General features: G+C 55.0%; 51 protein-coding genes and 1 pseudogene (2 of these 52 only partly in view). 20 read left to right on the forward strand and 32 right to left on the reverse strand.

What is annotated here, in order from left to right; all coding sequences use genetic code 11:
- Positions 1-531: the beginning of an anion permease gene (locus tag ABSH60_RS19865; protein ID WP_122095350.1), read on the reverse strand. 981 nt of this gene lie to the left of the window's left edge; only the first 531 of its 1,512 coding nucleotides appear in the window; it begins with the start codon at positions 529-531; its stop codon lies beyond the left edge, outside the window.
- A gap of 601 nt (positions 532-1,132) precedes the next feature.
- Between ABSH60_RS19865 and ABSH60_RS19870 the strand changes: the two genes are divergently transcribed.
- Positions 1,133-3,910 carry a flavocytochrome c gene (locus ABSH60_RS19870; protein WP_056777777.1) on the forward strand — a complete coding sequence of 926 codons (2,778 nt, stop codon included), beginning with the start codon at positions 1,133-1,135 and terminating at the stop codon, positions 3,908-3,910.
- A gap of 144 nt (positions 3,911-4,054) precedes the next feature.
- On the opposite strand, the gene ABSH60_RS19875 is transcribed toward ABSH60_RS19870, so the two are convergent.
- Together ABSH60_RS19875 and ABSH60_RS19880 are read right to left on the reverse strand one after the other, a co-directional pair.
- Positions 4,055-5,242, reverse strand: a complete 1,188-nt coding sequence (locus tag ABSH60_RS19875; protein WP_056777774.1) for a NupC/NupG family nucleoside CNT transporter — start codon at positions 5,240-5,242, stop codon at positions 4,055-4,057.
- Positions 5,243-5,541: 299 nt separating this feature from the next.
- Entirely contained in the window at positions 5,542-6,429 is an 888-nt protein-coding gene (locus ABSH60_RS19880; protein WP_390975480.1) for a LysR substrate-binding domain-containing protein, read from the reverse strand.
- A 104-nt stretch (positions 6,430-6,533) separates the two neighbouring features.
- Between ABSH60_RS19880 and ABSH60_RS19885 the strand changes: the two genes are divergently transcribed.
- Entirely contained in the window at positions 6,534-7,172 is a 639-nt protein-coding gene (locus ABSH60_RS19885) for an NADPH-dependent F420 reductase (RefSeq protein WP_122095348.1), read from the forward strand.
- A gap of 127 nt (positions 7,173-7,299) precedes the next feature.
- On the opposite strand, the gene ABSH60_RS19890 is transcribed toward ABSH60_RS19885, so the two are convergent.
- The gene (locus ABSH60_RS19890; RefSeq protein ID WP_183847005.1) at positions 7,300-7,938 is read right to left on the reverse strand and encodes a nitroreductase family protein; all 639 of its coding nucleotides are present in this window, start codon (positions 7,936-7,938) and stop codon (positions 7,300-7,302) included.
- A 128-nt stretch (positions 7,939-8,066) separates the two neighbouring features.
- Between ABSH60_RS19890 and ABSH60_RS19895 the strand changes: the two are divergent.
- Positions 8,067-8,213: pseudogene (locus ABSH60_RS19895) on the forward strand (phenolic acid decarboxylase); the annotation flags it as partial.
- A gap of 272 nt (positions 8,214-8,485) precedes the next feature.
- On the opposite strand, the gene ABSH60_RS19900 reads toward ABSH60_RS19895, so the two are convergent.
- The 4 genes from ABSH60_RS19900 to ABSH60_RS19915 all read right to left on the reverse strand — a co-directional run bounded on the left by ABSH60_RS19900 (position 8,486) and on the right by ABSH60_RS19915 (position 12,374).
- Complete coding sequence (locus ABSH60_RS19900) at positions 8,486-9,247, reverse strand: ABC transporter ATP-binding protein (RefSeq protein ID WP_056777756.1); 762 nt, start codon at positions 9,245-9,247, stop codon at positions 8,486-8,488.
- On the reverse strand, positions 9,247-10,284 hold the full coding sequence (locus tag ABSH60_RS19905) for an iron chelate uptake ABC transporter family permease subunit (protein WP_390975483.1): 1,038 nt from the start codon (positions 10,282-10,284) through the stop codon (positions 9,247-9,249). The genes ABSH60_RS19900 and ABSH60_RS19905 overlap by 1 nt, the downstream gene beginning before the upstream one ends.
- Entirely contained in the window at positions 10,284-11,282 is a 999-nt protein-coding gene (locus ABSH60_RS19910) for an ABC transporter substrate-binding protein (RefSeq protein WP_390975485.1), read from the reverse strand. The genes ABSH60_RS19905 and ABSH60_RS19910 overlap by 1 nt, the downstream gene beginning before the upstream one ends.
- 216 nt (positions 11,283-11,498) lie before the next feature.
- On the reverse strand, positions 11,499-12,374 hold the full coding sequence (locus ABSH60_RS19915) for a LysR substrate-binding domain-containing protein (RefSeq protein WP_390975488.1): 876 nt from the start codon (positions 12,372-12,374) through the stop codon (positions 11,499-11,501).
- 102 nt (positions 12,375-12,476) lie between these two features.
- Here ABSH60_RS19915 and ABSH60_RS19920 point away from each other — a divergent pair, with 102 nt between their 5' ends.
- A complete protein-coding gene (locus ABSH60_RS19920) occupies positions 12,477-13,412 on the forward strand; it encodes an alcohol dehydrogenase catalytic domain-containing protein (protein ID WP_390975490.1) in 936 nt (311 codons plus the stop codon).
- A gap of 28 nt (positions 13,413-13,440) precedes the next feature.
- Positions 13,441-14,310, forward strand: a complete 870-nt coding sequence (locus ABSH60_RS19925) for an NmrA family NAD(P)-binding protein (protein ID WP_390975492.1) — start codon at positions 13,441-13,443, stop codon at positions 14,308-14,310.
- Positions 14,311-14,363: 53 nt separating this feature from the next.
- Here ABSH60_RS19925 and ABSH60_RS19930 read toward each other — a convergent pair whose 3' ends face one another.
- Together ABSH60_RS19930 and ABSH60_RS19935 are read right to left on the reverse strand one after the other, a co-directional pair.
- Complete coding sequence (locus tag ABSH60_RS19930; RefSeq protein ID WP_390975833.1) at positions 14,364-15,542, reverse strand: MFS transporter; 1,179 nt, start codon at positions 15,540-15,542, stop codon at positions 14,364-14,366.
- A gap of 28 nt (positions 15,543-15,570) precedes the next feature.
- A complete protein-coding gene (locus ABSH60_RS19935; protein WP_390975494.1) occupies positions 15,571-16,767 on the reverse strand; it encodes an MFS transporter in 1,197 nt (398 codons plus the stop codon).
- 134 nt (positions 16,768-16,901) lie between these two features.
- On the opposite strand from ABSH60_RS19935, the gene ABSH60_RS19940 reads away from it, so the two are divergent.
- The gene (locus ABSH60_RS19940; RefSeq protein WP_390975496.1) at positions 16,902-17,489 is read left to right on the forward strand and encodes a TetR family transcriptional regulator; all 588 of its coding nucleotides are present in this window, start codon (positions 16,902-16,904) and stop codon (positions 17,487-17,489) included.
- Positions 17,490-17,972: 483 nt separating this feature from the next.
- A complete protein-coding gene (locus ABSH60_RS19945; RefSeq protein ID WP_390975498.1) occupies positions 17,973-18,500 on the forward strand; it encodes a hypothetical protein in 528 nt (175 codons plus the stop codon).
- 202 nt (positions 18,501-18,702) lie between these two features.
- On the opposite strand, the gene ABSH60_RS19950 is transcribed toward ABSH60_RS19945, so the two are convergent.
- Together ABSH60_RS19950 and ychF are read right to left on the reverse strand one after the other, a co-directional pair.
- On the reverse strand, positions 18,703-19,386 hold the full coding sequence (locus tag ABSH60_RS19950; protein WP_390975835.1) for a class I SAM-dependent methyltransferase: 684 nt from the start codon (positions 19,384-19,386) through the stop codon (positions 18,703-18,705).
- Between the two features lie 235 nt (positions 19,387-19,621).
- On the reverse strand, positions 19,622-20,713 hold the full coding sequence (gene ychF, locus ABSH60_RS19955) for a redox-regulated ATPase YchF (protein WP_056770762.1): 1,092 nt from the start codon (positions 20,711-20,713) through the stop codon (positions 19,622-19,624).
- Positions 20,714-20,929: 216 nt separating this feature from the next.
- Between ychF and ABSH60_RS19960 the strand changes: the two genes are divergently transcribed.
- The 5 genes from ABSH60_RS19960 to ABSH60_RS19980 all read left to right on the forward strand — a co-directional run bounded on the left by ABSH60_RS19960 (position 20,930) and on the right by ABSH60_RS19980 (position 28,573).
- Positions 20,930-22,411 carry a SulP family inorganic anion transporter gene (locus tag ABSH60_RS19960; RefSeq protein ID WP_390975500.1) on the forward strand — a complete coding sequence of 494 codons (1,482 nt, stop codon included), beginning with the start codon at positions 20,930-20,932 and terminating at the stop codon, positions 22,409-22,411.
- Positions 22,412-22,623: 212 nt separating this feature from the next.
- Positions 22,624-24,582 (forward strand): SPFH domain-containing protein, encoded by a 1,959-nt coding sequence (hflK, locus tag ABSH60_RS19965; RefSeq protein ID WP_390975502.1) that lies wholly within the window; start codon positions 22,624-22,626, stop codon positions 24,580-24,582.
- On the forward strand, positions 24,579-25,616 hold the full coding sequence (hflC, locus tag ABSH60_RS19970; protein WP_390975504.1) for an SPFH domain-containing protein: 1,038 nt from the start codon (positions 24,579-24,581) through the stop codon (positions 25,614-25,616). Before hflK (ABSH60_RS19965) ends, hflC begins: the two co-directional genes overlap by 4 nt.
- The gene (gene hflK / locus ABSH60_RS19975; protein ID WP_056770752.1) at positions 25,613-26,656 is read left to right on the forward strand and encodes a protease modulator HflK; all 1,044 of its coding nucleotides are present in this window, start codon (positions 25,613-25,615) and stop codon (positions 26,654-26,656) included. Before hflC ends, hflK (ABSH60_RS19975) begins: the two co-directional genes overlap by 4 nt.
- A gap of 21 nt (positions 26,657-26,677) precedes the next feature.
- Positions 26,678-28,573 (forward strand): heavy metal translocating P-type ATPase, encoded by a 1,896-nt coding sequence (locus tag ABSH60_RS19980; protein WP_390975837.1) that lies wholly within the window; start codon positions 26,678-26,680, stop codon positions 28,571-28,573.
- Between the two features lie 71 nt (positions 28,574-28,644).
- Here ABSH60_RS19980 and fbpC read toward each other — a convergent pair whose 3' ends face one another.
- The 7 genes from fbpC to pth all read right to left on the reverse strand — a co-directional run bounded on the left by fbpC (position 28,645) and on the right by pth (position 37,328).
- Positions 28,645-29,727: a ferric ABC transporter ATP-binding protein gene (gene fbpC, locus ABSH60_RS19985; protein ID WP_390975506.1), complete on the reverse strand. Its 1,083-nt coding sequence runs from the start codon at positions 29,725-29,727 to the stop codon at positions 28,645-28,647.
- Positions 29,728-29,744: 17 nt separating this feature from the next.
- The gene (locus ABSH60_RS19990) at positions 29,745-31,823 is read right to left on the reverse strand and encodes an iron ABC transporter permease (RefSeq protein ID WP_217202912.1); all 2,079 of its coding nucleotides are present in this window, start codon (positions 31,821-31,823) and stop codon (positions 29,745-29,747) included.
- A 113-nt stretch (positions 31,824-31,936) separates the two neighbouring features.
- Complete coding sequence (locus ABSH60_RS19995) at positions 31,937-32,977, reverse strand: extracellular solute-binding protein (RefSeq protein WP_390975509.1); 1,041 nt, start codon at positions 32,975-32,977, stop codon at positions 31,937-31,939.
- 44 nt (positions 32,978-33,021) lie between these two features.
- Positions 33,022-34,338, reverse strand: a complete 1,317-nt coding sequence (uhpC, locus tag ABSH60_RS20000) for an MFS transporter family glucose-6-phosphate receptor UhpC (RefSeq protein WP_390975511.1) — start codon at positions 34,336-34,338, stop codon at positions 33,022-33,024.
- 89 nt (positions 34,339-34,427) lie between these two features.
- Positions 34,428-35,957: an MASE1 domain-containing protein gene (locus tag ABSH60_RS20005; protein WP_056770739.1), complete on the reverse strand. Its 1,530-nt coding sequence runs from the start codon at positions 35,955-35,957 to the stop codon at positions 34,428-34,430.
- On the reverse strand, positions 35,957-36,580 hold the full coding sequence (locus ABSH60_RS20010; protein WP_056770737.1) for a response regulator transcription factor: 624 nt from the start codon (positions 36,578-36,580) through the stop codon (positions 35,957-35,959). The genes ABSH60_RS20005 and ABSH60_RS20010 overlap by 1 nt, the downstream gene beginning before the upstream one ends.
- A 157-nt stretch (positions 36,581-36,737) precedes the next feature.
- On the reverse strand, positions 36,738-37,328 hold the full coding sequence (pth, locus tag ABSH60_RS20015) for an aminoacyl-tRNA hydrolase (protein ID WP_037034067.1): 591 nt from the start codon (positions 37,326-37,328) through the stop codon (positions 36,738-36,740).
- A gap of 292 nt (positions 37,329-37,620) precedes the next feature.
- Here pth and ychH point away from each other — a divergent pair, with 292 nt between their 5' ends.
- A complete protein-coding gene (gene ychH / locus ABSH60_RS20020; RefSeq protein ID WP_390975514.1) occupies positions 37,621-37,893 on the forward strand; it encodes a stress-induced protein YchH in 273 nt (90 codons plus the stop codon).
- Between the two features lie 127 nt (positions 37,894-38,020).
- Here the strand turns inward: ychH and prs are convergent, their stop codons facing one another.
- The 6 genes from prs to ABSH60_RS20050 form a co-directional block, all read right to left on the reverse strand.
- On the reverse strand, positions 38,021-38,968 hold the full coding sequence (prs, locus tag ABSH60_RS20025) for a ribose-phosphate diphosphokinase (RefSeq protein WP_104921955.1): 948 nt from the start codon (positions 38,966-38,968) through the stop codon (positions 38,021-38,023).
- A gap of 162 nt (positions 38,969-39,130) precedes the next feature.
- Entirely contained in the window at positions 39,131-39,994 is an 864-nt protein-coding gene (ispE, locus tag ABSH60_RS20030; RefSeq protein ID WP_390975516.1) for a 4-(cytidine 5'-diphospho)-2-C-methyl-D-erythritol kinase, read from the reverse strand.
- A gap of 1 nt (position 39,995) precedes the next feature.
- Complete coding sequence (gene lolB / locus ABSH60_RS20035; protein WP_056770726.1) at positions 39,996-40,619, reverse strand: lipoprotein insertase outer membrane protein LolB; 624 nt, start codon at positions 40,617-40,619, stop codon at positions 39,996-39,998.
- Positions 40,620-40,875: 256 nt separating this feature from the next.
- The gene (locus tag ABSH60_RS20040; RefSeq protein ID WP_390975518.1) at positions 40,876-41,208 is read right to left on the reverse strand and encodes a DUF1493 family protein; all 333 of its coding nucleotides are present in this window, start codon (positions 41,206-41,208) and stop codon (positions 40,876-40,878) included.
- The gene (locus ABSH60_RS20045; RefSeq protein WP_183847044.1) at positions 41,202-41,645 is read right to left on the reverse strand and encodes an STM2901 family protein; all 444 of its coding nucleotides are present in this window, start codon (positions 41,643-41,645) and stop codon (positions 41,202-41,204) included. Before ABSH60_RS20045 ends, ABSH60_RS20040 begins: the two co-directional genes overlap by 7 nt.
- Positions 41,646-41,650: 5 nt before the next feature.
- Complete coding sequence (locus tag ABSH60_RS20050; protein ID WP_390975520.1) at positions 41,651-42,136, reverse strand: type VI secretion system tube protein TssD; 486 nt, start codon at positions 42,134-42,136, stop codon at positions 41,651-41,653.
- A 399-nt stretch (positions 42,137-42,535) separates the two neighbouring features.
- Between ABSH60_RS20050 and hemA the strand changes: the two genes are divergently transcribed.
- The 6 genes from hemA to kdsA all read left to right on the forward strand — a co-directional run bounded on the left by hemA (position 42,536) and on the right by kdsA (position 47,952).
- On the forward strand, positions 42,536-43,798 hold the full coding sequence (gene hemA, locus ABSH60_RS20055) for a glutamyl-tRNA reductase (protein WP_136375965.1): 1,263 nt from the start codon (positions 42,536-42,538) through the stop codon (positions 43,796-43,798).
- A gap of 33 nt (positions 43,799-43,831) precedes the next feature.
- Entirely contained in the window at positions 43,832-44,914 is a 1,083-nt protein-coding gene (gene prfA, locus ABSH60_RS20060; RefSeq protein ID WP_056770715.1) for a peptide chain release factor 1, read from the forward strand.
- Positions 44,914-45,756, forward strand: coding sequence for a peptide chain release factor N(5)-glutamine methyltransferase (gene prmC / locus ABSH60_RS20065; RefSeq protein WP_390975523.1), 843 nt, complete (start codon positions 44,914-44,916; stop codon positions 45,754-45,756). Before prfA ends, prmC begins: the two co-directional genes overlap by 1 nt.
- Before the next feature lie 44 nt (positions 45,757-45,800).
- A complete protein-coding gene (locus ABSH60_RS20070; RefSeq protein WP_122095318.1) occupies positions 45,801-46,190 on the forward strand; it encodes a SirB2 family protein in 390 nt (129 codons plus the stop codon).
- A 2-nt stretch (positions 46,191-46,192) separates the two neighbouring features.
- Positions 46,193-47,002 carry an invasion regulator SirB1 gene (gene sirB1 / locus ABSH60_RS20075; RefSeq protein ID WP_122095317.1) on the forward strand — a complete coding sequence of 270 codons (810 nt, stop codon included), beginning with the start codon at positions 46,193-46,195 and terminating at the stop codon, positions 47,000-47,002.
- A gap of 95 nt (positions 47,003-47,097) precedes the next feature.
- Positions 47,098-47,952, forward strand: coding sequence for a 3-deoxy-8-phosphooctulonate synthase (kdsA, locus tag ABSH60_RS20080; RefSeq protein ID WP_056770704.1), 855 nt, complete (start codon positions 47,098-47,100; stop codon positions 47,950-47,952).
- Between the two features lie 76 nt (positions 47,953-48,028).
- Here the strand turns inward: kdsA and dauA are convergent, their stop codons facing one another.
- Positions 48,029-49,696 carry a C4-dicarboxylic acid transporter DauA gene (gene dauA, locus ABSH60_RS20085; RefSeq protein ID WP_390975527.1) on the reverse strand — a complete coding sequence of 556 codons (1,668 nt, stop codon included), beginning with the start codon at positions 49,694-49,696 and terminating at the stop codon, positions 48,029-48,031.
- 273 nt (positions 49,697-49,969) lie between these two features.
- Here dauA and ABSH60_RS20090 point away from each other — a divergent pair, with 273 nt between their 5' ends.
- Complete coding sequence (locus tag ABSH60_RS20090; RefSeq protein ID WP_390975530.1) at positions 49,970-51,076, forward strand: diguanylate cyclase; 1,107 nt, start codon at positions 49,970-49,972, stop codon at positions 51,074-51,076.
- A gap of 46 nt (positions 51,077-51,122) precedes the next feature.
- Here ABSH60_RS20090 and ABSH60_RS20095 read toward each other — a convergent pair whose 3' ends face one another.
- The 6 genes from ABSH60_RS20095 to ABSH60_RS20120 form a co-directional block, all read right to left on the reverse strand.
- Positions 51,123-52,442 carry a c-type cytochrome gene (locus ABSH60_RS20095; RefSeq protein ID WP_390975531.1) on the reverse strand — a complete coding sequence of 440 codons (1,320 nt, stop codon included), beginning with the start codon at positions 52,440-52,442 and terminating at the stop codon, positions 51,123-51,125.
- A gap of 22 nt (positions 52,443-52,464) precedes the next feature.
- Positions 52,465-54,069, reverse strand: a complete 1,605-nt coding sequence (locus ABSH60_RS20100; RefSeq protein WP_390975533.1) for a GMC oxidoreductase — start codon at positions 54,067-54,069, stop codon at positions 52,465-52,467.
- Complete coding sequence (locus ABSH60_RS20105) at positions 54,062-54,631, reverse strand: sugar dehydrogenase complex small subunit (protein WP_390975535.1); 570 nt, start codon at positions 54,629-54,631, stop codon at positions 54,062-54,064. The genes ABSH60_RS20100 and ABSH60_RS20105 overlap by 8 nt, the downstream gene beginning before the upstream one ends.
- 42 nt (positions 54,632-54,673) lie before the next feature.
- Positions 54,674-55,150: a heme-binding protein gene (locus ABSH60_RS20110; protein ID WP_390975537.1), complete on the reverse strand. Its 477-nt coding sequence runs from the start codon at positions 55,148-55,150 to the stop codon at positions 54,674-54,676.
- Positions 55,151-55,555: 405 nt separating this feature from the next.
- Entirely contained in the window at positions 55,556-57,103 is a 1,548-nt protein-coding gene (locus tag ABSH60_RS20115; RefSeq protein WP_390975539.1) for a serine hydrolase, read from the reverse strand.
- An 85-nt stretch (positions 57,104-57,188) separates the two neighbouring features.
- A protein-coding gene (locus ABSH60_RS20120) for an ABC transporter ATP-binding protein (protein ID WP_056770682.1) crosses the window boundary here: on the reverse strand, positions 57,189-57,671 show its 3' portion. 303 nt of this gene lie beyond the right edge of the window; the window shows 483 of its 786 coding nt (coding positions 304-786); the start codon falls outside the window, past its right edge — the gene reads right to left on this strand; the stop codon is at positions 57,189-57,191.

Genomic DNA, 57,671 nt, shown 5'->3' on the forward strand with positions numbered 1-57,671 from the left:
CGCGGTATTGGACGGCGTGAACGGTGCCAGCAGCAGATCGGCGAAGGTGATGGCGTAACCCAGCGTCAGGCTGCGACGGCCAAGGTATTTCACCAGAATCAGCGCCAGACGGCGACCAAATTGGGTCTTGTCATAGCCTGCGGCGAACATAAATGCGCCGAAGATCAGCCAGACCGTGGAGTTACCAAAACCGCTCACCGCCCATTTAAACGACTCGCTCGCCATCTTAAATTTAGGATCGGCGATTTCCGCCGGGCTGAACAACAGCCACTGGCTGAACAGGGCGATCACCACCACACCGGTCAGGCCGATCACCGCGCCAGGCAGGGGTTCAAAAATCAGCCCCACAATGACTCCGACAAAGATGGCAAAGAAATGCCAGGCATAGGGCTGAAGGCCGGAAGGCACCGGCGTGAGCAGCAGAATAATTGCCACCAGCACCGGAAGGAACAGCATGATCAAACGTTTTTTCACTCCGGCAGAGGCAGGAGCGGCCTTTGCGGGGTCATTCAAAGTGGATGTGGGTTTCATAGTTTTTTCTGCCAGTTATTGAAAGTGAGCATCGCGCCCCCGGATATCTATGATGTTTTTTACGCTTGCGTTTTGGTAATAAATGACTGCTGTGGATATTTCACGATGACAATTGAAATACATTAATGTTTCTTCGCGAACAGGGAGACGTAATACTCTCATTCAGGCGTTATGGCACCCGGCGGATATTATCCTCAGCCAGAATGACGGCCGGATGAATTCCTATTTAACTCAGTAGTATTACATTGTGTAGGGTTATTATTTTGACCAGAAAACCTGCTCTATGAAATGTAGATTAAATTTTGGCAAAAGCCAAACTGAGGGCATAACCTGCTGATTTTGTTCGTGGGTTTTTCCATGTTAATCAAAAGTTGATTTTTGTCAACTCATGGTTAACAATTGGAGGGGATATTTGCATTAACGCTGGGTAATTAAACAACTCCCGTCCATCAGACCTTTTACATCACTTTATTTCTGCTATATGAGCAGAAAGCGGCAAAGCATTTCTATATTTATCACCTGCACCGGATAACTTATTTTAGCGGTAAGTCATTCGCCCACGAAAAGAAATCCAGGCGTTTACATTTTGGAGTTGATTACAATGAATAAGCTCACCCCGGTTCTTAAACCGCTCACGTTGCCCAACGGCGCTGTGCTGAAAAACCGTTTACTGATGGCACCGATGACCACCTGTACCGGCTTCTACGACGGCACGGTGACCAGTGAGCTGGTCGAGTATTACCGCGATCGCGCTGGCAGCATCGGCACTATCATCGTTGAGTGTTGCTTCATTGATCGTCTGGGACCGGCGTTTCCCGGCGCGATTGCCATCGACAGCGACAACAAAATCGCCGGTCTGAAAAAAATCGCCGACGCCATCAAGTCAAAAGGCTCTAAAGCCATTTTGCAAATTTACCACGGCGGCAGAATGGTGGAGCCGGAGCTTATCGGCGGCAGAACGCCCGTCGCACCCAGCGCCATCGCCGCGCCGCGTGAAGGCGCGACCACGCCTAAAGAGCTGTCCGGTGAAGAAGTTGATGTGATGATCACCAAATTTGGTGATGCGGTGAACCGCGCCATCAAAGCCGGTTTTGACGGTGTGGAGATCCACGGCGCCAACACTTACCTGATCCAGCAGTTTTACTCGCCAAACTCCAACCAGCGCACCGACAAATGGGGCGGCGACCGCGATAAGCGCGCCACATTCCCGCTGGAAGTGCTCGAGATCACCCACAAAATGGCGAAGCGCTTCGCCGACGACAACTTCATTATAGGTTACCGTTTCTCGCCGGAAGAGCTGGAAGTGCCCGGCATCCGGTTTGATGACACTATGTATCTGCTGGAAAAACTCGCTGCGCGCGGGCTGGACTACGTGCATTTCTCCGTCGGCCAGTTGCTGCGTCCTTCTATCGTAGACACCACCGACCCGACACCGCTCATCACCAAATACCGCGCCATGCGTTCTGAAACGCTGGCAAAAGTGCCGGTGATTGGCGTTGGCGGTGTGGTTAACAAAGCGGATGCGGAGAAAGGGCTGGAGTACGGTTTTGATCTGGTCGCGGTAGGCAAAGCGTGCATCGCCTATCCGGACTGGGCCGACCGCATTATCAACAACGATCATCTGGAACTGTTCATCGACAGCAACAAACGCGAGGCGCTGAACATTCCTGAGCCGTTGTGGCGCTTCTCACTGGTTGACGCCATGATCCGCGACACCAGCGTGACAGGCCGTAAATATAAAGCCGGTGTATATCAGGAAAAAGTGGAAGCCGAAGCGCTGAAGCTGAAAATCAGCGTTACGCTCGATACCGACCGTATTACCGATATTACTCTGGTGAAAGATGACACCCTCGACGTCGATTTCACCACCACCTTTGAACAGTTGCGCACACGTATTCTGGTTGCCAACAGCCCGCATGTTGATGCCATCACCGGCGCGACGACCCAGAGTGAGGCGCTGAAAAAAGCCGTTTCCCGTGCCTTAACCACCTCCAGCAAAGAGCACGTGATTGAAGAAGGCGGTAACCCTCAGGCACCGCAGAACTTCGATGTGGTGATCGTCGGCAGCGGCGGCGCAGGTCTGGCGGCCGCCATTCAGGCGCATGATGAAGGCGCGCATGTCGTCATTATCGAAAAAATGCCTACCATCGGGGGCAACACCATCAAAGCCTCGGTGGGCATGAACGCGGCAGAAACCCGGTTCCAGAAACTCAAAGGCATCGAGGACAGCAAAGAGCTGTTCTATGACGAAACCCTGAAAGGCGGCAAGTTCAAGAACAACCCGGAACTGCTCAGGGAGTTCGTTGAGCTGGCACCGGAAGCCATCGAGTGGCTGGCGGCAAAAGAGATCGAGCTGAACGATATCACCATCACCGGCGGGATGAGCATTGACCGTACCCACCGTCCGCAGGATCGCTCGGCCGTCGGCGGCTTCCTGATCAGCGGTCTGGTGAAAAACGTCAATAAGCGCGACATCGAAGTGCTGCTCGAAACCTCTGTGGCGGAAATCCTGTATGAAAACGGCGCAGTGACCGGCGTTAAAGTGGTCGATGAATACAACGACAGCCGTATTCTGAATGCCAAAAGCGTGATTGTGGCGACCGGCGGTTTCAGTGCTAACCGCGAAATGGTGGTGAAATATCGCCCTGAGCTGGACGGCTTTGTGACCACTAACCATAAAGGCGCCACCGGCAGCGGCATTGCCATGCTGCAAAAAATCGGGGCGGATACCGTCGATATGGGCGAGATCCAGATCCACCCGACCGTTGAACAAACCACGTCATACCTGATTTCTGAATCCATTCGCGGCGGCGGGGCGATCCTGGTGAGCCAGGCGGGCAAGCGTTTCTACAATGAAATGGAAACCCGCGACAAAGTGTCAGCAGAAATCATCGCGCTGCCGGAGAAAAGCGCGTGGGTGATCTTTGATGAACAGGTGCGGGCAAACAACAAAGCGGCTGACGAATATATCGCCAAAGGCTTTGTACTCAGCGCGCCGACGCCGGAAGAGCTGGCGGTGAAGCTGAACATGAACCCGCATGATCTGGCCGAAACGCTGGAACGCTACAATCTGTTCGTGGTGGCCAAAAAAGACGAAGATTTTGGGCGTACCACTGCGCTGCGTCATCCGCTTAATCAGGGGCCATTCTTTGCCATCCGCATCGCGCCGGGCGTGCATCATACGATGGGCGGCGTGGTCATCAACACTGACACGGCGGTGCTTGATAGCCAGAAACAGCCGATTACCGGGGCCTGGGCGGCTGGTGAAGTGGCGGGCGGTATCCACGGTGCAAACCGCATCGGCGGTAACGCGGTGGCCGATATTATCATCTTCGGTATTCTGGCGGGACGAAACGCGGCCGCGCTGGCGCGGGGATAAATTGATAAGGTGAACAATGAAAAACCACGCTCCGGCGTGGTTTTTTTATGACGGAACCAAACTGCCTGTGCCTGCCGCACAAACAAAAACGTCCACCCGGAAGGGCGGACGTTTTCAGACGTTCCGGGCGTTTATCTTAACCGATTAACGGTAGACCAGACCCACGATGGACGCCGACAGCAGGCTGACCAGCGTCGCGCCGACCAGCAGGCGGAAAGCGGCACGGGCCACCATGTTGCCCTGAACTTCTTCGATACTTTTCACCGCACCGGCAATAATACCGACGGTAGAAATGTTAGCGAAAGACACCAGGAAGACGGACAGGATCGCCACGGTACGGGGCTCGAGATGCGCAACCAGATCTTTCATCTGCAACATCGCCACGAATTCGTTGGCGACGATTTTCGTCCCCATGATGCTGCCTGCGGTGAGGGAATCCTGGCTGACAATGCCGGTTAACCAGGCGATCGGGTAGAACAGATAACCGATGATGTCCTGGAAGCTCTTACCAAAACCGCCCATGAAGATGGCATTGATCATCGCCAGCAGGGCGTTGAAACCCACCAGCATGGCCGCCACGATCATCGCCATTTTGAAGCCCGCCATGATGTACTCGCCCAGCATTTCTACGAAGCTGTGTTTCGGTACATTGAGTTTAGGCATTTCGTTATCGGCTTCATCCGAATACGGGTTCACCACCTGTAAAACGGCAAAAGTGGACAGCATATTCAGGATCAGCGAAAGCATGACATAGCGCGGCTCAAGCAGGGTCATGTAAGAACCGACAATCGACATGGACACGGTGGAAATGGCGGTCGCCGATAATGTATACATGCGGCGTTCATTCAGGTGCGGAACAATATCTTTAATAGCGATAAAGTTTTCAGACTGCCCGACCAATAAAGAACTCACGGCATTAAATGATTCCAGGCGTGGCATTCCGTTAATCTTAGATAAGAGATAACCGATCCCTTTAATCATTAGCGGTAATATACGCAGGTGCTGGAGAATACCAATCAGCGCGGAAATAAAGATGATTGGACATAATACGAATAAGAAGAAGCTGAACTGATTATCATTAACCAGACCGCCGAAGACGAAATCAGTCCCTACACGCGCATAGCTCATCAGGTTAGTGAACACGCCGGAGAGGCCGGAAATCAGGTAAACGCCTGCCTGGCTGTACAGCAGAACCCAGGCCAGCACGATTTCGATCACCAAAATTTGCACGACGTAGCGCAGCTTAACACCGCGTTTGTTGTAGCTAATCAACCAGCCAATACCGAATATCATTATAAGGCTAAGTAAAAAATGCAATATATTTGACGTCATCGAGATTCCAATGGATGTGAGTGGTGTTTTAAAGCGCGAACTATAACAGCAACCTCACAAAACTCATTCTGTTTTTTCATTCCGTTGCGCACAGGTAATCGATTGCGTTCAAAAAAGAAACAATCGGCGTCGGCTATTTAAAATAACGCACCGAAGTGGTGAGATTTTTATTACCACGCACTCATTTGGTGACAGGAATTATATTATGCGGTGCAATTTTCCCTGAAATACTGCCGGCACACCGCGGGGCTGGCCTTCTTATTTTACCGGCATATCAGCGTGCCGGGCGCTTTCGGGGATCAGCCAAACGCAGCATTTAATGCTTTGATAAAACTGCGTATTTTTACCGTCTGCCGTAAGCCGGATGATGTCAGGACGTGCATCGGGCGTGAAGGGCATGCGTAATCTGGCAGCACATGAATCAGCCGTCCGGCACTGATTTCACCTCTTAATACGTCTTCCGGCCCCAGCGTCACGCCGTAGCCTTTGATTGCGGCGTGCAAAAGCGCCCGCCAGTCGTTGGACCGGAAGCGGCCTTCAGGGTGAACTTCCCACGTTTTTCCGTCTTTTAAAAACAACCAGCGGCAGGGCGACTGGGGCGACCAGACGCCGTACACCAGGCAGGCGTGCAGCGCCAGGGCATCCGGCGTCGCCGGGGTGCCATGCTGTGCGAGATATTCCGGCGAGGCGCAGGCAATCAGGCGGTAAGGGCGCAGCGGATGGGCAATCAGCGGGCTGTCTTGCAGTTCACCGATGCGCACAATCACCTCATAACCCTCCTCGATCGGATCCACCCGGCGATCGGTCAGCGTCAGCTCAACCTGCGTGCCGGGATACTGATCCAGATATTGCGTAATAAAAGGCGCCAGCATGGAGGCGCCAAACGTCACCGGAGCATTGACGCGGATAATACCGGAGGGGGTGGCCTTCATTTCCATCGCGATGGCATCCGCTGCTTCGGCCTCCGCGAGCACGATTTTACAGCGTTCATAATAACTGCGGCCAATGTCCGTCAGGCTCTGGCGACGGGTAGTGCGATTGAGCAGCGTGGTCCCCAGCCGCAATTCCAGCCGGGAAATATGCTTCGCCACCATCTGCGGGGAGAGGCGCAATGCCTCCGCCGCCGAAGCGAACGAACCCAGCTCGGCGGCTTTGACGAAAACATTCATGCTGGTCAGTCGGTCCACGATTCACTCCTTTTTGTTGTTTGTCTGTGCCGATAATGAGTATTTATCAACTCCGGGTGTCGAATTATTCTTAACCTTCTGACCAACAATTGAAAGGTGAAATCATGAAAATCGGCATTATCGGCGCAGGGTTCGTAGGACGTGCGGTGGCAAAACTGGCGATCAAGGCCGGCCATCAGGTCATGCTCAGTAATTCACGGGGGCCGCAGACGTTGTTCAGTCTCAGGCCGATGCTCGGATGCGAAATTGGCACAACCACGCAAGCCGCGCTCTTTGGTGACATTGTGGTGATTGCCGTGCCGCTGACCGCCATCGGGCAACTTCCGGCGGAAGAGCTTGCGGGGAAATCACTCATTGATGCCGTGAATTATTATCCTGAGCGCGACGGGCAGGTGCCTGAACTTGATTCGCAGTCCACGACGACCAGTGAATATCTGCACAGTTTTCTGCCACTTTCACACATCACCAAGGCCTTCAACGCCATTCAGATGACGGATCTTGAAAGCGACGGTCTGCCTGCCGGTGACCCGGCACGTCGCGCATTGCCGCTGGCCGGTGACGATGAGGCAACGAAACGTCTGGTCGCCGGGCTTTACGATGAATTTGGTTTTGACGCCTTCGACGCAGGTGCACTTTCCGAAGGCTGGCGCTTTCAGCGCGGCATGCCGTGTTATTGCGTGCGGATGACCACAACGGAACTGAAAAAAGCCATAGAGAATGCGCAGCGGCCAGAGGCGGTTTAACGGGGAATGAGGGAGAGTGTGCCGGGCAGACAGTGATGTGCGTGGTTATTACCGGGGTTCTTAATTCATTAGCTTAATAAAAATCCACGCCCAGACGTGGATTTTTATTTTTAACCTGTACTCTGGTTTACTTAATTTCAGTCACGAAGTTTTCACGGCTGCGACGGACTTTTTTCAGGTTTACCAGCCAGTCACCTTCGTGGGCACGGTATCCCAGCGGCAGCATGACGACGCTGCGTAAGTTCTTCGATTTCAGATCGAGGATTTCATCAACGACGGTAGGATCAAACCCTTCCATCGGCGTAGCGTCGACTTCTTCAAACGCGGCGGCGATAAGCGCAGCACCCAGCCCGATGTATGCCTGACGGGCAGCAGCCTGATAGTTGGCTTCGGTTCCACGATCGGCGACGATGCCCAACAACATCTGACGATAGTTTTCCCACCCTTCATTTTTGAAACCACGGATGTCATTGGTCAGATCGAACATCATATTCACCCGCTCTGCGGTGATATCGTCCCACGCCGCGAACACCAGCAGGTGAGAACAGTCGGTGACCTGCGCCTGATCCCAGGCCACGGTTCTGATTTTTGCGCGGATATCCGGGTTGGTCACCACGAAGAGTTCAAAGGGTTGCAGCCCGCTTGAGGTTGGCGCCAGGCGCACGGCTTCTACGATACGGTCGATTTTTTCGTCAGAGACACTTTTCGTCGCATCAAATTTTTTGGTCGCGTAGCGCCATTCCAGTCTTTCGTTTAAGGTCGTCATCTTGTTTTCCTGAAGGATAAATGCAGAAGCAGTGCGTTGATACGATGGGGGTTTCAGTCTCCCAGTGCGTGGAAGATAATCGCATGATCCGATGGCGAAATTTTATGAATTTGAGCCCTGAGGCGGTATTCCGTGATGAAGGCCCGGCATATCCTTATGTCGTTATCCCGGAATTTGCCACGGTGACCTACATGAAAAATGAAGGCCCTGATAACGATGCCGTTATCAACATGCCACCGGGGCAAATGCCTGCCGATTTCTTTGATGGCAAATAATTTCCCCAACCAAACGTTTGGATATGTCCTCTTCTGAACGTCAGCGTGACTCAGCAGCGTTTCGCGCTGTCTGAGCGGGCATTACCGTCCTGGACGGAAATGCCCGGCTAATTGAATTTACGTCCTCAAAATCCAGTACACATACTATTTCCCTTCGGCAGACGGGTATGACCTAAATAATAATGTGTGCGGGCTCCGCGTCCCCTTCAGCATTTCCAGGGAGAGGGCTTCTTTGTATTCATGCCGCAGAATGGCAACAGAAAAATCTTATTCTATACAATGTAGTGAATATGTTTTTTGCCATGATAAGGGGAGATCTCAATTCTGGTTTCAACCCGAAAAACATCCCGCAGAAGTGACTCTGTCAGTATTTCATCCGGTGTTCCTCTGGCAACAATTTCGCCTTGTTGCATAACAATCAATGCATCGCAAAACATCGACGCATGGTTGAGATCGTGGATAGCAACAAGGCTGGTCACCGGTAATTCGCTGATCAATTTCATCAGCTGAATCTGGTGGTGAATATCCAGATGATTTGTCGGTTCATCCAGCAGAATTTCGGTGGGTGACTGTGCCAGTGCTCTGGCGATGTGCACGCGCTGACGCTCGCCACCGGACAGACTCTGCCAGCCCTGATCACCGTGATCCAGCATACCCACTCTTTCCAGTGCGCCATTGACGGTTTCATCATCATGGGCGCTCCAGTTAGAAAAGGGTGTGTGGTGGGGGATACGGCCCAGTTTTACGACATCGCGAACGCGCATATTCGCTTCCGTCATCCCGTGCTGCTCTACGAAGGCAATGCGGCGGGCCAGCTGTTTTTTCGCGATCAAACTGATGTCTTTGCCATCCAGCGCGACACATCCGGAGTGAGGACGGCGTAATCCTGCCAGGAGGCGCAGCAGTGATGATTTTCCCGAACCATTCGGGCCAAGCAAACCCACGGTTTCGCCACGGTTAACCCTGAGAGACACGTCGTTGACGATGATTTTTTTCCCTACCTTCCAGGTCACGTTTTCCGCGCTGATACTCATCACTTACTCCTCGAGCGGTAGATAATAATGGCAAAGAACGGCACGCCAACCAACGCAGTGACCACGCCGACAGGCAAGCTTTGCGGCGCAATCAGGAGCCGCGAGGCGATGTCCGCCAGCACCATCAGAATGGCGCCTGCTAACGCACTGGCAATCAGCAATACTCTGTGCAGCGGGCCAAAGAAGAATCGCATAACGTGGGGGACAACCAGGCCGACAAAGCCAATGGAGCCCGCCATACTGACAATGGTTGCAGTGATAAGTGCAGTGGTGGTGAACAGGATAAACCGAACCCGCGGGACAGAGATCCCCAGCGAGGCCGCCGCGTCATCCCCAAAGGTAAACGCGTCCAGCGCGCGGGAATAGAAGAGGCAGAGCGCTAAACCCAGCATGACAACGATCAGCACTAACTGAAACTCCGGCCATCGCACGCCGCTAAAGCTGCCCAGCAACCAAAACATGACGTCGCGTGCCTGTTGAGCACTGGCAGAAGTGCTGATGGTGTAAGCGGTAATCGCGTTAAAAAGCTGTGAAGCGGCTACGCCCGCCAGAATGGTGCGATCGTTGCCACCGCGTGCGCCGTTGCTCAGAAAGGTCACAAAGGCAAAGGCCGCGAAGGCACCGGCAAAGGCGCCCATGGAAAGGGAGATTGACCCGGTGCCGATGCCGAGCACGACCACAGACACTGCGCCGGTTGAGGCTCCGGCTGAAACGCCCAGTACATAAGGTTCTGCCAGGGCATTTTTCAGCAGGCTTTGCAGTACCGCACCGCAGATGGCCAGCCCGGCCCCACAGCAGGCAGCCACCAGGGCTCTGCTCAGACGAAAATCCCAGATGACGCTTTCATAAATGCGACTCAGCGGGACATCGCTCATTCCGGTTTTATTCCCGATAGCCTGGAAAACGCTTGTCATCGGGATCGACAGCTCGCCGACGCTGACCCCAAAGGCAATCACCAACACCAAAAGCAGCACGGAGAGAACACACGAGGTCGTCAGGATCAGCCCTTGTCGTGTGGGATGAACTGCTGAAGCCATTAATTCAGCCCCATTTTTTTAAGCTGTTCGCCAACCTGCTCAGCGCCGTAAAGCGTGCGGATAGTCGGGTTCATTGCCTGCCCGTCCATGACGACAATATGATTTTTTCGCACGGCATCCAGCTGGCTGACGGCAGGATCGCTTTTGAGGAATTTGATTTTTTCCTGCGCGTTATCAAGTGCCCAGCGGTTACGGTCGAGGCTTGAAACAACAATCACATCCGGGTTTGCCGCAATAATGCTTTCCCAGCCGACGGTTGGCCATTCCGTTTCCGATGTGATGGCGTTATGGCCGCCTAACACATTGGCGATAAATCCTGATGCACTGTTTTTACCGCCAACATACGCATCAGAGGAAGGTGAGGCGCTGGAAAACCAGAAGACAAAAGAGAGATCTTTAGGGTTTTTACTGAATGCCTGACGTAGTTTTGCTTCACGGTTTTTAAAGTCGGCGATGAGCACCTGACCGCGATCTTCAACGTTGAAAATAGTGGCCATATCCTCGATTTCTTTATACAGATAGGTCATGTCCCACAGCTTCTGGCGGCTGCCATACATATCGCCAATGTCTTTTTTGGTCGCACACATCCCCGGAGACATATAGCTATTTACGCCGACGGCATCAAAATCTGCTCTTTTGGCGACTTTACTTTCCGGCCCCAGCAGCAAAGGTAGCTGCGCGGGCACAAAATCAGGATCCTGAGCCAGGATGGATTCCAGTGTAGGAATTTCGACCGTCAGGGTTTTCACTTTAGCGTTTTTTTCAGCCAGCGACGGCAGGACTTTCGATGGCCAAAATGCGCTTGCGATGACCTTATCCTGTAACCCTAACAGCAGCAGAATTTCGACGGTGTTTTGACCTAACGCGACAACGCGCTCAGGGGCTTTGGTGAAAGTGAGCTTATAACCACAGTTGTCGAGGGTTAACGGGTAGGTGGTCGCGAAAGCGGGGCTTAACGAGGCGCACAGCATACCCGCAACGCAGAGGATTCTTTTCATGCAACATATTCCTTCACTGAAATCATTTATTTGAATGGTGTGATAGTTACCGCTCGCAATGATAATGAAAATTATTATTGAAGCGATACTTATTTGAGTTCAGTGAAGTGACAACCCGCCGGGAGGGAACACTTCGCGTAAAAAATAGCCTTAGCGGAGGCTGGTTCTCTTTACCAGACGGCCTGATAATTTGACGAAGAGTCTGTCTGTGCGGCGTTATCCGTTGAGAACCAGGGACATGTCCGGGTACCGGGCGCACATAAAATCGACGAATGCGCGAACCTTTGGGGCAGCAAGCCGCCTTGAGGTATGCAATACCCACAGTGCCCGATCCGGACCCGACACGATGCCCCACTGAACCAATTCGCCGCGGGCAAGCTGGCTCCATGCGATGGACTGCGGGATCAGGGCCGCACCGCCGCCGGCGATAGCGGCATCCCGGACCATCAGTAATGATGAGAATCGCAGTCTGGGAACCGGCTCCAGCAGCAGTTCGCCTTCATCCAGCGCCCAGTGAGTGGGCTGAAAACCCGACGTGACAATGGCGGGCACTGACCTTATTGCACCGGGGAGCGGCCTGGCGAATTGAGGCGCCGCCACGACAACTAACCTGTCTCTGGCGAAACACCGCCCGACTAAATTGCTGTCGGGGCTCGGGTTGATGCGGATCGCGACGTCAAATTGTTCCTCGACGAGATCTACCATGCGATCCTCCGCCACGATTTCAATTTCAATTTCAGGGTAGGCTGCACAAAATTCGGCACCAATGCGCCCCATTGCAAGGTGGGAAAAAAGCGCCGGAGCGGCGACGCGCAAACGTCCGCGAGGGGTCGAAACACCGTCACCGACCGCCGTCATGGCTTCGGTCATCTCACTCAGCAGGCCTTCAGTCCGTGACATCAGCGTCGCGCCGGCTTCGGTAAGCTTCAGACCGCGAGCGCTGCGCTCAATCAGCCTCACACCCAGTTGCTCCTCAAGATCTGCGATGCGTCGCGATAATGTGGCTTTGGAAATGCCGCTCGCGCGGCTTGCCTTCCCCAGCCCCTCATTGGTGGCGACGAGTATAAAATCGGACAGCGCGTTCAGATTCATGGTGTTCCATTTATGAGACAAGGTATCTCTGTTTTAAGGTCTTTGTTTATTTATTGCAACGGAATACTGTCTCGTTATCAAAACCTGAAACGAGGAACTGCAATGAACAATACACAACGCGCTGTACTGATCAGACGCCACGGCGGGGCTGAGGCGGCGGAAGTGGCCGGGATCGACATACCACAACCGGGAGAAGGTCAGGTTCTGATTCGGGTTCTGGCCGCGGGCGTGAACGGCATTGACTGGAAAGTTCGCGAAGGCCAGGTCCGGAATGCCTTTCCGCTCCCGCTCCCTATTATTCTGGGCGCTGAAATGGCGGGCGTTGTCGTCGCTGCCGGAAGCGGTGCCTCTCGCTTTCATGCCGGTGATCGGGTCATGGGCGCAATGGGAGGGCTGGGCGCCTACGCGGAATTCGTGGCAATCAATGAAGCCAGCCTTTCCCCGACACCGGAAGGTCTGGGAGATGTTCATGCTGCCGGCATCCCTGTCGCCGCGGTCGCGGCCTGGAACAGCTTACATCACGCAGGATCACTCTATGAGGGCCAACGGATCCTCATTCACGGCGCAGCCGGCGGACTGGGGGCTTATGCAGTGCAGTTTGCCAAACGCGCCGGTGCCGAGGTCTTTGCCACGGCGGGCCCGGCAGATCTGGATTTCGTGCGCGGCCTTGGGGCCGATCATGTCATTGATTATCAGTCACAGCGTTTTGAGGACGTTGCCCGGAACATAAATCTGGTACTGGATTATGTCGGGGGAGACGTGCTGGACCGCTCCTGGCAGGTTTTGGCCGCGGATGGCGTCATCACGGGCACCACCTCACCGGACATTCTTTCCCGCAAACCGGCTAATCGCCGGGGACTCTGGTTTATGAATAAGCCCGACCCCGTATTGCTGGAGACGCTGGCGAAAGAAGTCGCCAGCGGCACTCTTCAGTCCAGAATTGGCGGCATCGTGGGATTCGCTGATCTTCCCGACGCCATCGAACGTCATCGCACGGTCTCCCGGACCGGGAAAGTCGTTGCAGATTTTTCACGTTAATCTTTCTTTGTATTTACAGGAGTCAACTATGAGCATTCTCGTTACAGGTGCCACGGGCACGGTGGGTTCACTGATCATTCAGAGGCTGGCTGAGGCCGGTGTCGACGCTAAAGCCCTTGTCCGTCAGGCAGGTAAACGTGAATTCCCCGCAGGGGTCACGGAGGTCGTTGCAGATCTGAGCGATGTCGCTTCAATGCGCGCGGCATTGTCATCCGTACGCACGCTATTTTTGATCAATGCGGTCACGCCCGACGAGGTGACGCAGGCCCTGATCGCGCTCAATCTGGCTCGCGAGGCGGGCATTGAACGTATCGTCTACCTGTCTGTCATTCATTCTGACAAGTTCACTAACGTGCCGCATTTCACCGGCAAGCATACGGTTGAACGCATGATAGAAAGCCTTGATATACCTGCCACCATTCTGCGTCCGGCTTACTTCATGCAAAACGACCTTATGGTGCAGCAGACCATTCAGAGCTATTCAGTCTATCCAATGCCGATCGGATCGGGGGGCGTCTCGATGATCGATGCACGGGATATCGCGGATGTCGCTGTGGCTGAGCTGCTGCGACGCGACAGAGCCACGTCTGCGCTGGAACGCGTCACGCTGGAACTGACCGGGCCGCAGCCGCTCACCGGCGCATCCGTTGCGCAAATCTGGAGTTCCGTTCTGGGCAGAGAGATCACCTATGGCGGTGATGATGTCGCCGCTTTTGAAGAACAGCTCACCTCATATTCTCCGGGCTGGCTGGCCTACGACATGCGCCTGATGATGGCAGGTATCCAGATGCACGGCATGCACTCAGCAGAGGGAACGACTGAAAAGTTACAATCCATTACAGGGCATCCGCTGCGCACCTATGAAGACTTCGTACGCGAATCTGTGGCAGGGAACTAAAACAGCAGGCACCGGGGCGGTTAACTGCCAGGCAGATAGCCGCCCCGATCTGATTATGCCTGTCTGCGTTTCAGGCCAGTAACGACGGCCAAAAGTAAGGCTCCAATCGCTAAGGCACAGGCCAGCCAAAGGGTGTCAGTTAACGCGAATGTATCGACAATGTGGCCTCCGGCCCATGATCCCAGCGCAATCCCTGCATTGAATACACCGACATAAAGCGCAGCCGCGATCTCCACGGCGCGGGGTGCTGCTTTTATCATCCAGGTCATCAGTCCGACAGAAAGCCCGCCGTAAGCCAGCCCCCAGAAGACGAGGACGGCACCTCCGCCCGTGACTGATTGCCCCGCAGTAATGAACAGCAACGGGGTTAAAATCAGTCCTGTCGCAATCACCATCAGCGTGATTGTGGTATGGCGCGCGGCGGTGATACCCGCCAGAAAGTTACCGGCGATACCGGCAATACCGTAGGCGAACAGGATGGCTCCTGTCCATTGCGCATCAAATCCTGACACGTCGGTCAGCAGCGGGCGCACAAACGTAAAGGCCATGAAATGGCTTGTCACCAGCAACAACGTCAGAAGCAAGCCCGCTTGTATTTTGCGGTTGCCAAGTTGATCAATGAACTGGCTGATGTTAGCCGAACCCGCCACGGGCAGCGCCGGAATGACGGCAAGGTGGAGTGCCAGCACCAGTGCGCTGAAAATTGCCATGATGGCAAATGCCCAGCGCCAGCCGATGACGTCGCCAATAAACGCCCCGAGGGGCACGCCCAGTACCGAAGCCGCAGCAACACCGCCAAAGATAATGGATGTCGCCAGGCCAGCCGCGCTCTCCGGAACCAGACGCGATGCCAGACCGCCCGCGATGGCCCATACTCCGCCCATGCAGAAGCCAACCAATATCCGGGCGGCCAGCATGATCATCAGATTCGGTGCCAGCGCGGAGGTAAGGTTTGCTATCACCAGCAACGCCAGCAGACCGCAGAGTATCCGGCGACGATCTATTCCGCCCGAGGCAATGACCACAAAAGGGGCGAATAAAGCGGCCAGCAAGGCTGGCAGGGAAATCATCAAACCCGCATGGCCTGTGGTGATACTGAGCGTCCCGGCGATAGACGTCAGTAAACCCACCGGCAGCATTTCGGTCGTGACCACAGAGAATGTCGCCAGACCCACAGCGAGGACGGGCGTCCACGATGCGCGAGCAGAGGTCATGGTGGAAAATGTATTCATCATTCAGATCCTGTAATGTGCAACGCGCTCAGGCGCGACTGTTCTGCTTTGGCAGGGTTAAATGACTTAAAAATGCCATAAGCACCACCCCGGTTCCGGCACATAAGGCGACGTAGGATCCAGCCCGCGCTCCGGCGTTATCCACCACCTGACCGGCGATGACGGCACCCAGCGCAACGCCGACGTTCAGCCCGGCCAGCAGCCAGGTCATGCCTTCTGTTAACTGATTTTCTGAAACCTGGCGTTCAACCAGCGACATCGCCACGATCATGGTCGGGGCGAAAAACAGGCCTGCCATCAGGAGGGCCATCGCTAACGCCGTAAGATTCGTGACCAGCACCAGCGGGAGAGTGGTGGCGGCGGTGGCCAGCCCGCCCAGCCACAACAGCCGGTGAAGTGGGGTTTTCAGCCTGAGTGAGCCATACAGCAACCCGGACACACACGACCCGGCGGCATAGGCTGATAACACCAGGCTGGCCGCAGCCGGGCGGCCGAGCTGTTCCGCGAAAGCGACGCTGACAATATCAACCGTACCGACAATGACCCCCATCGCCACCATCAGCAGCGTCAACAGTTGCACGCTTGTCATACGGATGACCGAACCCGAGCCAGATATGGCGGAACCGGCCGCGACAAGGGGAGGTTCTGTCCTGCGCTGCATCACCAGAGCAAACACGCCCACAAACAGCAAAAGCGCAGCGAGCAGCAGACCCGCCTGGGGAAACAGCGTAACGGAAAGGCCGATTGAGAGGGGCGGTCCCACAATGAACGTCAGTTCATCAAGCACCGTTTCAAGTGAATAGGCTGTCTGCAAACGGGGCTGCCCCCGGTACAGCGCCGTCCAGCGGGCCCGTACCATGGCAGACATGCTGGGCATAAATCCGGCCAGTAAAGCGCCTAAAAACAGGAGCGCATCAGTGACGTTCCAGTGAGAACCCGCCATCAGGATAAATAACCCGGTGATGCTGATCGCCGTCGCCACAGGCAAAACGCGGCGTTGCCCATAACGATCGACATACCGGGAGATCTGCGGAGACAAAAGGGCGTAGGTCAAAACAAAGGTGGCGGAAACCGCACCGGCCAGGGCATAGCCGCCGCGCTGCTGGGATAACAGCGTGATAATGCCGATCCCCGCCATCGGCAACGGGATCCGTGCGAGGAGTCCGGCAATGACAAAATTGCCGGTTCCAGGTTCAGTAAAAAGGTGTCGGTACAGAGTAGCCATCTTCTTCTCCGGTAGTATTTGCTTGCCATGACGACAACGCGCAGTGACAATACATACAGCGCGTATGAATAGAATCCTATATACATACGCGGTGTTTGTAAATAATCATTCATTCCGTATGTAAGGAGCAAAACATGGTTCGCCGTACCCGTGCCGAGATGGAAGAGACACGAGCCACATTGTTAGCGACGGCCCGTAAAGTCTTTTGCGAATATGGCTATGCTGAAACCTCGATGGATGATCTGACTGCGCAGGCAGGGCTGACCCGTGGTGCGCTTTATCATCATTTTGGTGACAAAAAAGGGTTGCTGGCGGCGGTCGTTGAGCAGATTGATGACGAGATGGATCAACGCCTGCAGGCGATTTCCAATAATGCCGGAGAGCCGTGGGAGGGTTTTTGCCACCGCTGCCGGGCTTACCTTGAGATGGCGCTCGAACCTGAATTTCAGCGCATTGTTTTGCGCGATGCAAAAGCGGTGCTGGGCGGTTCCTCACCTGAATCGCAACGCCATTGTGTTGAATCCATGCAAAGCCTGATTCGCAATCTGATTCAGCAAGGTGTCGTTGAGGACGTTGACCCGGAGGGACTGGCTTCGCTGATTTACGGCAGCCTGGAAGAAGCGGCGTTTTGGATTGCCGACGGTGATGAGAGCAAGACGAGGTTGGAACAAGGCATTACCGCGCTCAACCTGCTGCTTCGCGGATTGCGACGTGTCGGCTGAAACGCATTTTCTTTGGGTGCTGCGCGTTCACTCAAAAATTTCAATCAGCTATTTGGTTTACGAAGTTGTGCTAACGGCGCCCTCCCGGTAGAAGCTGGCAAGAAACATCAATTGGCATCATTTCTGAATGGGCAGCCATTTCGACTAAAGGAAGAATTAATGTCACATTCATCATCAAGAAGAAAAGTTTTAGACATAGAAGGCCTTCTTGCGCACAGAGCGTCACACGCACGGAGTTGCGCTAACCACGTAGCGAATAGATTGGGAATCACCCGAAGCGAGCTATTGATGAAGGTTGAGAAAGATACAGGCGCAAGTCTGATATCGCCGCTTACAGAAGATGAGTTAATGAAAGCGTTTCATTACATGGAAAACCTTTAGGTGCGGCTACTATGAGTGAGGAGCGGACATATAATTTTTAGAAACAGCGCGATTTGAATATGCTAAAAGCAGTAACCACTCATCTGAAGGCTAGACAAAAAAATGCACACCTTTTACGAGCTTGCATATAGATGCACTCATTTTTCATTGTCGATGATAAATGAAGCTGAATCTCAATCATTGGCGCTACTGTCGGAAACGGGTTCTACCCCACCAATAAAAAACTTACAAGCGCTCAACCTGCAAAGGATGATTCATGTAGTAGGAATGTTTTCAGTTTTTGAAGCTCATCTGCAACGAAGACTAAATTGCAGTAACGGTTTTAAAGAGGTAGAGACAATTCTCGAAAATGCAGGTGAATTCGCGTTAAAAGAGGATTTTCATAACTGCTATCTCGCAGTTAACGCGTTAAAGCATGGGGAGGGGAGTAGTTATAAAATCCTGGTCAGTAAAATTCATTCAGTTCATTTCGTAGTAGGAACTCAATCAAATCCAATTTTTGAAGAAGGATATGTAACCGGAATAGAGGGGCTAATAAAAGTTGATGATTCCTTTCTCAAAAGCTGTTTGCAACTTATCGAGAATGTATCTGAAAAAATTGCATTAAACCGGCCTGACTTCACTCCTTAATTCGCGGATTGTCATGCATTGGACAGAATAACTTGAATGTCTGCTATTGGCACACAGCAGACAAACACGTGAAGCTGAAGGTCTGCTGAGAGCGAGGAGCTGAAGCTCTGGGCATAACTCAAGCAGCACAGCTTTTGACAATCCTTTAGAAGTTGTGATTAAGAGCTGGCGGTGAGTTCGTTCTTCTTAGCGAAAAATATAATCACCGGGCTTTAACGATAGCCATGACGAAACCATCCCATCCTTTTTCACCAACAGTCTGTACTGCTGTAGCTTCAAGTCGCTCATCCTCAGAAATCATCTGAACAAACTCTCGCAGACCTTTAACGTTCGGATCATCACTGCTGGAGTCGATTACACCGCCACCGCGCACAGTGTTATCCCCAACGATAACAGTACCTTGTTGCGACAGTTTGATAGCCCATTCAAGATAGTGTGGGTTATTCACTTTATCAGCATCGATAAAAATCAGGTCAAAGGGGGCTTTTAGTGTTGGCAAGACATCAAGAGCTGCCCCAATATGCAACGTAACGCGCTCAGCCAGCCCCGCTTTGTTTATATTCTGGCGAGCAACCTCTGCATGATGCTCGTTGAATTCAATTGTCGTTACGCTTCCATGTGGTGGGAGAGCCCTGGCCATCCATATGGTGCTATAACCCCCAAGCGTGCCTATTTCAAGAACACGGACAGCACGTGACATACGAATGAAAATGGCCAGCATTTTCCCCTGCAAAGCAGATAAATCGTGTGCGGGCAATCCTTGATCTATGTTATTAGCGAGAGTGTATTTTAAATCTGAGTCTTCAGGGGCGAGCTTTTCAGAAAACCAGGCGTCTACCTGTGCCCATTTATCAGAATCTCGCGAAGGATAATCAGGAATTCGCATATGAAATCTATTCTCCTTAAAAAAACCATATGAAATTTTAGCAGACATTTGTTACATCGGTTGGTACGCCTACCGTACTCACTTAAAATGAAGATGGATGAATGTTGTACTCATCAATGTACTAATTTTTGACAGCGTTTTTACGAGATGAGTTGAGACTCTGGGAAATAAAAAATCCACGCAATTGCGTGGATTTTTGTCGGAGCATCAGAGCTATGTTGCCCTGAAGCAGAGGTTAGACGTTGAACAGGAAGTTCATTACGTCGCCATCTTTGACGATGTAGTCTTTGCCTTCTGAACGCATTTTTCCGGCTTCTTTCGCGCCTTGTTCACCTTTGTAGGTGATGAAGTCTTCGAACGCGATGGTTTGTGCGCGGATGAAGCCTTTCTCGAAGTCGGTGTGGATTTTACCTGCGGCTTGCGGGGCGGTTGCGCCGACAGGGATGGTCCATGCGCGAACTTCTTTTACGCCAGCGGTGAAGTAAGTTTGCAGGTTCAGCAGTTCGTAACCGGCGCGGATCACGCGGTTCAGCCCCGGCTCTTCGATGCCCAGTTCTGCCATGAATTCTTCACGGTCAGCGTCGTCGAGTTCTGCAATGTCAGACTCCACGGCGGCACACACTGCTACCACCACTGAACCTTCGGCGTCTGCGATTTTACGCACGATGTCGAGGTAAGGGTTGTTCTCGAAACCGTCTTCGTTGACGTTCGCGATGTACATGGTAGGTTTCAGCGTCAGGAAGCTCAGGTAGCGGATGGCCGCTTTGTCTTCTTCGGACAGATCCAGCGCACGCAGCATGCCCGCGTTTTCCAGCTGTGGCAGACATTTTTCCAGTGCGGCCAGTTCTGCTTTCGCATCTTTGTCGCCGCCTTTGGCGCGTTTCTGCACACGGTGAATCGCACGTTCGCAGGTATCGAGGTCAGACAACGCCAGTTCGGTGTTGATAACGTCGATGTCATCAGCCGGATCCACTTTGTTGTTAACGTGAATGATGTTGTCATTTTCAAAGCAACGTACCACGTGGCCGATAGCTTCGGTTTCGCGGATGTTGGTCAGGAACTGGTTGCCCAGGCCTTCACCTTTAGAAGCGCCTTTCACCAGGCCCGCGATGTCCACGAATTCCATGGTCGTTGGCAGGATGCGCTGCGGTTTTACAATCTCGGCCAGCTGGTCGAGACGCGGATCGGGCATTGGTACCACACCGGTATTCGGTTCGATGGTGCAGAACGGGAAGTTTGCTGCTTCGATACCCGCTTTGGTCAGCGCATTGAACAGAGTTGATTTACCGACGTTCGGCAGGCCGACGATACCGCATTTGAATCCCATGTTTTTCTCACCTTAATATCTTAATAATCAAACGATTAAGTATAACCGCACGATGTAATGACCACAATTCCCCGCATTATACACGAGAACCACATTTATCTCGATCCGCTTGTGACCGGCCCGCCGCGGTGAGCGGATTAAACCTTGCCTCGGTTCCGTCATTTTTAGATACTTGTCACAATTTTTTAACTGAACTGGAAATGTACCGGATGTTTTATGTTTAGCCCGCGTGGTCTGAAGTTATCGCAAGTGAAGAATGAAACGCTGGCCGGATTTGTGGTGGCCGTGTCGATGATCCCGGAAGCGGTCGGTTTTTCGCTGGTGGCCGGATTGTCTCCCATTGTCGGTTTGCACACGGCGTTTATTATCGGGCTGGTGACTGCGCTGTTCGGCGGCAAGCCGGGCATGGTGTCGGGCGCGGCGGGTTCCATCGTGGTTGTGCTGATGAGTCTGGCGGCGCAGCACGGCATGGGGTACGTGCTGTGGGCGACGATTTTTGCCGGTGTGATCCAAATTCTGATTGGCGTGTTTCGCCTCGGGAAGTTTATCCGCCTGGTGCCGCTGCCTGCGGTACACGGCTTTGTGAACGGTCTGGCGATTGTCATTATGCTGGCGCAGTTGCACATGATTGCCGGGCAGGGGCCGCTGATGTACGGGCTGGTGCTGCTGGCGATTGCCGTCGTCGTGCTGTTCCCGAAACTGACCAAAATTATCCCGTCTTCGCTGGCAGCGCTGATTGTTGTCTCCGCCGTGGCGATTGGTTTTAACCTGCATACGCTGCGCGTCGGGGATCTGGCGGATATCTCCGGTGCCTTGCCGCACTTCAGCCTGCCGGTGGTGCCGTTCAACGTGGAGATGCTGAAAGTGGTTCTGCCTTACGCCGTGGTTATCGCCCTGGTCGGGCTGATTGAATCGCTGCTGACCATGACGGTGCTCGATGAAATGGGCAATCAGAAAGGCAACGGCAACCGTGAAAGTATCGCGCAGGGCGCGGGCAATACGATTTGCGGGCTGTTCGGTTGTTTCGCCGGTTGCGCGATGATCGGGCAATCGATCATCAATTTCACCTCCGGCGGTCGCGGGCGGATTTCCGGTACGGTCGGCGCGATTTTGCTGATCCTGTTTGTGGTCAGCCTTTCCGGTTATATCGGTCTGCTGCCGGTGGCGGCGCTGGCGGGCATTATGCTGGTGGTCTGCTACAACACTTTTGAGTGGAGTTCGCTGCGTCGTCTGCGCCGTATGCCAAAAGCCGATGTATTGGTGATGCTGATTGTTACCGTCATCACCATCTTTACCGATCTGGCCGTGGCGGTGATCAGCGGCGTGATTATTTCGGCGCTGGTCTTTGCCTGGCAGCAGGCGCGTATCCGTATCCGTGAGCACAAAACCAAAGGCGATCTGGCAGTGTATAAACTGGACGGGCCGCTGTTCTTCGGCTCTGCCGCGACCTTTGCCGAACTGTTCAACCCTGAAAATGATCCGCAAAACGTGGTGCTGGATTTTGCCGGTACGCGGGTGATGGATTCGAGCGGCGTGGAGGCGATCGATAAGCTGACCGCGCGTTATCTCGAAGCCGGTAAAACCATTCGTCTGCGCCATCTGAGCAATGACTGCGTCAGTCTGCTGAAGAAAGCGGGGCCGTTCTGTTCTCATGAACTTGACGATCCGCAGTATTACGTCGCAGAAGACAGTCTCTGAAATCCCGAAGGTGCCGCTTAATCACGGCACCTTTTTTCATCATGCGTCCCGCCGCTGCGCCTTTAAGATAAACGCTTACAATTCGTGCCAAAAAAGCCACCAAATTCATATCGCTGAAAATTCTGTAATGTTATACCGTTACGCCCGGTTCATTCCGCGCACAGGGCTCACCGCCCGCGCTGCGGATGATTATTTCCTCTGCCGGAGCGGATATGAGCATAAACACAACATCTCCTGCTGATGATGCCAGCAAACCGCTGCGCTTTCAGGCCGCCGCCTCCCATACGCGCTGGCTGAACGGGCTGATCACCGGCGTGATGGTGATCAGCAGCGTGATGTACCTGATATTGCTGATGCTGTATATGGTTGCGCCGGCGTCGGTGTGGCCGTGGGTGACCGGCAATATGATGGCGGCGATGTGGGTATGCGCGGCCTCCCTGCAATGCGCGCGGCGTATCTCCCGCTGGCGTGCGCAACAGTTTGCGCCGGGGGAGGAAGACGTCACGCCGCCAACGCCAGCCGGATTTTCTCAACGTCTGATTTCCCGCCCGTGGATGCGCCCGGTTTTGCGTTATATCGACGCGCACGTCTTCTTTCAGGCATTCCCCGCGGCAGCCGCCTTGCTGCTTATCGCGCTGTTATGGCAACTGCCGCTGCCGGTCAGTGACACCGGTGACGCGGGCTATTTCGCCGGTTCGGTGTTGCTACTCTGCGCTTTTGCGGTGCTGGTGCTGGAACGCCACTGGACATTAAAAAATCCGCTGGAATGGCCGGAGGCGGCAAAACTGGCGCTGATGATGCGCATGATGATTGCCGTCTTTTTACTGAGTGCGCTGGCCCTGATGTTCGCCCGTGGCCCGTCGGTATGGCCGGCACAGCTGCTGCGGCTTACCGGGCTATTACCGGCGCTGGTGGCGCTCGAGCTTTTGCTGCGTGCGCTGATGGCGATGTTTTCGCCGCCGCGTGAGGACAAAGAACCGGAGTTTATTGCGGGCAGTCTGCTGGCCGCGCAAATTTGCTGGCCACCGCGTCCGTTACAGTTTGTGCAAAACGAACTGCATCAGCATTTTGGCATCGATTTGCGCCAGATCTGGGCATTCCATTTTATCCGCCGCGCGCTGCTGCCGCTGGCCGCGTTCCTGATGCTGACCGGCTGGCTGCTGACCGGCATCAGCGAAGTGCCGCTGACCCAGCGCGGCATTTATGAATCCTTCGGTAAACCGGTAGCGGTCAGACAACCCGGTTTACACCTCGGGCTGCCGTGGCCGTTTGGCCGCACGCAGTTTGTCGATAACGGCGAAGTACATGAACTGACCACCGGTTCTGAAGAGCCGCTAACCGCGGTGCCTGCGCAAGTGGCTGACACCGCCGAAGGCCCGGCGCCGGAAAGCGCCAACCGGTTATGGGATTCCGGCCACAGCAGCGACAAATCGCAAATCATCGCCAGCGCCGCCAGCGACCGGCAAAGTTTTCAAATCATGGATATGGATGTGCGCTTCGTTTACCGCGTGGCGATGAACGACGACGCGGCGATGGCGAGCCTGTATCACACCGAAAATATGCCGGTGCTGATCCGCAGTATCGCTAATCAGGTGCTGGTGCATGATTTCTCCTCGCGCACGCTCGACAGTTTGCTGGGCAGCGAGCAGACCCGGCTTGCCGCTGACATCGGCCAGAAAGTGCAACGCCAGCTGGACCAGCTTCACAGCGGCGTGGAACTGCTGGCGACGGTGATTGAATCGATCCATCCGCCTGCGGGCGCGGCGGACGCGTATCACAGCGTGCAGGCAGCACAAATTCTGGCGCAAAGCGCGATTGCCGGTGAGAAAGGACAGGCTGCGCAGCAGCTCAATGCCGCGCAGCAATTTGCCCGTCTGGCGCTCGATGCCGCCAGCGCACAAGGCCACGAAAATATTGTCCGGGCGCAGGTGATGGCGCTGCGCACGAACGCCGATAATCAGGCGTATCAGGCTGGCGGACAATCCTTCCTCACCGAGCGTTATTTCAGCCAGCTGACGCTGGCGATGAAGCCACATCCGAAGGTGTTGATTATCGATCACCGTATCGGTGACGGGACGCCGCCGGTGCTGGATCTGAGAAATTTTACCCTGCCATTTACGCCCGGAGCGGATAAAGCGGCACATCCTGTTAAAGCGGAGACTACCCGGTGAGTGATTCCCAACATCCTGACGGCCACGATCACGACGCACATGGCGGGCATCACCACGCTGCCGGACATCATCACCATCATCATCATCATGGCGGCCCGGCCGCGCCCAAACTCTGGCGGCGGGCGGCGGTGGCTGTCGTGCTGGTGGCGCTGATTGTCGCCACGGCCTGTCTGGTGCAGGTGCGTTCCGGTGAAGCGATGGTCATCACGCGATTTGGTGACCCGGTGCGTGTGCTGTTGCAGCCGGGGCTGGCGTGGCACCTTCCGGTGCCGCTGGAAACCGCCATCCCGGTGGATTTACGGATCCGCACCACGTCGAGCGGTTTGCAGGATGTCGGCACGCGCGACGGCCTGCGGATTATCGTGCAGGCGTATACCGTCTGGCAGGTGAAAAACGATCCTCAGCACGTGCAGCGGTTTATCCGTGCGGTTCAAAATCAGCCGGATATGGCGGCAGCGCAGATACGAACCTTCATCGGGTCGGCGCTGGAAACCACCACCAGCGGGTTTGCGCTGGCCGATCTGGTGAACACTGACGCCAGCAAAATCCGTCTCTCCGGTTTTGAACAGCATCTGCATGACCAGATTGCCCGTCAGCTGCTCGACAGCTACGGCATCGAACTGGTGCAGGTGGGCGTTGAACGCCTGACGCTGCCGTCAGTGACGCTTGATGCCACCGTGGATCGCATGCGGGCAGAGCGTGAAACCATCGCCACCGAGCGTTCAGCCGAAGGTAAACGTCAGGCGGCAGAAATTCGTTCTTCCGCCGAGCGCGAAGCCCGCGTGATGAAGGCCGATGCGTCCGTGAAAGCCGCCAATATCGACGCGCAGGCGCAGGTGCAAAGTGCGGCAATCTACGCCAGCGCCCGTGCCGGTAACCCCGAACTGTACGATCTGCTGCGCTCGCTCGACACGCTCAGCAGCGTGATCACGCCAGGCACCCAGATGGTGCTGCGCACCGATGCCGCGCCGTTCAAACAGCTGGTGGAAGGTCCGCCGGTTTTACCCGCCGCCACTCACGGGCCGCAACCATGAATCCGTTAGCCCGTTTTCAGGGGAATGCCTGGTTTCAGGCGGGGCGCATGGCCTATCTGGCGCTGTTTGCCATGACCCTGATTGCCGCCGCTGACTGGCTGTTCTCCAATGTCCGGCAGATTGAGCCGGATAAACGCGCGGTGGTGATGCGTTTCGGTGCGGTTTCGCGCACGGCGGGCGCCGGGCTTTTACTCGCGTGGCCGGAGCCGCTGGAGCAGGTGGATATTCTGCCCGCCGCTGACCGGGTTATTGAACATCACGTCACCGCCTTGCTGCGCTCAGACATTATCCCCGCCTGGAACAATACCGGCAGCGAGAAAAGTGACGCCGTCGCCGGTGCGGGGTATTTACTGACCGGCGATGCCGGTGTGGTTCAGCTGGATGTGCAGGTGTATTACGTCATCACCGATCCGGTGGCGTATGTGTTGCAGGGCGCGCACGTGCTGCCTGCGCTGGACAGGTTAACCGAGCACGCGGCGGTGGCGATTTGCGCCTCACGGGATCTGGATACCATTCTGGTCGCCAGGCCGGAAATGGCCGGAAACGGCAGCCAGATTGCGCAAAGCCGCGAGCGGTTGCGCGGGGATTTACGTCAGGGGATCAATCAGCAGCTCGCCGCCCTGAGAGCGGCAGGCAGCGATCCGGGTATCGAAGTTCGCCGCGTTGACGTGCAGTCATCGCTGCCCCCTTCAGCGGTGGATGCGTTTAACGCGGTGCTGACGGCCAGCCAGCAGGCGGAACAGAACATCGCCAGCGCCAGCAATGAGGCTGCCCGCGTGCATCAGGACGCCGTGCAGTCTGCGGACCGTGCCTTACAGGTTTCCCATGCCAGAGCCAGCGAACAGATTGCCCGGGCTTCCACCGACACCGCGACCATTGTGCAACTGGCGAACGATCATTCGCCCGAACTGCTGTGGCGTTTATGGCGTGAACGGATGCCGCCAATCCTCGCGCAGGCTGGCAGCGTGACCGCCGTTAATCCTCACGACGACGCGCATCTGATCCTGCCGGGGCCAGACCGTCCATCCTCTCAACCCTGAGGTATTTACCCTGTGACTTCGATGTCTTCTGAAGAACCGTCAGCGAAAAGCGTGCTGCTCACCCGCCATGAGCAGCGGAACATGGCGGTGCAGCTGCTTCTGGCGATGACCGCATTCGGCCTGTTGCTGTGCGGCTGGATCTGGCAGTGGGTGTTTCCGCAACAGCGCGACGTCGGGCAGATTCTGTTTGGCGTGGCGTCCCTGCTGGTGGCGGTGCCGGTATTGCGCTCGGCAATGTACAGTCTGCGCAGCCCGAGTTTGCATGGCGTGACCGATCAACTGATCGCGCTGGCGATGCTGGGTGCCTGGGCGACCGGCGACCTGATGACCGCCGCCTTGCTGCCGGGCATCATGATTTTTGGTCATATTCTGGAAGAGCGCAGTGTGATCGGTTCGCAGGAAGCCATTGATGCACTGAGCCGTCTGACCCGCAGCCGTGCGCGACGCATTCTGCCGGATGGCGGGATTGAAGAAATCGATAATCATCAGCTGCAAACCGGCGATTGCGTGGAAGTGCGCGCAGGCGACCGTTTGCCCGCCGATGGCCGCGTGTTGTCCGGCAGCGCCAGTCTGGATACCGCGCCAATCACCGGTGAATCCGTGCCGCACGAAGCCCGCGCAGGGAACGACGTGTTTGGCGGTGCCATTAATCTGGACGGATTGTTGTCTGTCGAAGTCACGCGAACCGGCGCGGATGCCACGCTGGGCAAAGTGATTGCGCTGATGCAAAAAGCCGAACATGCCAAACCGCCGATCACCCGTCTGCTCGAACGTTATGCCGGGAAATATCTGGTACTGATTTTGCTGATCGCGGCGGCGACCTGGTTTATTACGCGTGATGCACACGCCATGCTGGCTGTGCTGGTGGCGGCCTGTCCGTGTGCGCTGGTGCTTTCCGCGCCCGCGACGGCCATCGCCGGTATTGCTGTCGCCGCGCGCCACGGGATTTTGATCCGAAGCTCAGCATTCCTTGAAGAGCTGGCCGATCTCAACGCCATTGTGGTCGATAAAACCGGCACGCTGACCCACGGTGAACTGCATCTGCAACGCACGGTGCTCCAGGAAAACGAATCCCCGGCAGCGGTGCTTGTTTTGGCGGCCAGTCTCGGCGCGGCGAGCAGCCATCCGGTCAGCCGCGCGCTGGCGAAGTTACTGCCGCGCGAGCAATATTTGCCGCTGGAAGAGGTGTCAGAACAACAGGGCATGGGCGTGCGGGCGCACACCGCGCAGGGCGAGGCTTTGCTGGGACGTCCGGCATTTTTCAGCCACAACAATATCGCGGTCAGTGATGTGCCTGAACATGACGGGCCGCTGGTCGGGCTTTCGCTGAACGGGCATTTTCTCGGCTGGCTGTTGCTGGCGGATTCGTTACGCCCTGAAGCGCAGACCGCGCTGGCCGAACTGCGTCAGCTCGGGCTGCAACGCCAGCTTTTACTGACCGGCGACCGCGCCAGCGTGGCACATCGCATTGCCGGTGAATTGGGCATCAGCGACGTGGTCGCTCAGGCTTTACCGGAAGATAAATTGCATCAGGTGTCTGCGGAAATTGCGCAGGGCTATCGCCCGATGGTGGTCGGGGACGGCATTAACGATTCGCTGGCGCTGAAGGCGGGTGTGGTGGGGATTGCAATGGGCGCGGGCGGCAGTGATATCGCGCTGGCTTCCGCCGATGTGGTACTGATCGGCAGCGATTTGCGCCGTCTCGGCACCTGTGTACGCCTGAGCCGGGCGTGCCGCAGAACGCTGAAAATCAATGTGTTCATCGGGCTGGGCTGGACGCTGGTGGTGATGGCGGCGGCTGCGATGGGGTTGCTCGGCGTGGCGGGCGTGTTGATCGCCGCTCTGCTGCACAATCTCAGTACCTTGCTGGTGCTGGGCAACGCCGGGCGGTTACTGCGTTTCGACGAGCCGCTCTGAACATTATTGCGTCAGAATAAAAAAAGGTGCCGCTGAAAAACGGCACCTTTTTTTTGACGTTTTTGGATTTATCACACCAGCACAAACATGCCGTACGGATGGATTTGCAGGAAGAAATTGTCACCTGCGGTCGGTTGCAGTTGTGTGGCGTTGACCTGCAACAACAACGACTGGCCGTGCCATTCCACCGTCACTTCATACTGCGGCCCCATATAGGCCACGTGGGTGATCACGCAGCGCTGGCTGTCGTCGCCCTGCAAACCCAAGGTGATCGCCTCAGGGCGGACGCCCACCGTACATTGCTGCATGCCCGGTGCGAACGCGGCGGGTTTCGGGATGTGATAGCCGAAAATCTCCACGGTATCGCGGTGCAAATCCGCCGGGAAGACGTTGGCGTCGCCCATAAAACTGGCCATAAAGCGTGACGCGGGCTGGCGGTAAAGCTCCTGCGGCGCGCCAATCTGCATGATTTTGCCTTTGTTCATCACCAGCACGGTGTCGGAAACCGCAAAGGCTTCGCTCTGATCGTGCGTCACGTACAGCGAGGTAATGTTGAACTGCTGTTGCAGCTCGCGGATTTTCTCGCGCATGCTGCGGCGCAGGTTGGCATCAAGGTTACTCAACGGTTCATCGAACAGCAGCACTTTCGGTTTGAGGATCAGCGCGCGGGCCAGCGCCACGCGCTGCTGCTGACCACCGGAAATCTGATCGACGTAGCGATCTTCAAAGCCCTCGAGATCAACCAGCGACAGCGCCTCGCGCACCCGGTCGCGGATTTCAGCTTTCGGACGGCCAAGCATTTTCAGCCCGTAACCGATGTTTTCCCCCAGCGACATGTGCGGAAACAGGGCGTAAGACTGAAACACCATGCAGATGTCACGCTGCTGAATGGAACGGTCGGTAACGTCTTCGCCGTCGATAAAAATGCGGCCTTCAGAGGGTTTTTCCAGCCCGGCGACCATGCGCAGCACCGTGGTTTTACCGCAGCCGGAAGGGCCGAGCAGGGTAACCATTTTCCCTTTCGGGATCGCCAGGTTCAGGCCTTCGAGCACCGTATTGTTGCCAAACCGTTTGGCGACGTTTTTCAGCTCAACAAAGCTTTTGGTGGTTTCTGCCGGTGCGGTGTTAACCGGGTATTCAGTGGTCGTTGTCATGTCAAAGCGCTCCAGAATTATTGGCCGGTTTTGGCTTTTGAGCGGGAAATTCGCGCTTCGCCAACCAGATAGTCAAAGATGAAAATGATCGCCAGCATCACGACGATAAGGATTGAGCCGTAGGCAATTGCCACGCCGTATTCGCCGTCTTCCACCCGGTTGAGGATGTAGGCGGTGGCGACGCGGGTGTCCGGCGTGACCAGGAAAACAATGGCGCTGACGGTAGTGATGGCGCGCACGAAGCTGTAAATCAGCGCCGACAAAATGGCTGGGCGCAATAACGGCAGGAGGATGTACATCACCGTACGCATCGATCCGGCGCGCAGGCTGAGCGAGGCTTCATCCAGCGATTTATCCAGCTGACCCAGCCCGGCGATCCCGGCGCGGATACCCACCGGCACGTTACGCATCACCATGGAAATGATCACGATGGCCGCCGTACCGGTCAGATACACCGGTGCGCTGTTAAACGCCAGAATGTAGGAGATCCCCGCGACCGTACCCGGCACCGCAAAGCACAGCATGGTGCTGAACTCGATGGTTTTTTTGCCACGGAACTGCTGGCGTACCACGATGTAGGCGATGAGCAAACCAAACAGCGCGGTGATCGGTGCGGCAATTCCGGCGTAGAGCAGGGTGTCGAGCAGCGAAGGCCATGCGCCGTCGGAGAAGCCTTGTCCGAACAGTTTGGTGAAGTTGTCGAAGGTCAGGGTGTAATCCACGCCCCAGTTGACGGTAAAACTGCCGTAGAAAATGCTGCCGTAAAGCAGGGCGTTGAAGGCTATCCACACCGCCAGCAGCGCGGTCACGCCCCAGACTAATGTGACCGGCAGCGGCTGAACGTCGCCGCGTGAGGTTTTGCCGGAAATGGTGACGTATGAGCGTTTGCCGATCCACATGTATTGCACGCAGAACACCAGCAGCGAGAACACCAGTAAGATCACGCCGAGCGTACTGGCGGCCTGATAATCCAGCTGTGCACCGGTGATGTAGAAGTAGATTTGCGTGGCGAGCACGTCGAAATTGCCGCCGAGCACCAGCGGGTTACTGAAGTCCGCCAGCGACTGGACGATGACAATCAGAAAGGCGTTCGCCAGTGCGGGTTTCAGCAGCGGCAGAAACACGCGGTGAAAGGTCTGCCAGCGGCTGGCGCGCAGCGTATACGACGCTTCTTCGAGCGACGGATGAATGGTTTTGATGGCCCCGTCGAGGATCATAAACGCCATCGGCGTGAACGCCAGCACCTGTGCCAGCCAGATGCCGGTGAAACCGTACAGCCAGTTGGTGTTGGTCAGCCCGAACCAGTCGACCATCAGTTCGGTGACATAGCCTGAGCGGCCCATCATCAGGGTGACGCCCAGCCCGACGATAAACGGCGGGGTGACAATCGGCAAAATCGAGAAAATACGCCCGATAATCGCCGAGCGTTTGGCAATGCGCGTGGTGTAAATCGCCAGCACCAGCCCGAAGAAGGTACAACCGATCCCGACGGCCACAGAGAGCAGGAATGAGTTCCAGATCACCTGCAAAATATGCGACTGACCGAGTACCGTCATAAAGGCCAGCGGCGCGAAATCTCCGGCGTCGTTGGTGAACATCGGGATGAAAATCGCAATGCTCGGATAAATGATAAACACGCCAATCAGCGCGATGATGCAAATCAGCGAGCCGAGGACGAAGCGGTCGCCGCCCAGCCACTCAAGGCGTGACAGTGCCAGCGAGCAAATTGCGCCGAGGGCAATAAACATCACTATGCTGCCGTAGCCCAGCCCGCGTCCGATAAGCGTGGCACTGACGATCATAAACAGTGCACAAAACACCGACCAGGCGGCATCAAACTGATGACGGCGGCGGGCTTCCAGCCGTTGTGCATGGCGCGGACGGAACAGTAATGCCATCGGCAGGATCAGCCACAGCAGGCTGAGATTCAGCCCCGACCAGCCGTACGCCGCGAGAATTTCATCCTGCGTGGATTCCAGCAGACCGTAGTCCAGACTCCAGGACGGCAGCAGCACAAAAGCGAGCAGAATAAGCCCCAGCCAGCCGAAAACCGGGTCACGGCGTCGGGTGTCAGGCAGGGTTAATGAATGAGACATAGCGTCTCCTTATTAAGAGAAAAAAGGTGTTGGCGAAAATAATGCTGAGTGCGTTAACTCCCCCTTTGCAGGGGGAGGCGCAAAGCGCGTTCACTCAATAAGTACGCGGGCTTTTATTGAGACTCTTTGCCCATCTTCACTTCGTTGACCCACTTGGTGATGAGCTCTTTACGCATATCGGATGCGCCGTACTTGTCCATGTCGTAATTGATGAGCTTCAGGTCGCTCATTTTCAGCGAGTTCGGGGAGGTTTCTGCGGTGGTGTTGGTCAGGATTTGATAAGACTGGCCTTTTTTCCATGCCAGTTCCTGCGCGTCTTTGGACAATGCCCAGTCAACGAACAGTTTGGCGTTATCCAGGTTACGTGCGCCTTTCAGGATGCTGACGCCGCCGATTTCATAGCCGGAACCTTCGCACGGGGAAATCAGTTTCAGCGGTGCGCCGCTCTCTTTTTCCTGAGCGTAATCGTGCAGGAAGCCGATGCCGATGGCGGTTTCACCGCGTGCGGCGTTACGCGCCGGGGCGATACCGGATTTGGTGTACTGGGAAATATTGCTGTTAAGTTTTTTCAGGTAATCGAACGCCTGATCTTCGCCCCACAGCTGCGCGAAGGTCGCCAGCGCGGTGTAGGCGGTGCCGGAACTTTGTGGATCGGCAATCTGGATTTCGCCTTTATAAATCGGGTTGGTCAGGTCTTTCCAGCATTTAGGTTCTGGCAGATTTTTCTCTTTCAGGCGGTTGGTATTCACGCCGACGCCCAGAATGCCGATGTACACGGCGGAAGAGTAGTTACCTTTACGTTTTGCCGGGTCCTGGAAGGCAGGCATGATTTGCGCGAGGTTAGGGGATTTATACGCCTGCAACAGATCCATTTCACCGGCCTGTGACTGCGGATCTAAGGTGCCGCCGTACCAGACGTCAGCCTGCGGGTTCTTTTTCTCGGCTTCCACTTTCGCCAGCGTGCTGCCGGAACCGTTGCGGATGAAGGAGGTTTTGACGTCGTACTTTTCCCCGAAGGCTTTGGTTTCTTCTTCACACATGGCGTTGGTGGCGCTGCAATACACCACCAGACGGCCTTTAGCCTGAGCGGCACCGGTGAACGCCGTCATGGCGACCGCCGCGGCGAGAAGAGAGTAAGTCAGAGTCGTTTTCATGGTGTTTACCTTTTTTTAGTTATGTTGCAGGACAGAGAACCTTGTCAGTTGTCCGGCGGAGCGGACTGTAATTCGCGTTTGCTGATCCCGGCCATCATCATGGGCATCAGCAGCAGCCCGACGAACGCCGAAGCCATCGTCAGCACGGCAAAAAATCCGGACCAGCCGTAGTGTTGCATCACCACCGCCAGCGGCCATCCCGCCAGCGCCGCGCCGAGGTAGGCAAACAGCCCGAGAAATCCGGTCACCGTGCCCGCCGCGTCTTTGTGCGAGTATTCGGTTGCCGCCAGACCAATCAGCATTTGCGGCCCGAACACAAAAAATCCGATGCTGAAGAAACTCAGCGCCAGCAACCCGAAATGATGCACCGGTGCCAGCCACAGGGCGGTGACGGTCAGAAACAGCCCCAGTGAAAACAGTAAAATCATCGGGGCGCGCTGCCCGCGAAACAGCAGGTCAGACCCCCATCCGGCAAACAACGCGCCGAGCAGGCCGCCGAGCTCGAAAAGTGACAGTGTCGCGTTTGCGCTCAGCAAATTGACCCCGTGATTCTCCGCCAGCCAGATATTCCCCCAGTCGTTGAGCGCAATGCGGATGAGGTACACCAGCACATACGAGACGCCCAGGAGCCAGATTGTCCGGTTTTGCAAAATCGTCTGGCGCAGGATCTGCGTCATACTCATCGGCGGGCTTTGCTGCTCCTGCCGCCGTTCCAGCGGGTCACGCCGCCAGACGCCCACCGTGGGCAATCCTTCCTGCTGCGGTGTGCCGCACAGCTGGCGGCAAAGCCATAATCCGAGAACGATCCCGACCGCGCCCGGCACCAGCAGCGCCGCCTGCCAGCCCCAGGTGGCGGCCAGTAAACCCGAGAGCAGCGGAACCGCCGCGCCACCGATGTTGATCGACGTGTTCCAGCAGCCCCACCAGAAACCGCGTTCGTTGCGCGAATACCAGTGGGTCAGCAATCTGGCGCACGGCGGCCATCCCCAGCCCTGAAAGAATCCGTTCAGCGTCCAGACAATCAGCAACGCGGTCAGCGAATGGCAGAAGGCGAACAGAATATTCAGCACGCCGGTCATCAGTAATCCGACGCCCATAAACCAGCGGGCACCGGTGCGGTCGCTGTAAATACCCGAGATAAATTTCGAGCCGCCGTAGGCCAGATAAAACAGCGTGCCGAGCAGGCCGATATCGCCTTTGGTCAGCCCCAGTTCCAGCTGCATCACCGGCATCGCGAAATTCACGCTGCGGCGGGTGAGATAGAACGCGGCGTAGCCAATGACCATCGACAGCAATAAATGCACGCGCCAGTAACGGTAATTTTTATCCACGTCGGTGGCGGATAACGGCGTTGCTGTCATGGTGTTCTCCAACTTGATGAGGCGAGTGTAGGCGGGTGATTTGTCGGGCGGATGAGACAAGGTTTTAGATGACTAGGAATTAGTCCTAGTCAGGGCGATGTTCTTTGCAAATCTGTGGGCAACTTAACAATTATGCGGGTGCCATCCTGCTGATGAACCAGCCATTCGCCGCCCAGCGCGCGCACGCGTTCCTCAATGCCGCGCAGCCCGAAACCTTCTTTCACCGGCAGGGCAAAGCCGACGCCGTTGTCACTGACCGTCAGCACCAGCATGTTGTGTTGCACGGTCAGGCTGACGCGCACCTGCGTCGCACCGGCATGTTTATTGATGTTGTTGAGCAGTTCCTGCACCAGCCGGTACAGCGTGAAAATCAGAGTGTCATCGGAGGGCGCGTCGGTCAGGCGGTAATCGAGCTGAAAATCGACGCCCTGTTGCGCGAAGGCAAATTCATCCGCCAGATGGTGCAGGGCCACGTCGAGCGACATTTCATCCAGCACCGGCGGGCGCAGCTGACGCAATAACTGGCGGGTGGTGTGGTGAATGCGCTGCGACAGTTCGCCAATTTGTCTGGCGGCGGCGTGGGTGGCCGCACCGGGCGGGCTGCGATCGACCAGCATCGCCTGGATCTGAATGGCGGTAATGTTCTGCCCGATTTCATCGTGCAGCTCGCGGGCGATTTCCTTGCGTACCGCTTCTTCGGTATGCACCAGCCGCTCCGTCAGCTGGCGACGGGTGTGCAACTCCTGCTCAAGCTGCAAACGGTAACGGTTGAGATGCGACGCCAGTTGCTGCTGACGGCTGATGGCAATCCCCAGCCCGATGCCGAGCAGCGCCTGGGTGGAGAGAAACAGTTCCAGCTCGAGCAAATCGTGAAACGCGCCGCTCATCTGCCGCGTGACCGTGATCATCAGGCTGCCCAGCACCGCCGCCAGCACGCCACCCTGCCAGCCGAAGGCGTAAGCCATCACCACGTTGGGCAGAAAAACCAGAATGATCAGCAGCCGTTCCACTTCCGGCGCCAGCGTCATTTGCAGACAGACGGCGAGGGCGAAGAACAGTGAACACCAGATCAGGAGCGACGTGCGCAGCGGCGGATCGGGGATCTCTTGTGCCAGCAGGTTTTGCAGATGCTGCTGTTTGAGATATTCATAAATCAGATAGATAAACGGCGTCAGCAGAATGCCGCCGGTGAAGGAGGCCAGCAGCGTCTGGCTCAGCGGTGAATTCAGCCACAGGCCGGGTACCGCCATCTGCAACAGGCTGTTACCGGCCACCGCGCCAAGCAACAGCAAAAGCCGTTGCCAGTAAAGGGTAAACCGTCGCCAGAAATGCTGCACGAGTGCGGCGGGGATCAGGCTGAGCAGGGGCGAAAGCAGAATGATCCAGTGCGTCTGCAACTGTTCGCTGTGCAGCCAGACGGCAATGCCTAATTCTGACGCCAGCATCACCGGCCAGTAACGCCGCGAAAGCAGCGTCATCAGCGCCAGACGCAGACCCTGCGGCAGGAGCAGCATCGCCTGCTGACCATTTTGCGTGAGATAAAAACTGATCGACCACAGCGCCAGCCAGCACAGGCTGTAGAAAATGGCGAGAAACAGCGTCAGACCAGCCCGGCGCATCAGGCGAGAAGGTGATGCTGTATGGCGAAATGGACCAGTTCGATGGTGGTATCGCACTGGAGTTTGCCAAGGATATTGGCGCGGTGAACGTGCACGGTTTTGTGGCTGAGTTCGAGCTGTTCGGCAATCGCTTTCACGCTCAGCCCGTTGACCAGCAGATCGAAAATCTCGCGTTCACGCGGTGTCAGCGCCTGCAAGGCTTTCGGCGTTTGCTGACTCTGGCGCAGCGCCAGCAGGGCATCGGAACACAGATAGCGCCCACCGGCGTGCACGGTGCGGACCGCCTGCACCAGCTCTTCAGGGCCGCAGCGTTTGGTGAGATAGCCACCCGCACCGGCATCCAGCGCACTTTGTACAAACGCAGTGGTGTCGTAAATGCTCAGAATGATGGCGCGGAAATCGGGGCGCTGCTGCCGTAAACGCGACAGCAAACTTAACCCGCTTTCATCGGGCATGGCGATATCCATCACCGCCACGTCAATATTCATTTTCAGCAGCGACGACCACGCATTCGCCGCCGACGCATACTGGCCGACAATCTGGATATCCGGCTCAAGGCCGAGCAACTGGGCAAAACCGGAACGCACCACCACGTGGTCGTCAATCAAAGCAACGTTAATCATTAGGCGTAACTGAATGTAAATGAGATTCGCATAATGCTCATGAATAGTTGCAGTTGGCAACACGGAACGGAGGAATTGCAGGGCAGGTAACGGAATTTGAGTTAGTCAGGAGGGAAGAAAGAAAAGGGCGCGGTTTTCCGCGCCACGTCACTCTTATTTACAGCTCCGCTTTGAAGGTATGCAGGCGGCGCATGGTTTTTTCCAGGCCTTCCTTCATCAGCAGTTCAGTACAGCGCAGGGATTCATCAATCGCATCGTCGATCAGCTTTTGTTCGCTGGCTGGCGGCTTACCGAGCACGAACCCGACCACTTTGCTTTTATCGCCCGGATGGCCGATACCAATGCGCAGGCGATAGAAATTCGGGTTATTGCCGAATTTGCTCTGAATGTCTTTCAGACCGTTATGGCCGCCGTTACCGCCGCCCAGTTTGATTTTCGCCATGCCCGGCGGGATATCCAGCTCGTCGTGCGCGACCAGAATTTCATCCGGCTCGATGCGGTAGAACTGCGCCATCGCCAGCACCGCTTTGCCGCTCAGGTTCATAAACGTGGTCGGTACCAGCAGACGAACGTCCTGACCGGCCAGTGACAGACGGGCGGTATAACCAAAAAACTTACTTTCTTCTTTCAGTTGCTGGTTGTGCTGGCGGGCGAGGAGATCCACGTACCAGGCACCGGCATTGTGGCGGGTCTGGGCATATTCGGCACCAGGATTGGCCAGGCCGACAATTAATTTAATGCTGCTCACGGTTTTTCGCTTCTTTATCGGGTGAGGTTTAGGCGCACAGTTTACCTGCCTGTCAGTGCCATGCCAAATAAAGGGCAGGGGAAAAGCCATAGATACCGTTGGAAATGAATAATGCAGTCGGATAACTATTCACCCTTCGAATGTATCTGACTGGAAAACGTAAAGATTTGTCATCCAATGTTCTCTGTCTGTGATCGTTGCCTCAAAGTGAACCAGATGGGACGTCTATAGTTAAAGCAGAAAAAGACAAGACAGCAATGATGCTAAGACTATCGACGACTGGAGGTGACAAATGAAACGTAAAACCGCAACAGTATTGGGCAATGCCCTGATGGGACTCGGTTTGCTCACAATGGTCGGTGGCGTTGGTTATTCGATTTTAAATCAGCTGCCAGAACTGGGTCTGCCACAATTTCTGGCCCACGGCGCAATCGGCAGTATCTTCATCGGTGCCATCTTATGGCTGACCGGTGCGAGAGTAGGCGGACGCGAACGCGTTGCCGACCGTTACTGGTGGGTACGTCATTATGATTCCCGCTGCAATAAGCCCCATCGCCATTCCTGATTTATCCGGATGGCAGGCATAAAAAAACCGTTGTCGCTCACGCCACAACGGTTTTTTTTGATTTCTGCACAAGCTAAAACATCTGCCGGGCGAAAACAAAACGCCCCTGTAAACAGGGGCGTGATGATTAATGCTCGAACATCGCAGAAATGGATTCTTCATTGCTGATGCGGCGGATAGCCTCAGCCAGCATGCCTGACAGGGTCAGGGTACGCACTTTCTTCAACGCACGAATTTCAGCGGACAGCGGAATAGTGTCACACACAATCACTTCGTCGATGACGGAGTTTCTGATGTTCTCTACTGCATTGCCGGAGAAAATCGGGTGGGTAGCGTAAGCAAATACGCGCTTTGCACCGCGTTCTTTCAGTGCTTCAGCCGCTTTGCACAGCGTGCCACCGGTATCGATCATGTCATCAACCAGAACACAGTCACGGCCAGCGACGTCACCGATAATGTGCATCACCTGAGAAACGTTTGCGCGCGGGCGACGTTTATCGATGATAGCCATGTCGGTATCGTTAAGCAGTTTGGCAACGGCACGGGCGCGAACGACACCACCGATGTCCGGAGAAACTACGATTGGGTTTTCCAGGTTCTGTTGCAGCATGTCTTCGAGCAGGATAGGGCTGCCGAATACGTTGTCTACAGGCACATCGAAGAAGCCCTGAATTTGTTCTGCGTGCAGATCCACGGTAAGAACGCGGTCAACGCCAACGCTGGAGAGGAAATCAGCCACCACTTTCGCGGTGATAGGGACACGGGCTGAACGAACCCGGCGATCCTGACGTGCGTAACCGAAGTAAGGAATAACGGCTGTGATACGACCGGCCGAGGCGCGGCGTAAGGCATCAACCATTACGACCAGTTCCATCAGGTTATCGTTAGTAGGCGCGCAGGTGGACTGGATAATGAAAATATCTCCGCCACGTACATTTTCGTTGATTTGCACACTTACTTCACCGTCGCTAAAACGACTGACGGCGGCGTCACCAAGGCTGGTGTATAAACGGTTGGCAATACGTTGTGCTAGTTCCGGGGTGGCGTTACCAGCAAAAAGCTTCATATCAGGCACGAGAAGAACCTCAGGCTTGCGTCCAGGGAAGACATTGGCTTTTGGTACCACCGGGCGGTGAGCGGTACCAAAGCATTATGCTCACGATACTTCTAAATCTTACTACTTAAATCTGTTGAATAATTGGCTGGCAAAGAACAGACACAAAACCACTGTGACGCTCTACGCTTTGCCCGCAGTTCTCAACCAGACTTCGCGAAAAAGATGCAACGGCGAGATATTAACACCTTGCGCGACAAAACCCCGACTCCATGTTGGCATTTTGTCTAAAACCTGACGGGCAGCAGACTCGGTGTCGAATTCAGCAAACACACAAGCACCTGTCCCGGTCAGTCGCGACGGCGCGTATTCTAACAGCCAAGAAAGTAGCTGTTCAACCTCGTAAAAACGTTTTCTCGCAATCGGTTCGCAATCATTTGCGTAAGGCGTGTCCAACAGCACATTAACAGTACGTTTTGGTGTATTTCTGGTCAGTTCAGGATCGCCGAAAATCAACGGTGTCGCAATGTTCACGCCGGGATGGGCAATCAGGTACCATTTTTCTTCCGGTTCAACCGGTTGCAAAATCTCGCCGATGCCTTCTGCAAAAGCGGCATGCCCCATGACAAAGACCGGCACATCGGCACCCAGCGTCACGCCCAGTTGTGCCAGTTCGGTATCGCAAAGGCCGCACTGCCATAACGCATTGAGGGCGATAAGGACGGTCGCCGCGTTTGATGAACCGCCACCCAGACCGCCACCCATCGGGATACGTTTTTGCAGCGATATCTCCGCGCCCTGCGAAACACCTGCATGGGCTTGCAGTAAACGGGCGGCGCGCACCACCAGATTATCTTCATCGGCGACGCCGTCCGTTGGCGTGGTCAGCACGATGGCGCTGTCGTCGCGTACGTTAAAACTCAGGCTGTCACCGTAATCGACAAACTGAAACAGCGTCTGCAGGTCGTGATAGCCATTCGGACGCTGTCCGGTGATGTAAAGGAACAAATTGAGTTTAGCCGGAGACGGCCACCATTGCTGCGTCATCTCAGTTCAGCGTCCAGTTATCCATTTTCAGTTTGATGCGTTGCTCGCCCTGGGTCATTTCCAGACGCTGCGGCAGGGACGGTTTCGCGTCGTCGTCATAACTTTGATACACCACGGTGCCCGGTTTGCCGTCCTGAGTGAATTTCACCTGAGAAAGACGGTACTGGCTGTCGAGGGTGAAATCGGTGCCATCACCCGGCAGGCCGAGCATCCACAAACGCAGATTATCCAGCGGGATCGACATACCGGTCAGTTTTTGGATCATGTCATCAGGATTGTCGCTGGTGTAATGCTTGCCTTCATTATTGGTCAGCTGTGCGATACCGCTTTGCACTTTCAGCTCCATTTCGGTGCTGCCCAGCGGATTGGTCAGCAGTAAACGGTAGCTGTCACGGGAATATTGTTGCCAGAAGAAGCGGGCGTACACTTTCTGTTTATCGGAAAGATAGGCAAAAGACCCGCGGGTCTGATAGTGGTCCAGTTGCTTGACCTGCGCTTCGTGTTCACGCCATTGCGGGGACGTCGGGCTGGTCGCCGGGCCTTTCGGCGTATTAAAAGAACACGCCGCAAGGACTAAACTTGCGAGAGGAAGAAGGCGAACAAAATGGGCTTTACGCATTGGCATAACAGATTAAATCCTTTGTGCGATGGCTGAATGAGGTGCCAGGGCAATAATGGCGTGCGTCAGTTTAGCACAGCCAGCGAGGCGGGTGATCTCAACCCTGCGCAGATGATCGGCGATCAATCCGTTTTGGGACAATGCTGATTTGTAATTGGATTTAACCGATGATTACCTATCTGTCTAACATCAATGATGCGACGACTGATGAATTTGACGATATTCCGTGCATCTATAATTCTGCGATCTGTATCAGATTGAGTCAGTCATAGAGCCATTTACCAGAACGCGCAGACTCAGCGAGCATTCTTAGTGTGAGCGGTTGAGGCTCATCGTCATCAGCACCTGACGTACACAGTGCAAATAGGATAAAGGTCTCTGCAGGCCAGTATTTATAGAAATCGAATCCTGCCGGGTCTACCCCGAACTTCTCAAAATATTCCTCCATGATTTCAGCACCCGTTTCACTCGCCCACACATAGCGACCAGTTGAAAGGCTCGTCTCAATCGTGACCGGAATCTGTTTTTTTGAGAACAGTACAGGCTTGTTGAACCGCTTGCTGTACCACTGAATGACGTCTTCGTTGTTTACCATAGTTTGTCATTACCCCGCGCCAGGGTGTTGTACTTATTCGTGGCTTTGTACGCTATCGTAGAGACATCAGAAGCAATGATAATAATGCCCAGAATCGGAATCCACCGACCAACGAAAGCACCCAGATTTGTCACATAACTGAACTTAAGGCGCTTAATACTTCCTGACGTCAGGGTGGGTAAACGCATGGTCTTAACGTTAAGTAAATGGCGCAACTGTGAACTAAGTGGTGACGTTCCTTTCGTTGCAGTTCCTGGCTTAGTGCGCGTGTCTATCGTTGGCTGGCCTAATAGAATCAAACCAATTGTCAGGTAGTCATCAACATCAAAGTGTTCAGCTGTAGTGTCCAGAAAAATCCAGAACAGCAATTCTCCTGATGAAAGATTAGAGAATCCCCGATAGAAATACGTGCCGTTAAGCTCTTCAACTGTATCCATACTTTTTACCCTGTTATGCGTTCATTCCATGCGTCGCTGTATTTAATATTTCCATCAAGGTAATGCCACGTGATTTTGTCATACCTGACCTGCACCTGCTCCAGATGACCAACATTAATAACGGTTTTCGTGTCATGCATCATCGGTGTTACTGAGACGATTTTAACGTTCTCAAGCAGCATGTTGTAATACTCGACCTCCTGACCCGCGTCATTGATTCGATACCACTTAAATTCTGCTGACTTCAGACTCTGACCGGTAGCAACAGCTTTGAACAGATACGGTGAAGAGCTATCAAATTCCTTCTCGAAAATAAGTGCACCGTGGACACGTGTACCGGTCAGCTTACCGGTATTACCCTCCGTGGGGATGTAGAGGTTATGGCTGAAGCTGGTGATTTCAATGGAGTGCTCGCGGTCTTTGACATCAACTGAACCTTTGATCAACGCGCCGCCATCATCCTTGAGCCATAAGTAAGCAGGGATTGCCATATTCATAATTCCTTTATAAATGTAAGGAATTACCTTATTCCCGCTGAATTCAGGAGACAATGACGAAAAGTGGAAGGTAATAATTTTCAGAGGTTTAGTATTAATGATCGGCTATAGGAATTCGTCGGGGGGCGAAATGGTCTCGACGTCTGGGGCATTTTGGGGGCAATACAGAGCTGAAAACAGATGAATTACTGGAAAATAGGGGGGTGATAAGGATCTCTCAGATCGGGCTCCAACCCGCATCCTGTGCGGTTTTTCCGCAGACTCAGAAATAAACCCACATCATATTTAACCGATGGTGCTGTATGCCTTTTATTGATCTCGCGCATCTTGTAGAATGCGCAGCAGACGTAAACCCATACTAATATAAAGTATAAGCCGATAACCGCCTCCCATATGACCCTGCTTGCATTAGGTATCAACCATAAAACGGCCCCGGTGTCTCTGCGTGAACGGGTAACATTTTCACCCGAGACACTTGATCAGGCGCTCTCCAGTCTGCTCCAGCAACCGCTGGTGCAGGGCGGTGTGGTGTTGTCTACCTGTAACCGGACTGAGTTGTACCTCAGCGTTGAACAGCAGGGGAATTTGCAGGATCAACTGGTGAAATGGTTATGCGACTATCATCATCTCAGTGAAGATGAAGTGCGTAAAAGCTTGTACTGGCATCACGGCAACGAAGCCGTCAGCCACCTGATGCGCGTCGCCAGCGGCCTGGATTCTCTGGTGCTCGGTGAACCGCAAATACTCGGGCAGGTAAAAAAAGCCTTCGCGGAATCGCAAAACGGTCAGGCCGTTTCCGGCGAACTGGAGCGTCTGTTCCAGAAATCCTTCTCCGTGGCAAAACGTGTCCGCACTGAAACTGATATCGGGGCCAGCGCGGTGTCGGTGGCGTTTGCCGCCTGTACGCTGGCGCGTCAGATTTTTGAATCCCTTTCGGAAGTCAGTGTGTTACTGGTCGGTGCCGGTGAAACCATCGAACTGGTGGCGCGTCATCTGCATCAGCATAACGTCCGCCACATGATGATTGCCAACCGTACCCGTGAACGGGCGCAGGCGCTGGCGACAGAAGTGAATGCAGAAGTCATCAGCCTGCAGGATATCGACTCCCGCCTGGCCGAAGCCGACATTATCATCAGCTCCACTGCCAGCCCGCTGCCGATCATCGGTAAAGGCATGGTGGAGCGCGCGTTAAAAGCCCGCCGCAACCAGCCCATGCTGATGGTGGATATTGCCGTTCCGCGCGATATCGAACCGGAAGTCGGCAAACTGGCCAACGCCTATCTGTACAGCGTTGATGATCTGCACAGCATCATTCAAAACAATCTTGCCCAACGCAAAGCGGCCGCCATCCAGGCGGAAACCATCGTTGAGCAGGAGAGTTCTAACTTCATGGCCTGGCTGCGTTCGCAGGGAGCCGTTGAAATTATTCGTGATTATCGCTCGCGTGCTGATATTATTCGCGCCGACGCAGAAGCCAAAGCCATCGCAGCGATTGCGCAGGGCGCTGACGTCGAAGCGGTGATCCATGAATTAGCCCACAAATTGACAAACCGCCTTATTCACGCGCCAACCCGTTCTCTGCAACAGGCAGCCAGCGACGGTGATGTGGAGCGTTTGCAAATTTTACGCGACAGCCTGGGGCTGGGTCAGCAATAGTTCCTCCTTTTTTCACAGGGTTAAACACCACGCATGAAGCCTTCTATTGTTGCCAAACTGGAAGCGTTACAAGAGCGCCACGAAGAAGTGCAGGCGATGCTTGGCGATGCCAGCGTTATCGCCGATCAGGATAAATTCCGCAGTCTTTCCCGCGAATATTCTCAGTTAACGTCCGTCTCCGAATGTTTTCTGGCCTGGCGTCAGGCGCAGGACGATTTAGAAACAGCTGAAATGATGCTCGATGATCCCGAGATGCGCGAAATGGCGCAGGACGAAATCAAAGAGTGCAAAGCCACCATCGAAGAGCTCGAACAACAATTACAGCTTCTGTTATTGCCTAAAGATCCTGACGATGAACGCGGGTGCTTTCTTGAAATTCGCGCCGGAACCGGCGGTGATGAAGCGGCAATTTTTGCCGGCGATTTGTTCCGCATGTACAGCCGTTACGCGGAATCGCGTCGCTGGCGTGTGGAAATCGTGAGCGCCAGCGAAGGCGAGCACGGCGGCTATAAAGAAGTGATCGCGAAAGTCAGCGGCGACGGTGTTTATGGTCAGTTCAAATTTGAATCGGGCGGCCACCGCGTTCAGCGCGTTCCGGAAACGGAGTCGCAGGGACGTATTCATACCTCGGCCTGTACCGTTGCCGTGATGCCGGAAATTCCGGAAGCCGAATTGCCGGAAATTAACGCCGGTGATTTGCGTATCGATACCTTCCGTTCCTCCGGCGCGGGCGGTCAGCACGTTAACACCACTGACTCCGCCATCCGTATCACCCACATTCCTACCGGTATCGTGGTGGAATGCCAGGATGAACGTTCGCAGCACAAAAACAAAGCCAAAGCGATGTCTGTGCTGGGCGCGCGTATTCGCGCTGCCGAAGTGGCAAAACGCCATGCCGAAGAAGCGTCAACGCGCCGTAACCTGCTGGGCACCGGCGACCGTTCAGACCGTAACCGGACCTACAACTTCCCGCAGGGCCGCGTCACCGATCACCGCATCAACCTGACGATTTACCGTCTGGATGAAGTGATGGAAGGCAAGCTGGACACGCTGATCCAGCCGATCGTGCAGGAATATCAGGCCGATCAGCTCGCCGCGCTTTCTGAGCAGGATTAATGGATTTTCAGTGCTGGCTGCGTGATGCCACCCGCCGTCTCGCGGCGGGTGAAAGCCCGAAACGCGACGCTGAAATCTTGCTCGGTTTTGTGACTGGCCGGGCGAGAACTTTCATTATGGCGTTTGGCGAAACCCTGCTGACCGCTGAACAACTTCAGCAACTGGAGACTCTGCTTGCGCGACGCGAGCAGGGTGAGCCGGTTGCCTATCTGACCGGTGAGCGTGAATTCTGGTCGCTGCCACTCTCGGTTTCTCCCGCTACCTTAATTCCCCGTCCTGATACTGAATGCCTGGTCGAGCAGGCGCTGGCGCATTTACCGCCTGAGCCGGTACGCGTGCTGGATTTAGGCACCGGCACCGGCGCGATTGCCCTGGCTGTCGCCAGCGAACGCCCCGACTGCCAGTTAACCGGCGTTGATGTGCAACCCGATGCCGTCAGCCTGGCGCAACACAATGCCCGAAAACTGGCAATTCCGAATGCGCGATTTTTACAGGGCAGCTGGTTTGCGCCGGTGACAGGTGAAACCTTTGCGCTGATCGCCAGTAATCCTCCTTATATTGATGCAGCCGACCCTCATCTGGCGCAAGGTGACGTGCGTTTTGAGCCCGCAAGCGCGCTGGTGGCAGATAATGCCGGTCTGGCTGATCTGGCTCATATCATTCGCAGCGCACCCGCGTATCTTCAGGATCGCGGCTGGTTACTGCTCGAACACGGCTGGCAGCAGGCGAATGACGTTCAGGCGTTGTTGCGCCAGGCCGGTTATCAGCTGATTTCCACCGTGAAAGATTACGGTGATAACGATCGTGTCACGCTTGGACAGTGGATGCTGCCAGCGTTGTGATCGCCTGACCGCATAATAATCAACCCTATCTGAGGAAGCGGGTAATGGCATACGTCTGGATGAAAAATCTGCATCTGCTCACTATTACGCTGAGTATTACGCTGTTTGTTTTACGTTTTTTCTGGAAATGGGCGGGTTCTGCTATGATGCAGAAACGCTGGGTGAAGATCGTGCCTCACATGGTGGATACGCTGTTGTTAATAAGCGGTATTTCACTTATCTTCATCACCCACTTTTATCCGTTCAGCCCACAGGGAACCTGGCTGACCGAAAAGCTTTTCGGCGTTATTATCTATATTGCGTTGGGTTTTGTAGCCCTGAGCAAGCGACCTCTTAGCCAGAAAACACGCTGGCTGGCCTTTATTCTGGCGCTCGCTTGTCTCTATCTGGTTCTCAAACTGGCCCTGACGAAAATACCGCTGCTATTGGGATAACTATGAGTACGCTTGCTGATTTTGAATTTAACACGGCCCCTCTCAGTACCGGAGTGATCAAAGTGACGGAATCCGTGCGCTTTGATTTCAACGCGGAGGATGTCCGCCGCCAGTTACAAGTGCTGGTGGATGAAGCGCGCAGCGTCGTGCCTGAAAATCTCGATCAGGATCAGCAACTGGAAGTCCTGATTGAACTGTTTTATCGCACCTGGGGATTTGGTGGCGCGGGCGGCGTCTATCGCCTGTCGGATGCTATCTGGATCGACAAAGTGCTGGCTTCACGGCAGGGCACGCCGGTGTCGCTGGGTGTGATTTTCTTGCATATCGCCCATGAACTGAATCTGCCACTGATGCCGGTGATTTTCCCGACTCAGCTGATTTTACGCGCTGACTGGCTGGATGAAGAGATGTGGTTGCTCAACCCCATCAACGGCGACACGCTCAACGAGCACATGCTCAGCGTCTGGCTGAAAGGCAATCTGGGCGTGACGGCAGAAATCGAAGACGACGATCTGGAAGAAGCGGAAAACACGGTGATCGTGCGCAAAATGCTCGATACGCTCAAAGCCGCGCTGATGGAAGAAAAGCAGTTTGAAATGGCTCTGCGGGCAAGTGAAACCGTGTTGCAGTTCGACCCGGAAGATCCTTATGAAATCCGCGATCGCGGTCTGATTTACGTTCAGCTCGACTGTAATCAGGTGGCTATTTCCGATCTCAGCTACTTTGTCGAACAATGCCCGGAAGACCCGATTTCAGAAGTCATCAAAGTGCAGATCCATGCGATTGAACACAAGCAGGTTACGCTGCATTAATTTATTATTACCTTACATTATCATCTGACGCGTGTTGAAAAACTGCCTGTTGAGGCTGCCTCAGATGAAGGATTTATCACTAAAAAGGCCAAAGCATGAAACATAAAGTGGTTAGCATTCAGGACATCAAAGTCGCCAACGATCTGCCGTTTGTGTTGTTCGGTGGGATGAACGTACTCGAGTCGCGTGAAATGGCGATGCGCGTGTGCGAACACTACGTCACTGTGACGCAGAAACTGGGTATTCCTTACGTGTTTAAGGCGTCTTTCGATAAAGCCAACCGCTCGTCGATTCATTCTTACCGTGGTCCGGGTCTGGACGAAGGCATGAAGATTTTCCAGGAGCTGAAGCAGGCGTTCGGCGTGAAAATCATCACTGACGTGCATGAATCCTGGCAGGCACAGCCGGTTTCAGAAGTGGTTGACGTGATCCAGTTACCTGCATTCCTGGCGCGCCAGACTGATCTGGTCGAAGCGATGGCAAAAACCGGCGCCGTCATCAACGTGAAAAAACCGCAATTTGTCAGCCCTGGGCAAATGGGTAACATCGTTGATAAATTTAAAGAAGGCGGAAACGATCAGGTTATTTTGTGCGATCGCGGCAGCAACTTTGGTTATGACAATCTGGTCGTCGACATGCTGGGTATGAACGTGATGATTAACGCCACGGGCGGTCATCCGGTGATCTTCGACGTGACTCACGCACTGCAAACCCGCGATCCGTTTGGCGCAGCGTCCGGCGGCCGTCGTGCACAGGTAGCAGAACTGGCGCGCGCAGGCATGGCCGTAGGTATCGCAGGTCTGTTCATCGAAGCGCACGAAGATCCGGCTCACGCGAAATGTGACGGCCCGTCTGCGTTGCCATTAGATAAACTGGAACCTTTCCTGGTGCAGATGAAAGCCATCGATGATCTGGTGAAAAGCTTCCCGGCGCTCGATACCAGCAAATAAGCGCAGCAATCAGATAAAACAAAGGCGACCCGAGGGTCGCCTTTTGCATTTCTGCGTGAGTATTTCTGCGTGAGTATTACAGCGCGTCCTGCAATGAACTGTGGAAGCTCAGTTTTCCTGCCACCGGTTGCATTCTGGCGCGGGCCAGGGTTTTGAGCGGCTGGTAAGGGATCTCAGCGATACGCAATTCGGTGCCTTCGGGCAGATTCGCGATGAAGGTCCGTAATGCATTCACGCCACCGGCATCGAGCACCGCAACGCGATCCCACAACAGTACGATCACTTTTTTACCGGCACTGCGCACCTGCAATTCACTGAAGATACGCTCTGCAGCGGCGAAGAACAGCGGGCCGTTAATGCGCATGACCAGAGTATCTTCCGCTGCTTCAGCAGGCACCTCGGTCAGACGGGTGAGTTTGGCGATGCGTCGCATAAACAGCAGCGAAGCCATCACGATACCGGCAGTAATGGCGATCACCATATCAAACAGCACGGTCAGGCTCATGCAGGTCAGCATCACCAGAATGTCGTCTTTGGGCGCGCGGCGCAGCAAATCCACCACTTTATGCGCTTCACTCATGTTCCAGGCGACCATCAACAACAACGCCGCCATGGCGGCGAGCGGGAGCCAGGACAACCACGGTGCGAGCACCAGCAGGGCGAGGATCACCAGCAATGAGTGAATAATCGCAGACACCGGTGAGGTTGCACCGGCGCGCACATTGGCTGCCGAGCGGGCAATGGCCGCCGTCGCTGTGATGCCGCCAAAGAACGGACTGACGATATTACCGATACCCTGACCGATCAGTTCATTGTCGGAATGATGTTTTTTGCCTGTCATCCCGTCCAGCACCACTGCGCAAAGAAGCGACTCGATGGCGCCAAGCATCGCCATCGAAAAGGCTGCCGGTAACAATGCCTGAACCAGTGACCAGCTCAGGCCGCTGCCGCCGGACGCACTCCACGGCAACGTGAACTGTGGCAGGATCGCCGGAATGCCGTTGCCCTGCGAACCATCGGGCAACAGATAATGAAAGCGTGAGCCGATAGTGGCCACCGGGTGCCCGGCCTGCATGAAAATCGCCATCACCGCGCAGCCTGCCAGCAGCGCAGGAAGATGCCCCGGTACCCGCAAACCGAGTTTCGGCCAGCCGATCAGAACGGCAAGCGTCACGATGCCAATGGTCGCATCACCGTAATCCAGCGTCGGCAGCGCCATCACCAGCGCCGCCACTTTGCTCAGATAATGTTCCGGGACTGAAGCCATCGACAGCCCGAAGAAATCTTTGAGCTGCATGGTCCCGATGGTAATGGCAATCCCCGAGGTGAAACCCAGCGTCACCGGCAGGGGAATGTATTCGATAAGCCGGCCAAAACGCGCCAGCCCCATCAGCAGCAACATGAAGCCGGACATCAGCGTCGCCAGCAGCAAGCCGGAGAGGCCGTACTGTTGCGACACCGGGAACAGGATCACGACAAAAGCCGCGGTCGGCCCGGACACGCTAAAACGCGAACCGCCGCAAATGGCGATCACAATCCCTGCGATGGCTGATGTATAAAGCCCGTACTGCGGCGGCACGCCGCTGGCAATCGCCAGCGCCATGGCAAGCGGGATCGCGATGATCCCGACGGTGACACCGGCAATGGCGTCTTTAAGTAAACGCGGGAGAGAGTATTTTTCAAGGATACAGGCTTCAATCAGCGCACTGAACAGCCTGACACGGCGACTTCCTGAGGTATTCATACGACGTAAACCACCTGACGAAAAAGGATTGAAAAGAACACAGGTCTTCCTTTACCCGAAAGCACTCAGCCTACGCCGATTCGCCTGAGGGTATCTAGATATAAATCAAGGAGTGAACGGCCTTTGGTGTGTAGTCTGTGCGCCAGTTTAATTCCCGACAATGTGACACGTCCCGCTATATTTCACGGTGAGGAACTTTCGGGGCATTGATCATCTATATTTAAGTTAAAACCCGTAATCTGGAGGGAAAACCGTAAGGGGACGCATTTATCTATGCCGGATATCTTATCGCTCAGAAGCTTGTATGGGGATATTTGTGTTACCTATGCCACGCTGTCGATCATCTTTTTTCTCCTGAGCCGCAGCGAACCTTTTACCTTCAAAGGCTCACACTGGAAGCGGGTGGTGTTCGGCGTGGTGGCCGGGATGACGGCCTTATATTTACGCAGTAATCGTCTGGTACTGGTCGACGATTTATCTTTCAGTCTTGAAATGTTGCCGATGATTTTAGTGACGTTTTTCGGCGGCTGGCTGAGCGGGCTGTGCAGTTTTATTGTGTCTTTTGTGTTCAACGGCATGTTTACGCTGAACAATCTGTTTATCGCCAGCATTCTTGGCACGCTGTTTTTATTCCGCGTCTGGCGCAGGCGCAAACACCGAGAACTGTATATCACCATTATCCTGATCGGTGCTTTCCGGCTGGCGTTAATTTCCAGCATTCATGGCATTCAGGTTCCCTGGTCAGAACTGCTGGTTTATCAGCTCATTTCTGCCGGTTGCATGATCCTGTGTTATCACGCCCTCAATTATAAAGAAATTTATATGGGCAAAGTCTTCACTATCCGCGTGAAGGCGGCGACCGATGAACTGACGCAGATAAACAACCGTGCCAGTCTCGATTACTGGCTGGATCAGAGGCAGTTACAGCGCGAAGCCTGCGGACTGATTTTGCTGGATATCGATAACTTCAAACAGGTTAACGACACTTTTGGTCATCTGGCCGGAGACAGAGTGCTGACCGAAGTGGGGCGGTTATTACGCCATCTGACGCGCAGCGATGATTTCGCCGGGCGTTACGGCGGTGAGGAGTTTCTGGTGATGACCTCGACCTGCGACCCCGGCACGCTCATGGCGATTGCCGAACGCATCCGTAAGGAAGTGGAGGATTGCGCCATTATTCTCGAGGATGGACGGGTGCTTAACGTGACGGTGTCACTTGGCGTATCCCTTTACCTGCCGGGTATGATTATCCGCAAGTCGCTGAAACTGGCTGATTTATCGTTATATGAGGCAAAACGGCAGGGCAAAAACCGTGTGGTGGCCAGTTCGATCCTGACGCTCTCGTCGCTGGGCGCTAAACGAGATTATCCCGGAATGTAAAAGGGAGCCTTGCAACGGCTCCCTGAATTGCTTTCACCCTGACAGATTATTTCTGCGTGCCTTCTTCGATTTTTGGCGGAGAGGGCAAATCAGCGGCTTCACGCATTTTCGCCACCTCTTTTGCCGTGACCGTCGCGCCCGCCGGATTACCAAACTGCGTGCTTACATAATTACTCAGCGTGGCAATCTGCTGGTCATTAAGCTGATCGGCAAACGACGGCATCATGATTTCGCCTTTATCCATATGGCGCTGCACACCGTTGAGGATAACGGACACCTGATTACGGCTGTCGTATGAACCGGTGCTGGTATGACTGAACAGCGACGGATACGCATGGAACCCTTCACCGCTGCCTTCGCCGCCTTTGCCGTGACAGGCTGCGCAGCTGGCATTAAAGAGTGCCGCTGCCGACTGGTCAATGGTCAGCCCCTCTGCACGCAGGGGATACACATCCTGATTCTGACGGCCCCACGCATCACGCGGTTTTGTCTGTTTGTCATCACCGATGGCCGGGACGGACCGGATATAGGTGGCGATGGCATTCAGGTCGCTGTCTGAAAGATGCTGCAAACTGTGCTCTATGGCTTCTGCCATCGCCCCGGACGCCGACGCCTTACCGGCCACAAAGCCCGTTTTCAGGTAAGTCACCAGATCCTGCTGCGACCAGGTGCCGATCCCGGCATTTTTATCCGGCGTAATGTTGAAGGCCACCCACGCGCCCAAATCACCGCCCGAAAACGCTTTGTCGGTGTCCATGCCCATGGTCATCGTGCGCGGTGTATGGCAGGTGCCGCAGTGTTCCAATGCCTCCACCAGATACGCGCCGCGATTCCAGTCAGCAGATTTTGACGGATCGTTTTTCAGTTCGCCTTCGTCAAAGTTAAACATCTTCCACAGACGCATGCCCCAGCGCTGGTTAAACGGAAATGACAGATCCGTTTGCGGCCCCGCGGAATTCACCGCTGGCAGCGACATCAGGTACGCTTTGATCGCCAGCACATCTTCACGTTTCATTTTGGTGAAAGAGTCATAAGGCATGGCCGGATAAAGTTGCTGGCCGTCTTTGCCCACACCCTCACGCACCGCACGCACGAATTCGTCGTCCGTCCAGTTGCCGATGCCAAACTGTTTGTCAGAAGAAATATTGGTGCCGTAAATCACGCCAAAAGGCGATGCCAGCGGATAACCGCCGCCGAATTTCTCGGTTTTATCCGCGCCCGGCGCGGTATGGCAGGCGGTACAGTCACCGGCTGTCGCCAGATATTCGCCGCGCTTGATTAAATCGGTATGACCCGCGGCGTCATCAGCCCGTGCGCCAGCCCCTACCAGTAACGGCAGCAGCGCCAGCATGAATTTCATTTTCATTACTCAGTCCTCAGAAAATCAATCAGGCCAGGCTTTTCAGCACCGTATCAGCCATACGCAATGCCAGAGCGGTACCCGACAACGTGGAGTTCACCGTTGAAGCGGAAGGCATAATGCCGGTACCGGCGATAAACAGATTCGGGTGATCGTGCGTACGGCAGTCGCCGTCCACCACCGAATCCTGCGGATCGCTGCCCATGATCATGGTGCCGGTGATGTGCTGGTTGTTGTCGTACACGCCACGCTTGCTGTACACCACCTCAGTGCCGCCCATTTCTTTGACGATTTTCTGGAAATCAAGCATCGACTGGTCATAACCGCGGTGCACGTATTCCGGGAATTTGTAGTGCACTTCGAGGCGCGGAATACCCCATTCGTCTTTTTCGGTTTTGCTGAGAACCACACGGTTTTCCGGCTCCGGCAGCATTTCCAGCAGACATTTCAGCTGAATAAAACGCTCCGACTGATAGGTCAGTTTGTCGTTCAGCGCTTTGCCGTAATAGCCCTGACGCACCAGGCGCTCGGTCAGATAACGCACCGGGGACGTGTTGGCGACGTCGATACGTAAGGCCGAGCGGTCGCTGCGGAAATCGCCGTCGCGCAGGTTATTGATACTGCCCGGACGCATCGGCCCGCGGCCAAAATACACCGGTTCATCGGCATAAAACTCCACCGAGGTGCCCGGATGATCCATCAGGTTACGGCCGACCATGCCGGAGCTGTTGGCGATGCCGTTCGGGTATTTATCGCTGGTGGACATCAGCAACAGTTTCGGGCTTTCGATGCCGTTTGCGGTCAGCACGAAGCGTTTACCGGTGACTTTATGCGCCACTTTATCGGCATCGAGATAATGCACGGCGACGATGTCGCCGCTGTCATTGGCTTCGATGTTGTACACCACGGCGTTGGCAATCACCCGCACACCGGCGTCGATGGCTTTGCGCGCGGAAATGCCACCGTGATACTGCGCATCAATCGGGCACACCGGCATGCAGTTGTTGTTACCGCAGCAGGCCGGGCGGCCGTCGTAGGGAATGCTGTTACGCGCCTGCGGGCCGATCCCCAGCACGTAACCGAGTTTGGCGATGCGTTTGCTGATGCGATCGAACCCGTACGGCAGCGGAATGCCCGGCAACGGATAGGGCTGCGAGCGCGGGGAATCCAGCGCATCGTCACCGGAAACGCCCATTTGAATTTCGGCTTCGGTGTAATAGGGTTCCAGATCCTCATAACTGATCGGCCAGTCGCGGCCCACGCCGTAAAGCGTTTTGATCTTCATGTCGTTAGGCAGCAAGCGGAACGCCTGTCCGGCCCAGTGCCAGGTGGTGCCACCGACGCCGCGCAGATACTGGGCGGCATAAATATCCGGGCCTTTCTGGATCAGATAGTTGTTATCTTTTGGCTGGAATTTCGGTTGCGGCGCCCACGGCTTCGGCGGATAGGGTTCGGTGAAGTCGCCTTTGAGCGGTGACTGGCGGAACAATTCAACCGCTTCGTCGCGTTTGATGACCGGTCCGGAATCCAGCATCAGCACGGAAACCCCGGCTTTTGCCATTTTCAGTGCAGCAAGAGAACCGGCAATACCGGCGCCAATAACAACGACATCTGCATTCAGTGCATCAGCCATGAGCCATCACCTCCGTGGAAAATTGTTGCGAAACAGCAGGTTTATTGACCCAGAAATTCGGTTCGCCCGGTGCGTAGCTCGGAGGCAGCAGGTTATTTTTCAGCAACTGATAGCTGACGATATTTTCGAATCCGATACATTTTTGGCTGCCGGGCTGACCGACCACGCCGAGATACCAGCCGCTGACCAGCTGCTGATACAACTGCGCCAGTTCGGCCGGTTGCTGCGCCAGCAACTGATGCAAATCATCACCGACCACGCCGCTGTGCGCGGTGAGCAGTGCGGAAAGGGCGTCGAGCTGAGTATCAAGTTGGGCATTTTGCTGTGACTGATGCAGCCAGCTGTAAAGCGCCTGAGCCAGATGCGGTTCAAGGGAATTCATGCCGGTGAGCTGTGCTGAAAGTGTCATAAAACTGGCCGGCATAGTCACCGCCGAGGCCAGTGGCGGGGCGGCATGCGCCAGGGTGGCAAAGACGCCGCCGCCAAGTATCTGGCTGCCGATCCCCGCAGCCAGTGCGCCCGCCGTGCCGATAACCAGCCGGCGACGAGAAAGATTGATCATGACGAGATGTTCCGTGAACGAATTATTATGAGTGTTACGTCGTTATTTCAGGACGGAGGCCGCTTTCTCTGAAGACTGGTTATCGATTTCCTGTTTCGGCGTGCTCACACCGACTGCGCCCACGACTTCACCGTTAAGTGTCAGCGGGAATCCGCCACCCAGCGGCACAGCATGCGGGATCGCCAGCACCGTGGTTTCGCCACCGGCAAGGCGTTGCATGAATTTCAATGAGGGGGCGTGATAGAGCGCGGAAGTGCGCGCTTTACCGATCGAGGCATCGACACACCCCGCCGGAGAACCGTCAAGGCGCTGGAAGGCCAGTAATGAACCAGATGCATCAACAACCGCCACGCAACCCGTGCTGTGTTGTTCCGCAAGAGTGGATTTCACACTGTCGATCACGTTGGCGGCCTGCGCGTTATCCAGCTGCGGGTGTTCAGCGGCGAAGGCGGAAGTGGCCGTAAATAACAGCGTGCTGGCACACAGCAACGCTTGTACGGTGATATTTTTAACAGACATAGACTCATCCCTTGTAGCAGTAGTAAAACATGGCTTGACGTATTTTTCGAATAAGATTTCAAAAATAAACGTGTTAAATCAGAAAGATTAAATCGCAATAACGTTAACGGGCGGAACACTCAGCGGGGTTTCTTATTGCCACACTAACTGGGGCGTTATTGCTCTTTGTTTCGCGGATGTTAATTCAATTAACAAAACGGCAAAAGTGACGATTGCGGCAGGAAATTAATTTTCGGGCGGTTTAGAGAGGAGATTATGCACAAATCAGGCTGGCAGGCCTTATGACATAAGGGGTGAACATTTTGTGCTTTTACGAACCAGATGATCCGTTTGTATTAATGCAATGTGATCGGGTTAACAAAAAAAACCTCCCTGAGCGGGAGGTTTTGGACTGAGCAGGTGTCGTTAACTCTGGGGCTGCCAGCTGCTGCGGCATTCATCACGGCGGAAATTCAGAACGCGGCTGCGGTTAGAAATCAGTTTCACGTTGTACCCCTGGAAGTACAGACAGAAGTTCTTTTTCCACGGGCCGTCCGGCAATTCGACCAGCAACCGTCCCGCGCCCAGAGACGTCAGCTGACCGCTGGCGCGCAAGGTCCCCACACCCATCAGGAACTTATCGCCTTCAATATCAAACGCCGCTTTTGACGCCGGATGATACCAGCGGCCCTGAACCATTTTCAGGCAATCGTTAGGCTCAACCGGCGTGAAGAAACGCGGTGCATGGCCGATTTCTCCTTTGATGGCTTTCCCGTCCCAGCGCAGGCGCATCGGCATATGCGCGGAAAGGGTGATCGCTTCATCTGCGTCTGCGCTCTGATACAGATTATCAGCCGAACCCAGATAACTGGCCGTGCCGTTGCTGACTTTCAGCCAGTAAGGTTCCGCCGTGCTGGCATACAGCCCGTCAGGCAGAGCGTGGCTGCGCGGCGGAAGCGGGGCGTCTAACAGCGCTGACATAACGTCCAGCGCATGGCTGTACGCGGCGGTGTCTTCACGGTTGGACACCAGCGCGACCCCTGCATCCCGCTCAGGATGCAGCAGGAAATAGGCTTTGTAACCGGCGTGAGAACCGCCGTGCCCGTAAACCGTATGCGGTCCTATTTGCGTCGAGGTGGTGCCCAGCCCGTAAGCGGAAGGGATATCGCCGTGCAGGTAACGTTGCGCTGTCAGGGTTTTTAATACGCCCGCGCCGGGGCCGGTTTGCGAAAGCAGGCTCTGCAACCAGACGGAAAGCGAACGGACGCTGCCGGTCAGGCTGCCGGAAGCGGAAAGATGCAGACCGGCGAGGGCGGTTTTCCAGCCGCTGGTGTCCAGCCAGTACCCCGGCGCCAGGTTGGGCACAATATCGAACCAGGTTTCCGGTGCGTGAAGCGCGATGTCCAGCGGTTGCGCGATATGCTTTTGCAGCAGATCTTCAAACAAGATGCCTTTCTGTTTGAGGATTTCTTCCACCAGCCGGTAGCCGGTGTTGCTGTAGGAAATCTCGCTGCCGGCCGGGAAATTCAGTGCGCCATCTTGTGCCAGAAACGTCATGATCGCTTCTGCGTCGCTGACGTTGTAAACCGACACGCCAAGCAGTGAAAGGGTTTCACGGACATCCGGCAGACCGCCGGTCATGTCCAGTGCCTGACCTATCGTCACCTGAGCCATCGGGGCTTTCAGCTGCGGTAAATGCTTGCCAAGAGGGTCATTCACCGAAAGACCGGCATCGCTTTTCAGCAACGCCAGTGTGGCGAAAATATGTTTGGTGACCGAGGCGTAGCGGACAACGGAGTCAATGCTGAAAGGGGTTGCGGTGGTGAGGTTTTCCAGGCCACCGGTGGCAAAACCGCGCAGGGTTTTACTGTCGAAAAGGGTGATGGCGCCGCCCGGTTCGCCGGGTTTATTCCAGTTACCGGTAATACGTTTAGCCGTCGCTTCTGCGGCGTGCCACTGTAAATCAGAGGTCATTTGCGTCTCCACAAACTGTCTATCAGTGAGAAAGTGGGCAGCCTGAGCTGCCCGTGAAACCTGAACCTGTGCCGCGGGAAAACGGTTATTCGGGTTCCTCTAAACTGAGACTCAACGATCGTAATTCTGCGGTATGCGGATGGCTGACGTTGCCCGTCCGTAAATCGTCTGCGCTCAGAAGCTCGACCATTTCACCACCAATCATCACGCCAATGCTGGTGCAAAGGTGCGTTACCACCGCCAGATTGTGGCTGACCAGAATATAAGTGAGGTTGCGGCGTTCACGCAGGTCGCAAAGGAGGTTGAGGATTTCCGCCTGCACCGAGACGTCCAGCGCGGAGGTCGGCTCATCGAGCAGTAAAATTTCCGGTTCTGAAATCATTGCCCGGGCGATGGCCACGCGCTGGCGTTGCCCGCCGGAGAGCTGATGCGGAAAACGAAAACGCACGGACTGCGGCAGACCGACTTCGCTCAGTGCGTCGGCAATGCGCTTCTCAATATTCAGAAAACCATGAACGATCAGCGGTTCGCTGAGAATACGGTCGATGGTCTGGCGCGGATGCAGGGA

Source organism: Rahnella sp. R3(2024) (genome assembly GCF_042920125.1).
Lineage (GTDB): Bacteria > Pseudomonadota > Gammaproteobacteria > Enterobacterales > Enterobacteriaceae > Rahnella > Rahnella rivi.

Excerpts from the sequence above, each read along its gene's own strand:
- fbpC (WP_390975506.1), bottom strand. The coding sequence starts at position 29,727 with ATGACAACGACCACTGAATACCCGGTTAACACCGCACCGGCAGAAACC.
- ABSH60_RS19905 (WP_390975483.1), bottom strand. The coding sequence starts at position 10,284 with ATGGCTTCAGCAGTTCATCCCACACGACAAGGGCTGATCCTGACGACC.
- ABSH60_RS20105 (WP_390975535.1), bottom strand. The coding sequence starts at position 54,631 with ATGATCAATCTTTCTCGTCGCCGGCTGGTTATCGGCACGGCGGGCGCA.
- dauA (WP_390975527.1), bottom strand. The coding sequence starts at position 49,696 with ATGAATACCTCAGGAAGTCGCCGTGTCAGGCTGTTCAGTGCGCTGATT.
- ABSH60_RS20045 (WP_183847044.1), bottom strand. The coding sequence starts at position 41,645 with ATGGATACAGTTGAAGAGCTTAACGGCACGTATTTCTATCGGGGATTC.
- ABSH60_RS20010 (WP_056770737.1), bottom strand. The coding sequence starts at position 36,580 with ATGATTAACGTTGCTTTGATTGACGACCACGTGGTGGTGCGTTCCGGT.
- ABSH60_RS19920 (WP_390975490.1), top strand. The coding sequence starts at position 12,477 with ATGAACAATACACAACGCGCTGTACTGATCAGACGCCACGGCGGGGCT.
- ABSH60_RS19910 (WP_390975485.1), bottom strand. The coding sequence starts at position 11,282 with ATGAAAAGAATCCTCTGCGTTGCGGGTATGCTGTGCGCCTCGTTAAGC.
- ABSH60_RS20050 (WP_390975520.1), bottom strand. The coding sequence starts at position 42,136 with ATGGCAATCCCTGCTTACTTATGGCTCAAGGATGATGGCGGCGCGTTG.
- ychF (WP_056770762.1), bottom strand. The coding sequence starts at position 20,713 with ATGGGATTCAAATGCGGTATCGTCGGCCTGCCGAACGTCGGTAAATCA.
- ABSH60_RS20040 (WP_390975518.1), bottom strand. The coding sequence starts at position 41,208 with ATGGTAAACAACGAAGACGTCATTCAGTGGTACAGCAAGCGGTTCAAC.
- ABSH60_RS20100 (WP_390975533.1), bottom strand. The coding sequence starts at position 54,069 with ATGGCTGATGCACTGAATGCAGATGTCGTTGTTATTGGCGCCGGTATT.
- ABSH60_RS19885 (WP_122095348.1), top strand. The coding sequence starts at position 6,534 with ATGAAAATCGGCATTATCGGCGCAGGGTTCGTAGGACGTGCGGTGGCA.
- ABSH60_RS19875 (WP_056777774.1), bottom strand. The coding sequence starts at position 5,242 with ATGACGTCAAATATATTGCATTTTTTACTTAGCCTTATAATGATATTC.
- hflK (WP_056770752.1), top strand. The coding sequence starts at position 25,613 with ATGAATCCGTTAGCCCGTTTTCAGGGGAATGCCTGGTTTCAGGCGGGG.
- ABSH60_RS19995 (WP_390975509.1), bottom strand. The coding sequence starts at position 32,977 with ATGAAAACGACTCTGACTTACTCTCTTCTCGCCGCGGCGGTCGCCATG.
- ABSH60_RS19900 (WP_056777756.1), bottom strand. The coding sequence starts at position 9,247 with ATGAGTATCAGCGCGGAAAACGTGACCTGGAAGGTAGGGAAAAAAATC.
- prmC (WP_390975523.1), top strand. The coding sequence starts at position 44,914 with ATGGATTTTCAGTGCTGGCTGCGTGATGCCACCCGCCGTCTCGCGGCG.
- kdsA (WP_056770704.1), top strand. The coding sequence starts at position 47,098 with ATGAAACATAAAGTGGTTAGCATTCAGGACATCAAAGTCGCCAACGAT.
- hemA (WP_136375965.1), top strand. The coding sequence starts at position 42,536 with ATGACCCTGCTTGCATTAGGTATCAACCATAAAACGGCCCCGGTGTCT.
- ABSH60_RS19935 (WP_390975494.1), bottom strand. The coding sequence starts at position 16,767 with ATGGCTACTCTGTACCGACACCTTTTTACTGAACCTGGAACCGGCAAT.
- ABSH60_RS19960 (WP_390975500.1), top strand. The coding sequence starts at position 20,930 with ATGTTTAGCCCGCGTGGTCTGAAGTTATCGCAAGTGAAGAATGAAACG.
- ABSH60_RS19925 (WP_390975492.1), top strand. The coding sequence starts at position 13,441 with ATGAGCATTCTCGTTACAGGTGCCACGGGCACGGTGGGTTCACTGATC.
- prfA (WP_056770715.1), top strand. The coding sequence starts at position 43,832 with ATGAAGCCTTCTATTGTTGCCAAACTGGAAGCGTTACAAGAGCGCCAC.
- ABSH60_RS19980 (WP_390975837.1), top strand. The coding sequence starts at position 26,678 with ATGTCTTCTGAAGAACCGTCAGCGAAAAGCGTGCTGCTCACCCGCCAT.
- ABSH60_RS20070 (WP_122095318.1), top strand. The coding sequence starts at position 45,801 with ATGGCATACGTCTGGATGAAAAATCTGCATCTGCTCACTATTACGCTG.
- ABSH60_RS20005 (WP_056770739.1), bottom strand. The coding sequence starts at position 35,957 with ATGCGCCGGGCTGGTCTGACGCTGTTTCTCGCCATTTTCTACAGCCTG.
- ABSH60_RS19950 (WP_390975835.1), bottom strand. The coding sequence starts at position 19,386 with ATGCGAATTCCTGATTATCCTTCGCGAGATTCTGATAAATGGGCACAG.
- ABSH60_RS20110 (WP_390975537.1), bottom strand. The coding sequence starts at position 55,150 with ATGTCTGTTAAAAATATCACCGTACAAGCGTTGCTGTGTGCCAGCACG.
- ABSH60_RS19890 (WP_183847005.1), bottom strand. The coding sequence starts at position 7,938 with ATGACGACCTTAAACGAAAGACTGGAATGGCGCTACGCGACCAAAAAA.
- ABSH60_RS20095 (WP_390975531.1), bottom strand. The coding sequence starts at position 52,442 with ATGAAAATGAAATTCATGCTGGCGCTGCTGCCGTTACTGGTAGGGGCT.
- ABSH60_RS19930 (WP_390975833.1), bottom strand. The coding sequence starts at position 15,542 with ATGAATACATTTTCCACCATGACCTCTGCTCGCGCATCGTGGACGCCC.
- ABSH60_RS19945 (WP_390975498.1), top strand. The coding sequence starts at position 17,973 with ATGCACACCTTTTACGAGCTTGCATATAGATGCACTCATTTTTCATTG.
- ABSH60_RS19915 (WP_390975488.1), bottom strand. The coding sequence starts at position 12,374 with ATGAATCTGAACGCGCTGTCCGATTTTATACTCGTCGCCACCAATGAG.
- ABSH60_RS19870 (WP_056777777.1), top strand. The coding sequence starts at position 1,133 with ATGAATAAGCTCACCCCGGTTCTTAAACCGCTCACGTTGCCCAACGGC.
- ABSH60_RS20115 (WP_390975539.1), bottom strand. The coding sequence starts at position 57,103 with ATGACCTCTGATTTACAGTGGCACGCCGCAGAAGCGACGGCTAAACGT.
- hflK (WP_390975502.1), top strand. The coding sequence starts at position 22,624 with ATGAGCATAAACACAACATCTCCTGCTGATGATGCCAGCAAACCGCTG.
- uhpC (WP_390975511.1), bottom strand. The coding sequence starts at position 34,338 with ATGACAGCAACGCCGTTATCCGCCACCGACGTGGATAAAAATTACCGT.
- sirB1 (WP_122095317.1), top strand. The coding sequence starts at position 46,193 with ATGAGTACGCTTGCTGATTTTGAATTTAACACGGCCCCTCTCAGTACC.
- ispE (WP_390975516.1), bottom strand. The coding sequence starts at position 39,994 with ATGACGCAGCAATGGTGGCCGTCTCCGGCTAAACTCAATTTGTTCCTT.
- ABSH60_RS20090 (WP_390975530.1), top strand. The coding sequence starts at position 49,970 with ATGCCGGATATCTTATCGCTCAGAAGCTTGTATGGGGATATTTGTGTT.
- ABSH60_RS19990 (WP_217202912.1), bottom strand. The coding sequence starts at position 31,823 with ATGTCTCATTCATTAACCCTGCCTGACACCCGACGCCGTGACCCGGTT.
- ychH (WP_390975514.1), top strand. The coding sequence starts at position 37,621 with ATGAAACGTAAAACCGCAACAGTATTGGGCAATGCCCTGATGGGACTC.
- lolB (WP_056770726.1), bottom strand. The coding sequence starts at position 40,619 with ATGCCAATGCGTAAAGCCCATTTTGTTCGCCTTCTTCCTCTCGCAAGT.
- ABSH60_RS19940 (WP_390975496.1), top strand. The coding sequence starts at position 16,902 with ATGGTTCGCCGTACCCGTGCCGAGATGGAAGAGACACGAGCCACATTG.